At 67.3% G+C, this 56,295-nt stretch carries 58 protein-coding genes (2 of these 58 only partly in view); 29 read left to right on the forward strand and 29 right to left on the reverse strand.

The annotated features are described in order from the left end of the window. The 11 genes from BOSE125_RS09540 to BOSE125_RS09590 all read right to left on the reverse strand — a co-directional run. On the reverse strand, positions 1-588 hold the 5' portion of the coding sequence (locus BOSE125_RS09540; RefSeq protein ID WP_159552042.1) for a FliI/YscN family ATPase. Its footprint begins 786 nt before the window's first position; the window shows 588 of its 1,374 coding nt (coding positions 1-588); its start codon is at positions 586-588; its stop codon lies off the left edge, out of view. Beyond that, positions 585-1,256 (reverse strand): FliH/SctL family protein, encoded by a 672-nt coding sequence (locus BOSE125_RS09545; RefSeq protein WP_159552044.1) that lies wholly within the window; start codon positions 1,254-1,256, stop codon positions 585-587. The genes BOSE125_RS09540 and BOSE125_RS09545 overlap by 4 nt, the downstream gene beginning before the upstream one ends. Then, complete coding sequence (gene fliG / locus BOSE125_RS09550; protein WP_159552046.1) at positions 1,249-2,256, reverse strand: flagellar motor switch protein FliG; 1,008 nt, start codon at positions 2,254-2,256, stop codon at positions 1,249-1,251. Before fliG ends, BOSE125_RS09545 begins: the two co-directional genes overlap by 8 nt. Further along, the gene (gene fliF / locus BOSE125_RS09555) at positions 2,253-3,914 is read right to left on the reverse strand and encodes a flagellar basal-body MS-ring/collar protein FliF (protein ID WP_236557908.1); all 1,662 of its coding nucleotides are present in this window, start codon (positions 3,912-3,914) and stop codon (positions 2,253-2,255) included. The genes fliG and fliF overlap by 4 nt, the downstream gene beginning before the upstream one ends. 4 nt (positions 3,915-3,918) lie before the next feature. After that, on the reverse strand, positions 3,919-4,272 hold the full coding sequence (locus BOSE125_RS09560; protein ID WP_236557909.1) for a flagellar hook-basal body complex protein FliE: 354 nt from the start codon (positions 4,270-4,272) through the stop codon (positions 3,919-3,921). A 50-nt stretch (positions 4,273-4,322) separates the two neighbouring features. Beyond that, positions 4,323-4,718 carry a flagellar basal body rod protein FlgC gene (locus BOSE125_RS09565; RefSeq protein ID WP_159552050.1) on the reverse strand — a complete coding sequence of 132 codons (396 nt, stop codon included), beginning with the start codon at positions 4,716-4,718 and terminating at the stop codon, positions 4,323-4,325. Then, positions 4,718-5,053, reverse strand: a complete 336-nt coding sequence (locus BOSE125_RS09570; protein WP_159552052.1) for a flagellar basal body protein — start codon at positions 5,051-5,053, stop codon at positions 4,718-4,720. Before BOSE125_RS09570 ends, BOSE125_RS09565 begins: the two co-directional genes overlap by 1 nt. Before the next feature lie 238 nt (positions 5,054-5,291). After that, on the reverse strand, positions 5,292-5,651 hold the full coding sequence (locus tag BOSE125_RS09575; protein WP_159552054.1) for a hypothetical protein: 360 nt from the start codon (positions 5,649-5,651) through the stop codon (positions 5,292-5,294). After that, the gene (fliS, locus tag BOSE125_RS09580) at positions 5,648-6,028 is read right to left on the reverse strand and encodes a flagellar export chaperone FliS (protein WP_159552056.1); all 381 of its coding nucleotides are present in this window, start codon (positions 6,026-6,028) and stop codon (positions 5,648-5,650) included. Before fliS ends, BOSE125_RS09575 begins: the two co-directional genes overlap by 4 nt. Before the next feature lie 61 nt (positions 6,029-6,089). Next, positions 6,090-7,442 carry a flagellar filament capping protein FliD gene (fliD, locus tag BOSE125_RS09585; RefSeq protein ID WP_159552058.1) on the reverse strand — a complete coding sequence of 451 codons (1,353 nt, stop codon included), beginning with the start codon at positions 7,440-7,442 and terminating at the stop codon, positions 6,090-6,092. Positions 7,443-7,624: 182 nt separating this feature from the next. After that, positions 7,625-8,488, reverse strand: coding sequence for a flagellin (locus BOSE125_RS09590; protein ID WP_159552060.1), 864 nt, complete (start codon positions 8,486-8,488; stop codon positions 7,625-7,627). A 233-nt stretch (positions 8,489-8,721) separates the two neighbouring features. Here BOSE125_RS09590 and BOSE125_RS09595 point away from each other — a divergent pair, with 233 nt between their 5' ends. Beyond that, positions 8,722-10,170, forward strand: coding sequence for an SLC13 family permease (locus BOSE125_RS09595; RefSeq protein WP_159552062.1), 1,449 nt, complete (start codon positions 8,722-8,724; stop codon positions 10,168-10,170). A gap of 31 nt (positions 10,171-10,201) precedes the next feature. Then, the gene (locus BOSE125_RS09600) at positions 10,202-11,440 is read left to right on the forward strand and encodes a glycerate kinase (RefSeq protein ID WP_159552064.1); all 1,239 of its coding nucleotides are present in this window, start codon (positions 10,202-10,204) and stop codon (positions 11,438-11,440) included. 112 nt (positions 11,441-11,552) lie between these two features. Here the strand turns inward: BOSE125_RS09600 and BOSE125_RS09605 are convergent, their stop codons facing one another. Then, positions 11,553-12,377 (reverse strand): sigma-70 family RNA polymerase sigma factor, encoded by an 825-nt coding sequence (locus BOSE125_RS09605; protein ID WP_159552066.1) that lies wholly within the window; start codon positions 12,375-12,377, stop codon positions 11,553-11,555. 188 nt (positions 12,378-12,565) lie between these two features. Here BOSE125_RS09605 and flgN point away from each other — a divergent pair, with 188 nt between their 5' ends. The 3 genes from flgN to flgL all read left to right on the forward strand — a co-directional run bounded on the left by flgN (position 12,566) and on the right by flgL (position 15,469). Further along, positions 12,566-13,054 (forward strand): flagellar export chaperone FlgN, encoded by a 489-nt coding sequence (gene flgN, locus BOSE125_RS09610; protein ID WP_159552068.1) that lies wholly within the window; start codon positions 12,566-12,568, stop codon positions 13,052-13,054. Between the two features lie 20 nt (positions 13,055-13,074). Beyond that, entirely contained in the window at positions 13,075-14,475 is a 1,401-nt protein-coding gene (gene flgK, locus BOSE125_RS09615; RefSeq protein WP_159552070.1) for a flagellar hook-associated protein FlgK, read from the forward strand. An 88-nt stretch (positions 14,476-14,563) separates the two neighbouring features. Further along, positions 14,564-15,469, forward strand: a complete 906-nt coding sequence (gene flgL, locus BOSE125_RS09620; protein WP_159552072.1) for a flagellar hook-associated protein FlgL — start codon at positions 14,564-14,566, stop codon at positions 15,467-15,469. Between the two features lie 72 nt (positions 15,470-15,541). On the opposite strand, the gene BOSE125_RS09625 is transcribed toward flgL, so the two are convergent. From BOSE125_RS09625 to BOSE125_RS09635, 3 genes are all read right to left on the reverse strand, one after another. Continuing rightward, entirely contained in the window at positions 15,542-16,849 is a 1,308-nt protein-coding gene (locus tag BOSE125_RS09625) for a hypothetical protein (protein WP_159552074.1), read from the reverse strand. 82 nt (positions 16,850-16,931) lie between these two features. Continuing rightward, entirely contained in the window at positions 16,932-17,867 is a 936-nt protein-coding gene (locus BOSE125_RS09630) for a hypothetical protein (protein WP_159552076.1), read from the reverse strand. 50 nt (positions 17,868-17,917) lie between these two features. Beyond that, positions 17,918-18,982: a hypothetical protein gene (locus BOSE125_RS09635; protein ID WP_159552078.1), complete on the reverse strand. Its 1,065-nt coding sequence runs from the start codon at positions 18,980-18,982 to the stop codon at positions 17,918-17,920. Between the two features lie 221 nt (positions 18,983-19,203). On the opposite strand from BOSE125_RS09635, the gene BOSE125_RS09640 reads away from it, so the two are divergent. Further along, entirely contained in the window at positions 19,204-19,851 is a 648-nt protein-coding gene (locus BOSE125_RS09640) for a hypothetical protein (RefSeq protein WP_159552080.1), read from the forward strand. Between the two features lie 101 nt (positions 19,852-19,952). On the opposite strand, the gene BOSE125_RS09645 is transcribed toward BOSE125_RS09640, so the two are convergent. Further along, on the reverse strand, positions 19,953-21,536 hold the full coding sequence (locus tag BOSE125_RS09645) for a PAS domain-containing sensor histidine kinase (RefSeq protein WP_159552082.1): 1,584 nt from the start codon (positions 21,534-21,536) through the stop codon (positions 19,953-19,955). Positions 21,537-21,729: 193 nt separating this feature from the next. On the opposite strand from BOSE125_RS09645, the gene BOSE125_RS09650 reads away from it, so the two are divergent. Next, on the forward strand, positions 21,730-22,551 hold the full coding sequence (locus tag BOSE125_RS09650; RefSeq protein WP_201301172.1) for a response regulator transcription factor: 822 nt from the start codon (positions 21,730-21,732) through the stop codon (positions 22,549-22,551). On the opposite strand, the gene BOSE125_RS09655 is transcribed toward BOSE125_RS09650, so the two are convergent. Further along, positions 22,544-22,936: an Hpt domain-containing protein gene (locus BOSE125_RS09655; RefSeq protein ID WP_159552086.1), complete on the reverse strand. Its 393-nt coding sequence runs from the start codon at positions 22,934-22,936 to the stop codon at positions 22,544-22,546. The genes BOSE125_RS09650 and BOSE125_RS09655 overlap by 8 nt on opposite strands. A 320-nt stretch (positions 22,937-23,256) precedes the next feature. Between BOSE125_RS09655 and BOSE125_RS09660 the strand changes: the two genes are divergently transcribed. The 4 genes from BOSE125_RS09660 to BOSE125_RS09675 all read left to right on the forward strand — a co-directional run bounded on the left by BOSE125_RS09660 (position 23,257) and on the right by BOSE125_RS09675 (position 26,008). Further along, entirely contained in the window at positions 23,257-23,796 is a 540-nt protein-coding gene (locus BOSE125_RS09660; RefSeq protein ID WP_159552088.1) for an alternate-type signal peptide domain-containing protein, read from the forward strand. A gap of 100 nt (positions 23,797-23,896) precedes the next feature. Continuing rightward, entirely contained in the window at positions 23,897-24,451 is a 555-nt protein-coding gene (locus BOSE125_RS09665) for a SipW-dependent-type signal peptide-containing protein (protein WP_159552089.1), read from the forward strand. A 10-nt stretch (positions 24,452-24,461) separates the two neighbouring features. Beyond that, a complete protein-coding gene (locus BOSE125_RS09670; RefSeq protein WP_159552091.1) occupies positions 24,462-25,151 on the forward strand; it encodes a signal peptidase I in 690 nt (229 codons plus the stop codon). Next, complete coding sequence (locus tag BOSE125_RS09675; RefSeq protein ID WP_159552093.1) at positions 25,148-26,008, forward strand: hypothetical protein; 861 nt, start codon at positions 25,148-25,150, stop codon at positions 26,006-26,008. Before BOSE125_RS09670 ends, BOSE125_RS09675 begins: the two co-directional genes overlap by 4 nt. 521 nt (positions 26,009-26,529) lie before the next feature. Here BOSE125_RS09675 and BOSE125_RS09680 read toward each other — a convergent pair. After that, a complete protein-coding gene (locus BOSE125_RS09680) occupies positions 26,530-27,099 on the reverse strand; it encodes a GNAT family N-acetyltransferase (protein WP_236558168.1) in 570 nt (189 codons plus the stop codon). 256 nt (positions 27,100-27,355) lie between these two features. Between BOSE125_RS09680 and BOSE125_RS09685 the strand changes: the two genes are divergently transcribed. The 7 genes from BOSE125_RS09685 (at position 27,356) to BOSE125_RS09715 (ending at position 33,426) form a co-directional block, all read left to right on the forward strand. After that, entirely contained in the window at positions 27,356-28,435 is a 1,080-nt protein-coding gene (locus BOSE125_RS09685; protein ID WP_236557910.1) for an aromatic acid exporter family protein, read from the forward strand. A gap of 113 nt (positions 28,436-28,548) precedes the next feature. Then, on the forward strand, positions 28,549-29,217 hold the full coding sequence (locus tag BOSE125_RS09690; protein ID WP_159552099.1) for a PIG-L deacetylase family protein: 669 nt from the start codon (positions 28,549-28,551) through the stop codon (positions 29,215-29,217). Beyond that, complete coding sequence (locus BOSE125_RS09695; RefSeq protein WP_236557911.1) at positions 29,201-29,845, forward strand: bifunctional 2-polyprenyl-6-hydroxyphenol methylase/3-demethylubiquinol 3-O-methyltransferase UbiG; 645 nt, start codon at positions 29,201-29,203, stop codon at positions 29,843-29,845. Before BOSE125_RS09690 ends, BOSE125_RS09695 begins: the two co-directional genes overlap by 17 nt. A 272-nt stretch (positions 29,846-30,117) precedes the next feature. Further along, positions 30,118-30,987, forward strand: coding sequence for a hypothetical protein (locus BOSE125_RS09700; RefSeq protein WP_159552103.1), 870 nt, complete (start codon positions 30,118-30,120; stop codon positions 30,985-30,987). Next, complete coding sequence (locus BOSE125_RS09705; RefSeq protein ID WP_159552105.1) at positions 30,984-31,793, forward strand: glycosyltransferase family 2 protein; 810 nt, start codon at positions 30,984-30,986, stop codon at positions 31,791-31,793. The genes BOSE125_RS09700 and BOSE125_RS09705 overlap by 4 nt, the downstream gene beginning before the upstream one ends. Positions 31,794-32,009: 216 nt before the next feature. Then, positions 32,010-32,558, forward strand: coding sequence for an RNA 2',3'-cyclic phosphodiesterase (thpR, locus tag BOSE125_RS09710; RefSeq protein ID WP_159552107.1), 549 nt, complete (start codon positions 32,010-32,012; stop codon positions 32,556-32,558). A gap of 100 nt (positions 32,559-32,658) precedes the next feature. Then, a complete protein-coding gene (locus tag BOSE125_RS09715; RefSeq protein WP_159552109.1) occupies positions 32,659-33,426 on the forward strand; it encodes a superoxide dismutase family protein in 768 nt (255 codons plus the stop codon). Positions 33,427-33,471: 45 nt separating this feature from the next. On the opposite strand, the gene BOSE125_RS09720 is transcribed toward BOSE125_RS09715, so the two are convergent. The 3 genes from BOSE125_RS09720 to BOSE125_RS09730 form a co-directional block, all read right to left on the reverse strand. Continuing rightward, positions 33,472-34,410, reverse strand: a complete 939-nt coding sequence (locus BOSE125_RS09720; protein ID WP_159552111.1) for a hypothetical protein — start codon at positions 34,408-34,410, stop codon at positions 33,472-33,474. A 116-nt stretch (positions 34,411-34,526) separates the two neighbouring features. Then, complete coding sequence (locus BOSE125_RS09725; protein WP_305764256.1) at positions 34,527-35,411, reverse strand: uracil-DNA glycosylase; 885 nt, start codon at positions 35,409-35,411, stop codon at positions 34,527-34,529. Between the two features lie 38 nt (positions 35,412-35,449). Continuing rightward, positions 35,450-35,650 (reverse strand): DUF3072 domain-containing protein, encoded by a 201-nt coding sequence (locus BOSE125_RS09730; RefSeq protein ID WP_371300772.1) that lies wholly within the window; start codon positions 35,648-35,650, stop codon positions 35,450-35,452. 332 nt (positions 35,651-35,982) lie between these two features. On the opposite strand from BOSE125_RS09730, the gene BOSE125_RS09735 reads away from it, so the two are divergent. Next, the gene (locus BOSE125_RS09735; protein WP_159552115.1) at positions 35,983-37,329 is read left to right on the forward strand and encodes an AI-2E family transporter; all 1,347 of its coding nucleotides are present in this window, start codon (positions 35,983-35,985) and stop codon (positions 37,327-37,329) included. Between the two features lie 10 nt (positions 37,330-37,339). On the opposite strand, the gene tsaB is transcribed toward BOSE125_RS09735, so the two are convergent. Then, on the reverse strand, positions 37,340-38,035 hold the full coding sequence (gene tsaB / locus BOSE125_RS09740) for a tRNA (adenosine(37)-N6)-threonylcarbamoyltransferase complex dimerization subunit type 1 TsaB (RefSeq protein ID WP_159552117.1): 696 nt from the start codon (positions 38,033-38,035) through the stop codon (positions 37,340-37,342). A gap of 78 nt (positions 38,036-38,113) precedes the next feature. Between tsaB and BOSE125_RS09745 the strand changes: the two genes are divergently transcribed. Together BOSE125_RS09745 and BOSE125_RS09750 are read left to right on the forward strand one after the other, a co-directional pair. Continuing rightward, on the forward strand, positions 38,114-38,428 hold the full coding sequence (locus tag BOSE125_RS09745) for a YrhK family protein (RefSeq protein WP_159552119.1): 315 nt from the start codon (positions 38,114-38,116) through the stop codon (positions 38,426-38,428). Positions 38,429-38,782: 354 nt separating this feature from the next. Then, positions 38,783-39,475, forward strand: a complete 693-nt coding sequence (locus BOSE125_RS09750) for a dienelactone hydrolase family protein (protein WP_159552121.1) — start codon at positions 38,783-38,785, stop codon at positions 39,473-39,475. A 34-nt stretch (positions 39,476-39,509) separates the two neighbouring features. Here BOSE125_RS09750 and galE read toward each other — a convergent pair whose 3' ends face one another. After that, positions 39,510-40,487 (reverse strand): UDP-glucose 4-epimerase GalE, encoded by a 978-nt coding sequence (gene galE / locus BOSE125_RS09755; RefSeq protein ID WP_159552123.1) that lies wholly within the window; start codon positions 40,485-40,487, stop codon positions 39,510-39,512. A 78-nt stretch (positions 40,488-40,565) separates the two neighbouring features. Between galE and BOSE125_RS09760 the strand changes: the two genes are divergently transcribed. Beyond that, a complete protein-coding gene (locus tag BOSE125_RS09760) occupies positions 40,566-42,077 on the forward strand; it encodes a hypothetical protein (RefSeq protein WP_236557912.1) in 1,512 nt (503 codons plus the stop codon). A gap of 79 nt (positions 42,078-42,156) precedes the next feature. Here the strand turns inward: BOSE125_RS09760 and rpiA are convergent, their stop codons facing one another. The 6 genes from rpiA to BOSE125_RS09790 are packed head-to-tail and all read right to left on the reverse strand — an operon-like array spanning position 42,157 to position 48,740. Then, on the reverse strand, positions 42,157-42,912 hold the full coding sequence (gene rpiA / locus BOSE125_RS09765; protein ID WP_159552126.1) for a ribose 5-phosphate isomerase A: 756 nt from the start codon (positions 42,910-42,912) through the stop codon (positions 42,157-42,159). A 40-nt stretch (positions 42,913-42,952) separates the two neighbouring features. Continuing rightward, positions 42,953-43,615, reverse strand: a complete 663-nt coding sequence (locus BOSE125_RS09770) for an HAD family hydrolase (protein WP_159552128.1) — start codon at positions 43,613-43,615, stop codon at positions 42,953-42,955. Next, positions 43,612-45,138, reverse strand: a complete 1,527-nt coding sequence (xylB, locus tag BOSE125_RS09775; protein ID WP_159552130.1) for a xylulokinase — start codon at positions 45,136-45,138, stop codon at positions 43,612-43,614. Before xylB ends, BOSE125_RS09770 begins: the two co-directional genes overlap by 4 nt. Position 45,139: 1 nt before the next feature. Beyond that, positions 45,140-46,567 carry an aldehyde dehydrogenase gene (locus tag BOSE125_RS09780; protein ID WP_201301173.1) on the reverse strand — a complete coding sequence of 476 codons (1,428 nt, stop codon included), beginning with the start codon at positions 46,565-46,567 and terminating at the stop codon, positions 45,140-45,142. 23 nt (positions 46,568-46,590) lie between these two features. Beyond that, positions 46,591-47,556, reverse strand: a complete 966-nt coding sequence (locus tag BOSE125_RS09785; RefSeq protein WP_159552132.1) for a C-terminal binding protein — start codon at positions 47,554-47,556, stop codon at positions 46,591-46,593. 5 nt (positions 47,557-47,561) lie between these two features. Beyond that, entirely contained in the window at positions 47,562-48,740 is a 1,179-nt protein-coding gene (locus BOSE125_RS09790) for a fumarylacetoacetate hydrolase family protein (protein WP_159552134.1), read from the reverse strand. A 293-nt stretch (positions 48,741-49,033) separates the two neighbouring features. Here BOSE125_RS09790 and BOSE125_RS09795 point away from each other — a divergent pair, with 293 nt between their 5' ends. The 7 genes from BOSE125_RS09795 to BOSE125_RS09825 all read left to right on the forward strand — a co-directional run. After that, a complete protein-coding gene (locus tag BOSE125_RS09795) occupies positions 49,034-49,762 on the forward strand; it encodes a FadR/GntR family transcriptional regulator (protein WP_159552136.1) in 729 nt (242 codons plus the stop codon). Positions 49,763-49,860: 98 nt separating this feature from the next. Further along, on the forward strand, positions 49,861-50,982 hold the full coding sequence (locus tag BOSE125_RS09800; protein WP_201301174.1) for a sugar ABC transporter substrate-binding protein: 1,122 nt from the start codon (positions 49,861-49,863) through the stop codon (positions 50,980-50,982). Then, positions 50,979-52,487, forward strand: coding sequence for a sugar ABC transporter ATP-binding protein (locus BOSE125_RS09805; protein WP_159552138.1), 1,509 nt, complete (start codon positions 50,979-50,981; stop codon positions 52,485-52,487). Before BOSE125_RS09800 ends, BOSE125_RS09805 begins: the two co-directional genes overlap by 4 nt. Before the next feature lie 26 nt (positions 52,488-52,513). Next, positions 52,514-53,569, forward strand: a complete 1,056-nt coding sequence (locus tag BOSE125_RS09810) for an ABC transporter permease (RefSeq protein WP_159552140.1) — start codon at positions 52,514-52,516, stop codon at positions 53,567-53,569. Positions 53,570-53,595: 26 nt separating this feature from the next. After that, a complete protein-coding gene (locus tag BOSE125_RS09815) occupies positions 53,596-54,321 on the forward strand; it encodes an SDR family oxidoreductase (RefSeq protein ID WP_159552142.1) in 726 nt (241 codons plus the stop codon). A 7-nt stretch (positions 54,322-54,328) separates the two neighbouring features. Further along, complete coding sequence (locus tag BOSE125_RS09820; protein ID WP_159552144.1) at positions 54,329-55,372, forward strand: NAD(P)-dependent alcohol dehydrogenase; 1,044 nt, start codon at positions 54,329-54,331, stop codon at positions 55,370-55,372. Between the two features lie 66 nt (positions 55,373-55,438). Next, positions 55,439-56,295 carry the 5' portion of an aldehyde dehydrogenase (NADP(+)) gene (locus tag BOSE125_RS09825; protein WP_371300585.1) on the forward strand. 730 nt of this gene lie beyond the right edge of the window, so only the first 857 of its 1,587 coding nucleotides appear in the window; its start codon is at positions 55,439-55,441; the stop codon falls past the right edge of the window.

Consider the following 56,295-nt stretch of genomic DNA (forward strand, 5'->3'; position numbering starts at 1 on the left):
CTCGGCGTCCGTGCCGCGGGCGATCATGGACAGCAGGGATGACTTGCCCACGCCGGAGCCGGCGAACAGACCGATCCGCTGGCCGCGTCCCAGGGCAGTGAAGGTGTCCACGGCGCGCACACCGGTGCCGATCTGTGCGTTCACGGGGGCGCGGTCCAGGGCCTTCGGGGCCGGGTTCTGCACGGGGACGGACCGGACCCCGGCGAGGGGTCCCTTGCCGTCGATCGGCCGGCCGAGGCCGTCGATGACACGGCCGATGAGTCCGTCGCCCACGGGGACCTGTCCCCCGCGGTGCGAGCGTGCCACGGGGGTACCGGCGAAGGGGGCCCAGCCGTCGGCGAGCGGCATCACGGTGGCTTCGGTGCGGTTCACGGCCACCACCTCGGCCTCGACGCCGCCGAGACCGTCCGGGCCCGCACCCACGGACACCACGTCTCCGACGGCGACCGCGAGCCCTCCGATGGTGGCGCGCAGTCCCTGCGAGGAGACAACGGTCCCGTAGGCCACCGGGGCGGCCAGGCGGCGGATCGAGGCGACGTGACGGGCCAGGTGCGCGGTCAGATCCGCGGTGGAGAGGGTGACGGTCATCGGTCTACCTCACCGTCATGACGCACCTCGGACGCGTAGCTGCGGACGCGCGTCAGGGCGTCCTCCACCCCCGCCTCGAGCCAGCCGTCCCGGTACACGGCCACGGCCGCGCCGGGCTGCAGGGCCGGATCGGCCACCAACTCGACGCCGGCCGGCACCGGGGCGGCGGTGGTCGCCGCGCGCACGGTGTCGGGGTGCAGGCGGATGGTGTGCACCGGGGAGGGCGTCCTGGCGGTCAGGGCGCGGTGAATGGTGGAGCGGGCGGCCACGGAGGCCTCGGAGAGTTCAGCGTCGAGGATGATCTCGGCGACCTGGCAGGCGATGTCGAAGACGGTGTCCTCGGCCGCGTCCAGGGCATGCACCATGGACGCGGTGAGCTGGGCGGCGGCGTGGCCCAGAGAGGCCAGGGCCTGCTCGGTCCGCTCGACGGTGGTCCGCATCAGCCGTTCGTGCTCGGCCTGGCGCGTGGCCTCGAGGGCGTCAGCGTGACCCTGGGCGGCTTGGAGGCCATCCACATAGCCACGGGAACGGCCCTCGATCACGGCCGCGTCCACCACGGGGGAAGAGACCACGGACACGGGGGCCGCGTGGTACTCGGAGATCCGCAGGGACCGGAGTCCGGTGTGGTGCTCGAGATCCGGGCGAGTGGCAGCGAATGACTCAGACATACTCGTCCTCCTCCTGCTTCGAGAGGTCCAGCTCGCCGGCGGCCTCCAAAGCCCGGACCTCGCGGACCACCTCGCCACGGGCCTCCTCGACTTCAGAGGTGCGCAGCTTGGAGACGGCGGAGGACTCCTCGTTGAGGGCCACCACGTTGCGTGAGGACATGTTCCGCCGGATCTTCTGTTCCAGGGCGGGGTTCGCGCCACGCAGGGCCCGGGCCAGCACGTCCATGCGGATGGAACGCAACACCATCTGCAGGGCGTGGTCGTCCAGCCGCAGAAGGTCGGCGAAGGTGAACATGAGGTTCCGCACCTCGGCGCCGAGCTCTGGATCGGTGGCGGCCATGTACTCCAGGACCCCCCGTTCGGTGGCGCTGTCCGCCCGGTTGACGATCTCCACGAGGGACTGCACTCCGCCGATGGCGGCCTGTTCACGGGCGGTGGCCACCGAGGAGACGCGGGACTTGAGGATCTCAGCCGTGACGCGCACGGCCTCTGTGCTGGGAGTGCCCATGGTGGCGATGCGGAAGGCCACCCCGTTGCGGACCGGATCGTCCAGTCCGGAGAGCACGGCCGATGCCGTGCGCGGGTCCAGGTTGGAGAGCACCACGGCCTGGATCTGCGGGGTCTCCTCGTGGATGAGCGCGAGGATCTGGGTGGCGTCCATGGTGTCCAGGAACTCGAAGGCCTTGCCGGCCAGCACTCCGGCGGCGCGTTCCATGACGTCCCCGGCCTTGTCCTCTCCGAAGGCACCGGAGATGAGCCGGCGGGCGAGGTGGGCCCCACCCCGGGCCGGCGTCCGGCCGGAGTCGACCATGGCGGCCAGCTCTGCCATGACGAAGTCCACAGTGTCCGGATCGGCGCTCTTCATGCGCATGATCTCCGCAGAGACCTCCTGGGCCTCGTCCTCGTTGAAGTGGGACATCACCTCGGAGGCAACCACTGGGTCCAGGTCCATCAGGAGCACGGCGACCTTCTGCACGCCGGTCAGCTTGACGTCCTTCATGCCAGCTCCTTCGCTTCCATCATGGCCCGCATCATCTCAGCAGTCTTCGCCGGGTCCGTCTGGGCTGCGTGGTGCACCTTCTGTGCGGCGCTGGGACCCTCTGGCAGTGGGGCGGGCATCACCGGGAGCGGCGCCACCGCGGACAGGGCCTGGGTGGGTGGCTCCGGCATGATCACGGGCATCTGACCGGTGTCCGGACTGGTGGAACGGTCCAGCATGGCCGGTGCCGGCGCGGTCTCGCCGAGGTCCTCGAGGGTCTCCACGGTCCGGCGGCGGCGCAGGATCATCCACACCACGAAGCCGACCAGCAGCACCGCGGCGACGATGCCATAGATGATCACGTCCCGAATCAGCGCGTCCTGGGCGGCGGCCGCCTCGGCCGCCTCGGCTGCTTCGATCGCCTGTTGGGCCTCCACGGCCCCGGCGGTGGAGAACGGGATGATCTCCACGGTGACCGTGTCCCCGCGGACCTCGTCGAGGCCGGCCGCGGTGGACACCAGTCCGGTGATCTGCTCGGCGGTCAGACCGCCGGCGGCGGCCGCGTCCACCGCCACGGCGACCGTCTGACGCTCGACGTCACCGGCCGGCGTCGTGGTGGAGGTGGTGGTCTTGTCTACCGCGTTGGTGCGGGATTCGGAGCCCGAGGTGAAGTTGCCGTTGCCGGTCGCTCCGGTGCCCGTGTTGGCCACGTTGTCCGGTCCGAGCACGCCGGTCCCGGCCGGGGCGCCGCCGCCGGTGTAGTCCTCGGTGGCGGTCTGCTCGGTGAGCGCCTGCACGCCACCCTCCGGAGTGGTGAATTCCTCGGACACGGTCTCGGAGGTGGACCGGGTGGTCGCCACGGTGGCAGCCACGGTCGAGTTGCCCGCCCCCACCAGGTTGTCCAGCACCTTCTGCACATTGGCGGTGACGGCAGCGGAGCGCTCTCCGTCCCCACCGGACAGGTCCACGAGTCCCTCGCCGACGGCGGAGAGGACCTTGCCGGTGGAGTCGACGACGGCCACGTCGGTGGGCTCCATGCCCTCGACGGAGGCCGAGGCCAGGTGGACGATCGCCTGCACCTGCTGGTTGTTCAGGTCGCCACGGGGGCTGGAGACGAACACGGAGGCCGTGGGCGTGCCCTGTTCCGAGGCGAAGACGGTCTCCTCCGGCATCGCGAGCTTGACCGAGGCCTGCTCCACCCCGTCCATCTGGCCGATGGTCGCGGCGAGCTCACCCTCCAGGGCGCGCTTGTAGGTGGTGTCCTGCTGGAACTCGGAGGAGGTGATGCCGACCTCGTCGAGCAGGTTGTAGCCGGTGCCACCGCCGGACGGCAGCCCGGCCGCGGCCGCGGACAGACGCTGGTCGTAGACGGCCTCGTCCGGCACCAGGATGGTGGTCCCGCCGTCCTGGAGCTCGTACTCCACGCCGGCGGAGTTCAACTGCTCCACCACGGCGGCCGCGTCTGTGGAGGACAGTCCGGTGAACAACGGGGCCAGGGTGGGCTTGGCGAGCTGGAGGGCGGCGAAGATGCCGCCGGCTACGAGGGCGACGGCCAACAGGGAGGCGATGATGCGCTGGCCCAGGGGCATCTCGGAGAGTTTGTCCCCGATCCCTTGGAACCAACCTGCCGGGCCGGACTTGCGTGCCGTCGGCAGGGCGGAGGTGGAGTTGAAGCTCACGGGGTCACGCCTGGATTCTCATGAGCTCGTTGAAGGCCTGCAGCCCGCTGTTGCGCATCGCCACCATCAGGTCCATGGTGGCCGAGGCCTCCGCAGCGGCGATCGTGGCCTCATGGATGTCTTCCAGGTCGCCGGTGACGGCCTGGAGGGTCAGGGTGTCCCGCTCCCCCTGCATGGCTTGCAGGGAGTCGACCTGACCGGCGAGCTGGGATCCGAAGGATCCGGCCTGTGCCCCGACCGGGGCCGAGACCGCGGAGGTGCTGAGCTGCCCGGTCGCGCCGGTGACGGACTCGAGGCCCGCGGGCAGCGCACCGGGGAGGGCGGCCGACGTCGGGCTGGTGGCATTGACTGCGGGCATGGCTGGCATATTCGCGACAGCTCCGATGGAGCCGATTGAATCCAAGGGCATCAGTTGCGTCCGATCTCAATGCCGGCCTGGTAGACCGTCTTGGCTTTGTCCACGACCTGGGAGGCGAGGGAATAGGAGCGCTGGGCCATGATGAGGTTGCCCATCTCGACACCCATGTCGATGTCCGGGCGGCGGATGTAGCCGTCCTCGTTGGCCTCGGGGTGGTCGGGCTCGTAGGAGAGGATGCCCTCGGCGTCCCCGTACTGCACGGTGGTCACCTGGACGCCCTGACCGGCGGCGGCCGGGGCGACCTCGAGGTAGCGGGCCTGGAAGGCGTCCCCGTCCGCGCTGGTGACGGTGTTCATGTTGGCCATGTTGTCCGCCGTGGCATCGATCCAGCGGCGGTTGGCGGACATGGAGGTGCCGGCGATGCCGATCGCGTCAAAACTGGGCATCAGGAGGTCCTCGCAGCCGTGGAGACCCCGGAGAGCTTGGACTTGATGGCCTGGGAGGCGAACTGGTAGCTCAGCACCGTGGCCTCATTGGAGAGCACCTCGGTGTCCGCGTTCACGTTGTTGCCGTTCAGGCGGGTGGGCTCAAGGGAGGGTTGCTCCGCGGCAGTGACGCGGCCGTCACCGGCGGCGATCGAGCGGGCAAGCTGCTGTTCGAACTGGACCCTGGTCGCCTGGAACTGCGGCGTGTTGACGTTGGCCAGGTTGTTGGCGATGGCACGCTGGCGCGCCGCCAGCCCATCGAGCGCCGACTCCAGCGCGTTGACCGTGACAGACATCCGATTCCCCTTCCCCTGGGCCCGTGTGGGGGTGCGGGCCCGTGAGTGCACTCGTTGTTCCTGCATGCACTAGTGGACATGCGCAGAACGGCGGACGCGGGCGGCCGGTTTCGTGTCCGGTCGCTCGGAAGTCCCTATGCGGGCAGATGCGGGGTGGGTGTGCGTTTTGCGTTGAGGACGCCTCGTCCAGGATCAGGACAGGTGCCGGAGCACGACGCCGGCCGGTTCCGACGCGCGGTCAGGCGCCGGTATCCAGGTAGGCCGCGGTGGCGCCGCGGTTCGGCTGGGTGGCGCGCTTGGCCTGGGCGGTCGCCTTCAGGGACTGGGCGACGCCGTCCTGCTCGGTGCGCATCTTCTGCAGGGCCACGGAGAGCCGGGTGGTCAGGTTGGCCATGCGGCGCTGCAGGTGCTCGGGCGGAGTCCCGGCGGGGCGGGCCTCGAGTTCCTCTGGCAGCGGGGCGGGGTGTCCGGCCTCAAGCCAGGCTTCGAGATCGTTGGCCAGGGTCTCCCAGGCGAGGTCCGCGAGGACGGACTCACGGGTGTTGTTCGCGGAGGTCACGGCAATGGAGTTGCGTCGAAAGGGGGCCGTGAGGCTCATGCTGTCTTGGCTGCCTGTTCGAAGGCCTCGGACACCGGGGTCAGCAGTTCGATGGCGCTCAGCACTGCGTTGGCGTCCGAGTTCTGGTTGGCAGCGGAGATCGTCTGGAGGCAGAACGCGTAGACCGACTTGAGGTCCGCGGCTCCGGCCCAGGCGTTGACATCCAGCGTGCCGTCCAGTTCAGACAGGATCGACTGGGCGTGGATCAAGTGGCCGCTGGCCGTGGTGGTCTGGCCCTGCTGCAGGTCCGTGGCGGCGCGGTGCAGGTCCAGGATGAGGCGCTGGAACAGCTTCACGGTGAGCTGGGCCGGGGTGGCGGTCATCAGCTCGCGGCGCCGCATCTCCTCGATGGGGTTGCGCTGAGTGGTGCCCAACATGGTGTGCTCCTGGGGGTCAGAGTGGTTCAGGGGTGAGACGGCGGATGCTTCGGTGCCGGGACTACTGCTGGTTGGCCGCGGCGTTGTTGGTGTTGATCTGGCCGGAAAGGTAACTCTGCAGAGAGTTGGCCTTGGCCAGGGCGACTTCCATGGCGGTGAACTGGGCGCGCAGGGTGGTCTCGCGCATCTCCAGGCGGCGCAGTGCGGAGTCGATCCCCTCCTGGGTGCGCTGGTTCTCCGTCACCCGGGACTCGATGGACTGGGTGAGGATGCCGTCGTACTTGTCGGAGATGGAGCTGGCGGCTTCCTGCACGCGCCCGGCCAGGTCGGCCAGCGCGGTCCCGACGGCGGCGGGGTCCTCGGTGAGCGCCTGCTTCAGTTTCTCGGTGTCGATCTCCAGCCGACCGTAGCGGTCGGGCTGGACGCCGAACCAAGCCTGGGAGGTGCCGTCCGCAGTACGCACCGCAGCGCCGAAGATCTTGTCATTGATGGACCGGACCGTGGAGTCGCCCACGAACATGCCGGCGCTCGTGGTGGACCCGGAGCTGCCGGAGCCCGGGGTCACCGTGGTGACGGAGCCGATGGCGTTCAGCAGTCCATTGATCTGCTTGAGGAGCTTCTCGGCCCGCTCGGTGGCGGCCTGGGGATCGTTGGCCGCCGAGGCGGTGACGGTCTCTCCCACGGCCTTCGCGGACACGGTGACGGAGACCCCGGTCGCCAGATCGGCGAACTCATTGGTGGCCGAGGTGACGGTCTGCTCGGCTCCGGTGCCGGGGAACAGGGTGATGGTCGCGTCTGCGGCGGCAGAGGTGATGGCTCCCCCGGCGCCGAACAGGTCGGTGCCGTTGGCGGTGGCAGTGAAGGCTGCCTCAGCCCCGGTGTCCCGGCTGGTCAGCTGCAGGCGGTAGAGGGTCGTACCTTCGGCGTCGGTGCCAGCCTTGATGAGGGTGGCGTCCACGCCGAGCTCGGCGTCACCGTTGATGGCATCGACCAGGGAGGTGAGGCTGTCCCCCGTGAAGTCCGCGGTGGTGCCGTCGGCACGGGTAATAGTGAGGGTCTCACCGTTCCAGTCAGAGAGCGGTGCCGAGACGCCCGATTGCTTGGAGGCTGCGGCGTCTACCCGGAAGTCCAGGGTGGCCGGGGTGGCACCGTCGTCCACGGTGACAGTGACGTTCTCACTCGTGGAGGAGCCGGTCGCCGGGCGGAAGGCGGCGGCGGTGGAGTACTCCTTGGCCAGCTCAGCCAGGGAGGCGATCTGGGAGTTGAGGGCGCGCAGGCCGGAGATGCGGGCCTCGTTCTCGGCGAGCTTGTTCTCCATCAGTGTCACGGGGACCCGTTCCACGGAGATGAGGGCACCGATGAGCTCGGTGGTGTTGAGCCCGGAGGCCAGTCCGTCGAAGCTGATGCCTGCCATGGTGCCGGTCCACTCCTCGTCGATGTCTCTGTCGGTGTCTCTGTGGCGGTCCGGTGACTGTTGGACCACCCGGTGTGATGCCTATGCACCGTCCCGAAGGGCGGCCGCCCCCGGATTCTCCCCGGTGGTGGCGACCGCCCCTCGGTCTCAGGTGCAGCGTCAGTATGACGCGGCTACCAGGATCAGCGGAGCAGCTGCAGGACGTTCTGCGAAGCCTGGTTGGCCTGGGCCAGCATGGCCTGGGAGGCCTGCTCCTTGATGTTGGCAGCGGACTGCTTGACGATCTCCTTGGCCATGTCCACGTCGCGGATGTTGGACTCGGCGTTGGTCAGGTTCTCGGCGGTCACGTTGACGTGCTTCAGGGTGTGCTCGAGGCGGTTCTGCACGGCACCGATGTTGGAGCGGTCCGAGGAGATGGCGGTGATGGCCGCGTCCAGCGTCACCAGGGATGCAGCGGCGCCGTCGGCGGAAGAGAAGTCCAGGTCCGCGAAATCCGTGGTGACCATCTCGGAGAGGTCGGTGGCGATGGTCAGGCTGATGGTGTCGGAGCTGGAGGCAGCGTCAGTGCCACCGTTGGCGCCGACCTGGAAGCTGAAGCTGCCCGAACCGTCGCCTGCAGCGCCGCTGGTGGCGCCAAGCAGGTTGGAACCGTTGAAGTTGATCGACTCCGACATACGGGTCAGTTCTCCGGTCAGCTGGGTGACCTCGGTCTGGATCGCGGTGCGGGCCTCAGCGTTCAGGGTGTCGTTACCGGCCTGGACGGCCAAGTCACGCATGCGCTGCAGGATGTCGCCGGCGGCGGACAGGCCGCCTTCAGCGGTCTGGGCCAGGGAGATGGCATCGCCGATGTTGCGGGCGGCGACCTCGAGGCCGTTGGACTGGGAGCGCAGGCCCTCAGCGATGGAGAGGCCGGCGGCGTCGTCGGCGGCGCGGTTGATGCGCAGGCCGGAGGACAGCTTCTCCATGGAGGAGGCCTTCTCCTCGGAGGCGATGCTCATCATGCGGTAGGTGTTGTTGGCGGCGACGTTGGTGTTGATGACAGACATGTCATTTCTCCTTGGTACAAAGTGTGGGGTTCTGGTCCGCGGACCCATTCCTGCGGACCCGACACCAGACTTATCGGCACGCTCCGGAAGTTTTTTCACCTCGGTCGGAACTTTTTCGTCGAGTGCCACAAGTTGGCGTCAGGGATGCCCCTCACCCGGTCGTCAGGCGCTTGATGAGAACACCCTCATGAAGGACTCATCGTCATTTCATCGGTGACAAATACCGTACGGGAATGACCTCGATCACAGCCCCAGCCCCGGCCACCGGCGTTGTCGCCGCGGGAACCATCCGAGCCCTCGTGCTCGTGAGTGCGATGCTGGCGGCATGGTTCGCCACCGCGGGATGGATGCTCGACCAGCGTCTGGTCGTTGTCGCGCTAGCGGTCGCGACGGCTGCGTGGATGGCGACCCGTGTCGATGACACCGTGGTCGCCCTCGTCGCCGTCGTAGCCTTGGCGCTGACGGGTGCGATCCCCACCGAGTCGGTCTTCGGCGCCCTCGGGCACCCGACGATCTGGTTGCTCATCGGCTCGTGCATGATCGCCGCCGGCCTCACCTCATCCGGCGTCGCCGAGCGTGCTGCCGAGAAGGTCGTGGGGCGGGCGCGCTCCCTCCGGGGTCTGTGGTACCGCACAACGCTCGCTCTCATCCTCACGAGCTTCGCCGTTCCGGCCACGAGCGGTCGAGCCGCGCTCACGATGCCGATCTTCCGCACTGTGGCGGGTTCGTTGCCGAAACAGCACCAGGTGGCGCTGTCCCTCCTGTTCCCCGCCGTGATCCTGTTGTCCGCGTTCGCCTCGATCCTCGGTGCCGGCGCCCACCTCATCGCCGCGGGTCTGATCGAATCCGCCACCGGCACGCGCATCTCCTTCGCCTGGTGGGTGGTGCTGGGTGCTCCGGTAGCCGTCGCATCGTCGTTCGCAGCGTCCGAGCTGATCCTCCTGCGTTTCCTCTCGCGCGATGACCGCCGCATCGACGTCGCTCCCGTCGCCGCCGCACTCACGGCACGCTCGAGGCACGGAAAGCTCGCCCCCGCCGAGTTCCGCGCTCTCGCGATCCTCGGTGTCGTCATCACTCTCTGGCTGACCGAGCCGCTGCATGGACTGGATCCGGCCCTGGTCGCGGTCACCGGCGGTGCCGCAGCGGTCCTGCCCGGCATCGGCGCCGTCACCTCGAAGCAGGCGTTCGTGGAGGTGCCTTGGCCGCTGCTGATCTTCCTTGCCACGACCATCGCCCTCGGCACGGCACTGGTGGAGACCGGCGCCGCAGATCGCGTCGCCGACGCATCGCTCGGATTGCTCTCAGATTCCCGGCCAGCGTTGGTGCTGCTCGCGATTGTGGCCGTCTCGGCCCTTGCGCACCTGGCGGTGCAGTCACGGTCGGCGCGCTCCACCGTACTGCTGCCGATCGTCCTGGTGATCGCGGCGGGAGCGGGCATCAACCCCGTGGCCGCCGCACTTGCATCCACCGCCGCCGCCGGCTTCTGCCTCACGCTGACTTCATCCGCCAAGCCCGTCACGATGTTCAGCGACGTGCCTGGCATCGCCACCTTCACCCGGAATCATCTGCTCATCCTCGCCGCGATGATCGGCCCGATCGTGGTCGGCTTCATCCTCCTCGCCGCGGTGTGGCTATGGCCCCTGCTCGGTGTCCCTCTCATGAACCCGGTCGGCACCAGCTGACCCTCGACCTTATCCACCGAAGGAGCACGTCATGCACCATCTCTCCACCCCCACCGTCCTCGTGGCACCGAGCGGATTCAAGGAGTCCCTGGATGCCGGCACCGTCGCCAGCGCCATCGCTGAGGGCGTGCTCCGCGTCCTGCCAGAGGCGAACGTCCGCCGCTTGCCGCTCGTAGACGGCGGCGAAGGAACCGCCGCGGCTCTCGTGGCCGCAACCGGCGGCACGCTCATCGAGACGACCGTCACGGGCCCGGTCGGCGAGCCGATCGAGAGCCACTTCGGAATGCTCGGAAACAGCTCGACGGCGGTCGTCGAGATGGCCGCGGCCGCGGGCCTCAGCCTCGTCCCGCGAGATCGGCGCAACCCGCTCCGCACTACGACCTACGGAGTCGGTGAGCTCATCCGCGCTGCCCTCGACGCCGGCGCGACCCGCATCCTCGTTGGATGTGGCGACTCAGGCACCTCGGATGGCGGGGCCGGTGCACTCCAGGCGCTCGGGGCTCGATTGCTCGACGAGAGCGGTCGCGACCTCGAGCTCGGCGCCAAGGACCTCGGCAGACTCGAACGCATCGATACGCGGGGGCTCGATGCACGCCTGGCCGACGTTGGCATCGACGTCGCGTGCAACCCGACCAACGTCCTCACGGGACCGCGCGGCGTCGCACGCGTCTTCGGGCCCCAGAAGGGCGCGACGCCGAAGCAGGTCGACCGGCTCGCCAAACGCCTCAAGCACTGGGTGCGAACCTTGGAGCGCGATGTCTTGGTTTCGGGGGATGTCGACTTGCGACGCGGCGTCGGCACCGGTGCCTCCGGTGGCCTCGGTGCCGGCCTTGCCGCCATCGGGGCCACCCTCCATCCACGCTTCGAAATCCTGTTGGACGAGTTCGATCTCGACGGCGCCATCGCTGAGGCCGATCTCGTGATCACGGCTGAGGGCTCGATCGACATTCAGACACCTCACGGTAAGGTCCCCGCCGAGGTCGCGCGAAGGGCGGGGATTGCCGGCGTCCCCGTGCTCGCCATCGCAGGCACCATCGGCGCGGAATCGAAATGTGTCCACGACCACGGCATCGGTGCTGTGCAGGGCATTCTCCCGGGTCCCATGACGCTCGAGGAATCCTTCGAGCGGGGAATCGAACTGGTGACCGACGCTGCAGAGCGTGCCATGCGCATGATGTTGTTGGGAACCGAAGTGGCCGGATTCCTCGGTCGGCCCTCCCCCGGAGCCGAGTTCGTCCCACAGGCCGGGCACGATGCCGTCCCCGCCTGACCAGTCCGTGGTCCGCTGTCTCCATGTCCACCTGGCGAATGCGCTGGCCCTGGCCCTGCGGGCTGGTGTCCCGCAGCGCTCACCGTGATGTGGCCGGCGAATCTGAGCGAATCTAGGCGAAACGGCGGAACTGCGGCGATGGAGGCGTTGGTTGTGTCCGAGAGGCCTGCGGCACGATCCCGCCCCGCATCGCCCCGCCGGCGGCAGCCAGGAATTGCTCCCGCCCGGCGGCCGGGACACTCACAGCCACCGGAGCGGCCGGGGTGACGGACAGCGCCGAGCCGAGTACATCCTGCAGCAGAGCCAGCCCACGTTTCTTCTCCTTGGACACGGTGGCGTCCGAGACGCCCAGGGCCGCGGCCACCTCACCCTGAGCCAGTCCCTGGAAGTAGTGCATCTGGACCACTTGGCGCGTCCGCTCCGGCAGGGCCTCAACGGCGCGATGCAGCAGCAGGTTCTTCTCCGCGTTGAGCACCTGCTTCTCGGGGCTGTCCTCCGGGGAAGCCAGGACCTCACTCAAGGAGTCGTCCAGGGAGGTCTGGGTCTTGGACCCCTCGGCCACCATGGTCCGCAGTACCTCCACCGGGACCCCCAGGGCCACCGCCAGCTCGGAATCCTCGGGCATCCGCCCCAGGGAATGGGTCAGCTGCGCACGGGCTTTCTCCAGCCGCTTGGCCTTGTCCCGCCCGCGGCGTCCCATCCAGTCGAGTTGCTGCAGGAACTCCTGGATGGCCCACCGGATTTTGAGGTGGGCCCACGTGGAGAACTGGGTGCCGGCGTCGGGATCCCAGGTGCCCGCGGCGAGGACGAGGCCCTCGAGGCCCACCGAGACCATCTCATCCCGCTCCACCATGGGGTATTTGTGGTGCATCTCGGACACCGCGTAGCCGACCAGAGGGATGTTCTGTTCCACCAGGTCGTTCCGTGCTGTTCTCATGCCCGGCTACCCTCCGTCGCTACTGACATGCTGTCCTTGAGCAGGTGCCCGAAAGCACCCTCGGAAGAAGACATGCGCAGAAATCTCCGGCCGGGGGTGAAAAGTTGGTCCATGTGTACCGATGACAAGGAACAACCGGGACACCAGAGGTCCCACCGGCGCCCGCCGGCGGTGTGAAAGGTATGAGGATGCAAGCAGATGAGCTGTCCAACGAGCTGTGGCGCGAGCGCGGCATCCTGGAGAACCTGCTGTACAAATTCACCACGCAGCGTCTGCTCGTCACCAACGGCGAATCTCGATGGCTGGGCCGTTGCACGTCCGAGATCGAGTCGTTGAAGAACCAGCTCTCCACCACGCAGTTGACCGTGGACGTGCTCTCCTCCTCGCTCGCGCAGCTGTGGGGCATGACCAGCGAGGGCTCCCCCACCCTGCGCGAGCTTGTGGCCGGCGCCCCCGCCGACGGGCCGTGGGCCGGGATCCTCCAGGACCACCATGCGGCCATCGTGAACTTGGCCGAGGAGATCCGCACCGTCTCCGAGGAGAATGCCCGCTTCCTCAAGGCCGCCAACATCTCCCTGCAGGAGGCTGGACAGCAGACCGGTCCCGCCGTCACCTACACGGCCGCCGGCTCCGCCACCCCGACCTCGGGCGCCGCCATCATCGACCGCCAGGGCTGAACGGCAGGCATAGGACAAACATGGGACTGAGCACCTTCCACTCGCTGAACACCGCCGCACGGGGCCTCGAGGCCGCCCGCGCGCAGATCGCCATCACCGCGCAGAACACGGCCAATGCCGGCACGGTGGGCTATACCCGCCAGTCGGCGCAGTTGCAGGCCCTGCCGGGCGTGCACTCCAACGGTCTGTTCCCGAACGCCACCGGCGCTGGCCAGGGGGTGGAGGTGGCCGGGATCGGCCGCTCCGCCTCCGAGCTGGTCAATCGCCAGGTCCGTGGTGCCGTGGCCCAATCCGGCTACCTGCAGGTCAACGCCCAGGCCTACTCCGGGATCGAGGACATCCTGCGCGAGCCCGGCGACAACTCGGTCTCCTCCGCCGTCAACGCCTACCACTCCGCCTGGCAGGATTTCGGCAACAATCCCGGTGACACCGGTGCCGGCACGGCCCTGCTCGAGGCCGCGAAGTCCTTGGCCAGCCGGCTCAACAATGACACTCAGAGCCTGAAGGACCAGCGGGCCACCCAGAGCGGCGAGCTACAGGCCGAGGTGGGCCAGGTGAACTCACTCGCCGAACAGCTCGCCGTCATCAACGGTGCGATCCTGAACACCGGCGCCACTGGCGGCTCCACCAACGAACTGCTGGACCACCGGGATCAGATGGCCGAACAGCTCTCCTCTCTCACCGGCGGGCAGCTCCGCCCCAACGCCAATGGCACCGCCGACTACCTCGTTGGCGGAAATGCACTGGTCAGCGGGGAGATCATCAAGCCGCTGGAGGTCGATTCCGAGACCTCCACGGTCGTTTGGGAGCACCGCCCGGTGAATGCGGAGGGGAACCCTGCCTCCGCCGGGATCGACGGCGGCTCGATCGCCGGCCGCTTGTCCGTCCTGTCCGAAGACGGCCCGCTGGCGAAGGCCCTCGAGGGCTACAGCAAGCTGACGACGGACCTGGCCGAGGGGACCAACGGGGCCCTGCAGAAAGCCGTGCTCTACGGACCCGACGGCCAGGAACTTCCGGACGCTCCCCCGCCCTTCTTCACCGTCGGCGAGGACGGGACCCTGAGCGTCGCCATCACCGACCCCTCGCAGATCGGTCATGCCCAGTCGGGGGGCGGAGCCCTGGACGGCTCCATCGCGGACGAAATCAGTGGCCTCGGCGCGTCCGTCTCGAACTCCTGGACCGGCTTCGTCTCTGGGGTGGGATCGGCGTCCCGCAGCGCCCTGAACGGGTTGAGCCTGTCCGTGGGGACCGAATCCTCGGCCCGTGCCTCGCAGCAGTCCATGGCCTCCGTGGACCGGGACGAGGAGGCCGTGAACCTGGTGACCTTCCAGCACGCCTACCAGGCCTCGGCGCGCGTGCTGACCGCCGTGGACGAGATGCTGGACACTCTGATCAACCGCGTGGGGCTGGTCGGCCGCTGAGTCGGCTGAGGTCGGTTTGGCCCCCAGGGTGAAAAACTGAGACCACCGTACCGATGACAGATGCAGACCGCCCCGGAAGGAAGGTGAGATGACCATGATGAACCGCGTGACTTCGTCCATGACGGCCGCCGCTATGCGCGCCAACCTGCAGGACTCCGCCAAGACCCTGGCCGAGCTGCAGACCAAGGCCGCCTCCCGTCAGGCCATCTCGCGTCCCTCCGACGATCCGGCCGGTGCCCGCACCGCCATGACGGCCCGCGCCGAGATCGCCCGCTCCACCCAGTACGAGCGCAACCTCCAGAACGCGGACACGTGGATGCAGAGCATCGACTCGGCCCTGCAGTCCGGGCTGGACATCATGACCCGCATCCAGGATCTGACCTTGGCCGCGGCCAACGGGACGGTGAACCAGGCCGGCCGCGACGCCAGCGCCGCAGAGGTGGACCAGCTGCGCACCGAGCTGCTCTCCCTGGCCAACACCCAGATCCTGGGTCGCAATGTCTTCGCCGGGACCTCCGCCGAGAACCTGGCGTACACCCAAGGAGCACCAGGCTCCGTTCCCCAGTGGACCGGTTCGGAGACCGGCACCGTGGAGCGGCGCATCTCGGACTCATCCACCATCCGCGTGGATGTGCCCGGTCCGGAGGCGTTCGGTGCGGGCGGCAGCTCGGTCTTCGCCGTCCTGGACCAGCTGTCCGAGAACCTGCGCACCCCCGGTGCCTCGCTCTCTGCGGATATCTCCGCGCTGAAGTCCTCACGGCAGGGCATGTCCGACGCCCTGACGGCGTCCGGCGCCCGCCACGCCACGGTGGGGCGCACCCTGGAGGCCGTGCGCACTCAGCTCACCGAGCTCGAGGCGACCCGCACCTCCACGGAGGAGGCGGACCTGGCCGAGTCGGCCGTGGAGCTGCAGATGCAGCAGCTCAACTACCAGGCAGCACTGGCCGTCTCGGCCCAGGCCCTGCAGACCTCGCTGCTGGACTACCTGCGCTGATACAGGCCCTGAACGCCCCGGAACTCATGACCGAAAGGGGAGACCGGAGCCGCCAGGACCCACACCAGAGACTCACACCGCGCGGAGGTGACGCTCCCCTCTCAGGGAACCGGCCGGCGTCGCGCCCGGGGTTCCGGAGCTGACTGCGGCTGCCGAGCCACCGATCTCAACGCCCGCGCCGAGAATGCCGCGGATGAGGCCGTCCAGGCGGTCCCGCACCTCTTGGTGGGTGGCGCCGAGCGGTGCCTCCGGGAAGCGGACCATCGCCTGATAGGCGTCCCACGCGCCGGCCAGTGTCTGTTCACGCTCGGCCAGTTTGTCCTCGTGAGTGGCGGCCCCGGCGGTGTCGAAGGCGGAGAAGGCCTCGAACTCCTCGGCCAGGAACGCGTCCACCACGGCGTTGACGACGGTGCGCCAGCCGGCGGGCTTGCGGCCGTTCTTGAGCACCGGCGAGAATTCCTTGACGGCTGCGCGGAAGGCCCGCACCGAGGGGCGGTCCGGACGGGCGCGGTCCGCCAATGCCTCCACGGCCAGAGTGTGCGCGATCGCCCGGTCACGGGAGACCAGCTCGAACAGCTGGGCCTTGGAGTAGTCGTCCCACAGGGCCATCAGATCCTGATCAGCGTGGTCGAACATGCCCTGCCAGCCGTGGATGCGGTTCAGGCACGCGAGCATGGCCTGCGCGGAGCGGTGCGCGGCCTTGGGGTCGGATTCGAGCAGAGGCAGGGCGCGACGCCGGATGCGCACCTCGGGGCGGATCGGTTCCGGCAGATTGAAGGCGAACCTCAGGGCGGCCGAGCCGGCCGCGGTGCGGGCGATGCCGCGGTGGTGCGAGGCCTTGGAACGCAGCCACTCAGTGGCCTCCTCGAGCATCATGCGCTGGGCGAGACCGGCGTCTTCCGTGCCGAGCCCGTCCACGCCGGCTCCAGGGGCCGTGGCCTGGGTGAAGGCGTGTGCGGCAGCGGTGTGCCGACCGTCCTCCGCACCGGTGGGAGCCACGAGTTCCTGGCGGGCCGCCGTACGGTTGTGGATGTTGCGCAGCACCGACTTGCGGGTGGCGCGCAGGGTCTGGCGTGCCCATCCCGTCACCGAGGCGCCGCGGGCACGCTCAAGGTCGAAGAACGCCTCCGGCCCCTCCTCCGTGATGCGGCGGAACAGGAATTCATCGAACTCCGCAGCAACATCCTGACTCAGCTGGGGCCCGGAGGCCAGCCCGTAATGCCAGGTCTGGTACTCCCGGGCGACCTCATGGGAGATGCCGGATCCGGTGAGGACCCCGGCGATCTCCTGACGGGCCTGGCGTTCGCTCAGGCGGCCGGCGGCCCATCGGTCGATGAGGTCACGGCACGCGGAATCGGTCTGAAGGTTCTCTGCTCGCACGAACAAGGTGTGTGCGGCACTTTTGTCTATTGCGTCCTCATATTATGTGACCTTTGTCACATTCTCGAAGCGCAAAGGAAGGTCAGGCGTGGTGAATGCCGAGCTGCTCCGCCAGCACGCGCTGGGCCAACGTGCGGACCTTGCGGATCTGCGCGGCAGCCGAGGCCTGCGGCAGGCCCAACTGTTCGGCCACCTCGTGCGCGGTCAGCACCCGCTGGTCCCCCTCGGAGTCATAGACGCCGGACAGCCAGCAGGCGGCGACGTCGGCCGTCACCCCGCCTATCACCCTCGCCTTGGCAACCACGGCCGCCACGAGCCGCGGGCCCTCCGTCGCGTGCAGCAGCCCGCCCTCGGGCGTCATGGCGGCCAACTCGAGATCGTGGATGTCCGCGGCGGGCCGGGCGAGGTTCAGCTCGCCCGCATGGACGAGCATGCCCTGCTTGGCGGCGTCCTTGCGAGTGGCGGTCATGCGGCGATTGTGCTCGGACGCCACCTCACGATCGCTTGGTTCGAGGCCTGAGGCGGCGCGCATCTCGTCCCGCAGCTGGTTCAGCTGGCGCACTCGGCGGCTCAGCGAGATCATCCCGGATGCGGGTGAGAGGTTGCGGTCCGCCCAGGCGCGCACCGTGGCGCGTGCCCGCACATGGAGTAGGCCCTCCCAATTGGTGATCTCCTCGATCCGCGCCGGGGTGGCGACCAGTTCCTCCACGAAGGTCACGGCCTCCATGGCCACGAGCTGCTCCACATCCTCGCGGTGCGTGGCGTAGGGCATCCCGAGGGTGCGGCACAGGCGGTGGGCCACCAGGCGGTAAAGCTTGCGGCGGGAGGCGATGAAGTCATCCCGGAGGGCGGTACGCTCCCGTGCGGACACCGCACCGGCGATGACCCGGATCTGGTCCAAGGCGGAAACCTCAAGGACGGCCTCGAGGCCCGCCGCAGTCGCGCCAGCCTCCACGGACGCGGCCAAGACCGTCAGCGGAGCGGTGCTCGCCAGCGTCGTGATCAGGTCGGGCTTCAACTGAGTGGCACCGCCAGGGGAAACGGTGCGTTGAGAGGTGCAGACAGTGGTCAACGGGCGCCCCTGTTCGTCTCCGGGTCGATCAACACGGACCGGGCCATCGGGTCGGACCCGACATTCAGGGCCGCCTGGGCCCGAGCCGTGGACAGCTTGTCCTGCGGGTGTTCGAGGCGGTACGCCGCCACGATCTCGTCCACCGTGGCTCCCGTCATATGGGCGGCCACGCGGCGGACCTTGGGGCCGATCCGGGGGTCGCCGATGGCACGGCGGATGTGGTCCTCGGCGTCACGGCGCAGATTGCGGCTCAGGTACATGAGCGGGTCCACCTTCGCGAAGCGATCAGGACGCAGACACTGCTCCAACAGACGCGACACACTGGCACCATCAGTTGAATCCATCGACGTATCCCCTAGCATCATGGCGTTCACCACCTGTTCGATCCCGGTCTCGTGCAGCACAGACTGGACCCGGCCGGTGAGCTCGCCGATCTCATGGCTCACTGCTGAGTGAGCCTTGTGAACGGTGGCAGTGACGAACGGTTCGAGACTGAACAGCAATTGCCACTGGGATTGACGGCCTGCGCGCACGATGTCCTGGAGACCGTCGACGGTGTAGCGGTGGATCCCGGGGGCGGAATAGTTACCGTCAGAAACTATAGCGTTCAAGCTCGTGACACGCGAGGAATTTTTCGCCCGCTGAGAAATGTTCGGCGGACGTTCATGCAGGTGGGCCACCTCACCCGAGTCGGTCCAACCCATCGAGTGGGCCGTCCACTGGTACGGACGTTCTGGTCCATCTGCCCCCTCTAACCGGACCAGGGCGTCGTTTCCGCCCCAGTCCAGCCGAACGGGCATGAGCAGAGCCTGACCGGACTCGTGGTCCCGTCCCTTCCGACCGATGTCCATGGCGGGCATGCGCCAGTCCCAGGCCGGCAGCAGGGTCACGGCGCGCGGACCGGTCGGGGTGGTGGATCCGGACACCAGCAGCTCTTCTGCCGCCCTCCCCCAGAGGATCGATTCGAGGCGGGAACACAGGGAGTCGAGCGTCGGATGACGGCGCGGGGCACTCTCACCCGCCTCTGGAGCTCCTGCTCGCTCTGCCTGTGTCTCAGCCATGCCAGCCCTATGCACAAGACGACGCCCCGGCGGTCGTTTGACGCATAGGCCCTTCATGCCCCGACGCACCCCACCACCTGCTTGGACCAGACGGTCGGGGCGGCGGTACCCGACCGTTACGGGAGTGCCCGCCATGTCCCTCGCTGCGGCGTACTACAGAGTAAACTTGACACATACAGCAATCCCCTGCTGCGGAAGGCACCTGCAACAGAAGAGAGTGGGTGGAAGTATTGCCGATTCGTGACGCCGTCTCCCGGTGGACCATCACCCGATGCGATCCACTCGTGGTGCATGCCTACCGTGAGGCAGCCGATGAGGAGCTGCGCTCTACGTCCGCTGATTTTCCCGAGTGGTTCGCCCTCTGGGCCTCGGGCGTCCTGGCCGACCTGGTCGAGACCCTCGATCCGGAGGACCCGTGGCGCAACACCACCGTCAACGGCGCCGGCGCGGTCGTCCTGCCCGATGGTTCGGCCTTCGGGACCTGGCACAACGCGACCGACCTCCTGCCGTTACCCGCGGAAGGCGACCCGGCGCTGGATGTGGGGCTGGCCGCCGTCGCGCAGCCCCTCTCCTCGGAGTCCGCGCTCCTGTGGCATGCGGCCCAGATCGGCCGCGAGAAAGCCCTTGAACAGCTGCTGACGATCGAGATGGGCGGTGCCTACCCCGTGGCCGCGCCGGCGATTGAGCGGGCGATGTTCCGCCGCCGCGTGTTCATGGGCCAGGAAGACGCTTACATCCCGCAGGTCTGCACCGACTGGTCCCTGCGGGCGGACCGGATCTCCGCCGGCGAGCCCTGGGACGAGGCCGGTGCCGCGCGCCTGCGCGCCGGGTCCCGCGTGGAGCCCGGAAGCTGGCGCCTCCTCGCCTGACTCACCACCCGAGGCCATCTGAGTCGCACAAATTGCCCCTCATCAGCCGTATTGGGGGTCAATTCGTGCGACTCAGATGGAGGGGTCAGGAAAAGGCGGGATCAGGAAGCTGGCCCGGCTATCGGGATGCGGACCGTGAAGGTCGATCCGGCGCCCTGCTCTGAGGCCACCAGGATCTCGCCTCCGTGGGCCCGCACAAAGCTCTGGGTGATGGCCAGGCCCAGGCCGGTGCCCGGGATGGCGGCCTTGCGCACGTGCTCGGTCCGGTAGAAGTTCGTGAAGAGCTTGGCGCGCTCCTGGTCGGTCATCCCGAATCCGGTGTCCTCGACTGCCAGTTCGGCCCAGTCCCCCTTCTCGTCCATGCCGGGCAGACAGCGCAGCGAGAGGGTGATCGAGCCGCCGTCGGGGGTGTACTTGATGGCATTGGACAGCAGATTGTCCACCACCTGGCCCATCTTGACCGGGTCCGCCTGCGCCAGGAGGTGGTCAGGGAGATCAGAGGTCAGCGTCAGCCCGCTGTTCCGGGCCCGGACCTCAGCAGACTCGACGCTGTACCGGGTCAGCCGAGACAGGTCCACCTCCTGAAGTGAGACTGTGGAGCTGTCCGCCGCCGCGTCCAGCAGGCTCGTCACGAGGGTCAGCAACCGTTCGGCATTGCGCTGTGAGGTCGTCAGGAATTGCCGGAGCGTCGGATCCAGATCCTCTTCCATGGCGAGGTCGAGGTAGCCGATGATCGAGGTCAGAGGAGTGCGGAATTCATGTGAGACCTCAGCCACGAACCGTTCACGGGTCTGGATGGCGTCCATCAAATCCGTGACGTTCTGGAACACCACCACGGTGCCATCGAATCGGTCGTCCTCGTCGAACATCGGCGATGCCGAGACGGAAAGGTGCTGTTGGCTGCCGTCCGTGCCGATCGCGACGATCCGGCCGCGGTATTCCCTGCCCTGCAGCGCCTGGGTCACCGGCCTTTCGTCGGCGGGGATCGGCGTGAGTCCGTCCGCCTCGAACAACAACAGTTCATGCTCGGCGCCATCATCCCGGCCAGGTGGCAGGCCGATGAAGTGCGTGCGCCGCTGAGCCTGGTTCATCAGAAGGTCGTGGCCTTGCCCGTCCACCACCAGGATCCCGACGTCGGAGGTCTCCACCACCGTCTGCAACATCCGATTCTGCGATTTGGAGGTCTCCAAGGAGGCCCGCAGTTCCACGCGTTGCTTGTCCATACTGCGCGTCAGGATGCTGGCCGCGGCTCCCAAGGACAGCATCATGAACGGCACCATGACCGGCCGGGTCAGGCTCGATTCCATCAGGGCATCCGAGAACGGAGTCGTTCCGGTCACATACGGCCACCAACTGACCGCGGCGGTTCCGAGAAAGCCGAGGCTCAGGGCAAGCATGGGGTAGAGACCTGACCACGCCAGCCAGAAGACGGGGAACGCCGTCAGGAGGACCATACCGTCGAGCACATAACGCGCGGCGGTCCAGAACGGAGCGATCGCGACGAAATCGAGCAGCGGGATGCTCCAGTAGAGCACGGCAGGCAACCGGTGCCACGGAACGGTCCCCGCCAACAACGTCAGGAACAAGATGCCGCCGAAGCCGATGGCCAGATATGGGGATTCCATGGCCACGCCCGGATCGATCACCAAGACCGCGATGACCACGAGGACGGTGGAGATCGTCAACGGCAATTGTGAGAACAGGACGCGGCGCCTCAGTGAGAACTGGCCGAAGTGGCGGCGCCCCCGAGCCTCCCTGGGGGGAAGCATCGTCGTCGGGGTGGAGAGTGACACGGCGTGGCTCCGTTTCTTTGCGGGGCATGAGACGCGCCCACTCCACGATAGCCTTGGACCTCAGACTATCTTGGGGGTGTTTCGCGTGGAGGATCGCCGTGTCGCGGTCGTCGTCGAGGATGACGATGACATCCGGGGACTCATGGTTGCCCTTCTGAGCCAGTCCGGTTTCGAGGTACACGAGGCGGCCAATGGGGCCGACGGCGTCAGTCTCGTCCGCAGACAAGACCCCGTACTGATCACCGTGGACCTGGGTCTGCCGGACATCGACGGCTACGAGGTCACCCGTCAGGTGCGCCAGTTCACCGACGCCTACGTGGTCATGCTGACTGCCCGTGGCGAGGAGATCGACACCCTCCTGGGCCTGGACGCCGGTGCTGACGATTACCTCACCAAGCCGTTCCGCCCCCGCGTGCTGCGAGCCCGGATCGAGGCCATGCTGCGCCGTCCCCGCGGCGGCAGCGCCGCGGCTCCGGCCGCCCCGGCATCGCCGGCAGATGCGTCCGTCCCGGAGACCTCCGGCGGCGCGGTGCCGGCCGCATCCAGCGCGATACCGGTCAAGATCGATCGGCACCTGTCCCTGGACGGACTGGAGCTGTACCCGACCGTGCACCAGGTGGTGGCAGAGGGCCGCGAGGTCCCCGTGACCCCGACGGAGTTCCTGTTGTTGGAAACGCTGATGCGCAGCGGCCGCGTGGTGCGGTCGAAGTCGGAGCTGTCCCGCATCATCCGCGGGGATGAACCAGACAACGGGACCTTCGTCTCCCTGTCGGACGAGCGCACCGTGGAGGTACATCTGGGGAACCTGCGGCGCAAGCTGAAGGACGATCCGAAGACGCCGCGGTGGGTGCAGACCGTGCGTGGGGTGGGCTACCGCATGGCGGGCAGCCCACAGGATGTCAGATAACGCCCGCGACCTGCTGTACGAACACCTGCAGCTGCCGGGCCGTCTCGGCGGCCAGACGGCGTAGCTTTTCCATGATCTCGGCCAGCCGCTCCATGGGGGGCCAATGGACCGGGGCCGGCGGACGTTTGGCGAAGTCCTCCTGGAGGCGGGCCGCCAACGTGGACAGGGCCTGGGCGCCGGCCATGGCCGATGAGGTCTTCAGGCTCAGGACAGCGTCCATCCAGTCCTCGTGGTCCTGAGCGGAGAGGGCGCGCTGGAGCCGTTCGACGCGCTGGTCCAGCATGGCCTCATAGTGGCGGATGAATCCGCACAGCATGTCTGTATCGCCTAGTTGTTCCCCCAACCGGCCCAGCGCATCAGTATCAAGTACTGGTGCAATGGTCATGGACCCATGATGCTCCGCTTTACGCAGGAACACGCCGGGCTTTTCCCAAAGCATTGCTCAAGAACCACGCCGGCTCCGCTTCCCAAAGGAAGCCTCAAGGTCGGCGCCGCGAATCTATGGGAAACCTTGTGGGGATCCGTCGACAACCGGGAGGCCGGGCTTGAGGACCGAGGTTTCAAATGGTTCTCAGCAGGAAGCCGGGAACTGAACCGACATCCCCGTCGATGAAGTACCGGGAGCTTCCTCACCGTCTCAGTATCTTCGCTGGAGCTGGCATCCCCGCCGGCCCCGGCGAAGATCGTCTCACAAGGGGTTTCAACATGAAGAAGATGACCAAGGGTGCACTCGTCACCGGCCTGGGCGTGGCCCTCCTCCTCGGCGGCGGCGGCACCCTCGCCGTCTGGAACGTCGAGCAGACCGCCAATGCCGGGACCATGGCCGCCGGCAGCATGGAGCTCACCTCGAGCACGGGCGTCTGGACCTCCAACCTCTCCACCGAGCCGATCTCCGACATCACCGAATACCGCATCGTCCCGGGCGAGGAACTCACCTACACGCAGCAACTTGAGGTCGGGCTGGAGGGTGACCAACTGGAGGCCACCCTGTCCGTCGACACCACCGGCGTCACCAACGGCTTCTCCAACAACCTGGCTCTGGAGGACTTCACCGTCACCAAGGCCGGGGCCGCCGACGCTGCCATCACGGGCTACAACGGCTCGGCCGATGTGGAGACCGGCGCGTACACGGCCTCCGCCACCCTGGCCTTCAACGCCGACAATCAGGAGGACATGAACCAGGAGCTGGACCTGACCCACGTCGCCTACGTCCTGGACCAGAAGGCCCCGACGCCCGCCACCTGATCCGCTCCGGTCCGTACCGTCCCGACCCCACGCAGCGGGTGACCGCCCCCGGTCCACCCGTGGTCCGCTACCGCCGCTCTCTAACACCTGAGGAGATGACATGCGCATCAAGACCATGGTGCAGACTGCTGCAGTCATCTCTCTGGCGGCGGTGGCGGGCCTGCTGGGGGTCGGAGGCACCTGGGCCCTGTGGAACGCCTCCGCTCCGGCGCAGATGGGCACCGTCCAGGCCGCGGACTTCCGGGTCACGGTCAACGGATCGCCGTTGGCATCCCAGGGTGTGACGGCCACCGCGAAGCCCGAGACCTCGGGCGCGGCCCTGACGCCGAAGACTCCGGTCTACTCGATCATCGCGATCACCAACGCCACCAATGCCAGCGGACCCTTCTCCCTGCGAACGGTCCTGGGGCAACCGACGACGTCCAACACTCCAGCTGCCCTGGCCTCGAATCTGACCATTCAGACGGCATCCATGCCGGCCTCCAACAAGTGCGCCGACGCCAGCTACACCGCGACTCCAACGGCCACCACCATCACCAAGGGCGCCACCGCGAGCCTGTGCCTCCGGATGAGCCTTCCGCAGAACGCACCCGACACCCTGACGCAGACCGCCGCCACCGTGGCCGTACCGGTGACCGCCACCCAAATCCAGTAAGGAACAGGACATGAGCATGCACCGCCAGCAGCGCCGACGTATCCCCTCCTGGATGGGTTGGACTGGACAGGCCATCTCCTTCATCGCACTGTGTGTCTCCGCACTGGCGGCAATCGTCCTGATCATCGTCCCGCTCGTCACCGGTTCCCAGACATACTCCGTGCTGACCAGTTCGATGGCACCCGGCTATCCTCCGGGCACCTTCCTGGTCGTCAAGCCGACCGATTTCGACTCCCTGCAGACCGGCGATGTCATCACCTACCAGATGGAGTCCGGCCGTCCGGAGGTCATCACTCACCGCATCACCTCCCTCACGGCCAGCCAGGACGGTGAGCGCATGCTGATCACCCAGGGGGACCACAATGACGTGGCCGATGAGAACCCGGTCCTGGAAGTCCAGGTTCGCGGCAAGCTGTCCTACGCCGTGCCCTACGTCGGCTTCCTCGCCAACGCCCTCGGCAATTCGGATCGAGGCTCCGTCATCACGGTATTGGCCATCGGACTCTTAGCCTGGGGCGCGGTCACGATGATCCGCGGGGCCATCAAGGACGGCCGGGAAAAACGTGACCAGGAACTGATTGACACAGCGACCCAACTGGACACGGTCGCGGTCAGGAAAGCCGATCGGGCGGCGCCGGTGACGCTCGACCGGGACCACCGGAACGAAGGCAATGAGTTCTCAACCCAGGAGAACCGATGACCCGCAGGATGTGGTGCATCTCCGTCGCGGTGTTCCTGACGGTGTTCCTCGGTGGACTCGGCGTCGCCGGGGCGGCAGCCCTGTGGTCGCAGTCGGGAACCGTGTCGTCTCAGGTCACCACGGGCACGTGGGGCGCAGTCGAGGACGGTGGCGGCGACGCCACCGACGGCACCAGGCCCATGGGACTGGACCCCAGGCTGGCCTATTCCGAGCCGTCTGGCTCATTCCGTTACGACGGCCCAACGGGCCTCGGGTTCTGCCACGACTTCCGGATCACCAACACTTCCGATGAACCCGTCACCTGGTCGGTCACCTTTGACACCAAGAAGGGTCCCTACTGGGGACTGAATCCGACCACGGTGAAGTCGAACGGAACGGGAACGCTACGGGGCTTCTGGGGAGGAGTGACCAGCGGCTTCGACTCCGCCACCGGACTCTGGACCATCGGCGGAGCCAACTACCAGCGGACACTCGCCGCCGGTGTTTCCGCAGATGTCGGCTACTGCGCCAACCCGGCCATGCCCGCGGTCGACCCGACCGCCTATGCCGCCCCGAAGATCCGGGTGGATCCCAGCAGTAATTCCTACGGCGTCGCCTTGCGGGTACAGGTCACGTCCGGCTCGAGGTTCCAACTGCCGTGGGAGATTGACGTGGATCTGGCCGATCACGTCTGTGCATCGTCCCTTCCCACCAAGATCACCGCAGAGAACGCTGAGCTCGTCCGCATCAGCGGGACCCGGTACCGTCTCAGCGGCACCGGCGCATTTCGGCTCGTCGGCAATGGTCATTCTCAGGACTTCGTCTTCGCCCGATACAACCCCGGCGGGAAGCCGTTCCAAGGGGGCAGTTGCCCGTAATCGCCACTGAGTTGCAGGGATGATGTCAGACAGGGAGCACGCCGATTCGCGTGTGGTGCTCACGTCTCGGGGCACCCTGCCGGCATGGCCGCATCGTCAAGCAGGCAGACTGGCCCAACCGAGCCTCGCCCCAGGTGCAGCTGGACACCGGCATCGCCCGCGGCGTCCAGCACTCCCAGGCGCAGTGCAGACACGTCGTACTGCCCCTCGGGCAGGCCGGCCCATTCCGGTGGGCCTTCCGTGGACCCGGTGACGGGCCGATTCTGGTTGTTGACCGTCGGGGAGATGAGGCCGTCGACGTAGAGCCCGGGACAGTGCGGCCTCGCAACCGTCCAAAGTGGTCCGGCCGGCCAGTGCCCCGGCCTCCAGATTCACATCGGCCACATTGTCACCCATCCCCTCGAAAACGAGGCAATTCTCTAGCCGAAGTTTGACAGTGACAGTCTCCATTCATATCCAGTTGACACCCATTGATCCTCGGGCTGTCGACTCGGCACAGGAACGCGCCCTGACAACGTGTCCTAGACGTCCAACGAGTTCCGCAGGGCCACCAAGTGCCGGCGCATGATCAGCGCGTCCACCCGGCCCGTGCCCCGCTGGGCATCTCCCGGGTAGTACCCCGCCCTCGTGTGGATGTGCTCGAAGCCGTGGCGCGCATACAGCCGCTGGGCCCGCGGGTTGTCAGCGCGCACCTCGAGCAGCAGGTCCGTCGCCCGGCGGCGCCTGGCCTCGGTCACCATCCACAGCAACATGGCCGTACCCAGTCCGCGCCCCTCGGCCTCGGGAGCCACGGCGATGGTCTGCACATCAGCCAGCGGCGGCACACACATCACCCCGCAATACCCGAGCACGACGTCGGCGGCCTCGCCCGCGCGCTCCCTCACCCCCTGTTCCTCGCCCGGAACCGGTCCCGACACGGCGTTCGGCACCCGGCCGGCGATCACGCGGTAGTCCCGCGTGCCGCCGTCGTGCTGGGGACCAGCCTGAGCAAGCTCCTCCTCGAAGAAGGACAGCGGCCAGGCGTCGAGCGGGAACAGCCGCTGCTCCAGTGCGTGCACGGCGGGCAAGTCGGCCCACTCCATGGGCCGCATCGAATATCCGGCGGGCAGCACGGGGTCAGCGGCGGTCGAGGAGGTGGCGTCGAAGTCGTCCACGGACTCGGTAGGAGGAGACATGCGGGTCATTCTACGAATCAGGCACCACGGGCGGCCCGCCGCACTCTCTGCTGACCTCGATCCGGCGCTAGGGTGACGGGGTGAGCAGCAACGGGGCACGATCAGCATGACAGCAGTAAGAGCCACTCGCGGGGGGCAGCGTACGCACGGCCTGGCTGATCGTTTGCGCGAGGTGACCCGTCGGCCGGCCTTCCTCTCCGCCATCACCCAGACCCTCAAGTGCGTGATCGCCGCCACCGCGGCCTGGTGGTTCTCCATCACCATTCTGGAGACCCAGATGCCGTTCCTCGCGCCCTGGACGGCCCTGCTGACGGTCCACGCCACGGTGTATCGGTCCCTGTCCCACGGGGTGCAGACGTCCATCGCCTCCGCCCTCGGCGTCGGGCTGTCCTTCGTCATCGGCAACCTCCTCGGGGTCAGCGTCTGGACCTATGCACTGGCGCTGCTGGTGGGAATGGTGGCAGCCCGCATCCACTGGATCCGCGACGAGGGAATCGCCATCGCCACCACCGCGATCTTCCTCCTCAGCAGTGGCTTCGAGGATCAGGAACCCCTCTTGCTGGACCGCATGATCGAGGTCGGCGTGGGCGTTGCCGTGGGCATCACCGTGAACCTCCTGATCATCCCGCCGCTTCGGGACCGGCAGGCAGCGCGCTACGTCGATTCCATCAACCAGGGCATGGGCAGCGTCCTGGAGGAGATGGCGGACGAATTCTCCCAGTCCTGGGACACGGACAGGGCTGAGGCCTGGATGACGCAGACGAAGTCCATGGAAGAGGACACGCGAACCGCCTGGGAGTTCGTGCGCTTCGCGCGAGAGAGCCGACGGGCCAATCCACGCATGTATCTCAGCCGGCACGGCGTCAGGCTCCGCACGCCGCTGACCGGGAACGGGAAGGAATATGACTACGTCGAGATTCTCTCGCGCTTGGACGAGGGCGTCTCCCATATCCGGCACCTGGCGCGGACTCTGCGTGAGGCCACCTACGCCGAGGGGGCGTGGGACAACCGCTTCCGTGATCAGTGGTCAGCCCTCCTGCGTGACTGCGGACGCTCGATTGCCGATCCTGACGCCGCAGTGGAACCGGTCAACGACCGGCTGACGGACCTCTCAGAATCGATGTCGCAGGACCACGACCTCCCGCGGTCGGCCTGGCCGGTCTACGGTTCACTGATCACCAGCCTGAGGCACCTCGCCGTCATCGTCGATGACGTGGCCTCCACCCGGGATGCCCGGGAAGGCAACTCTTGATCGGATCCCGGGAGGCGTGCATCCCCAGTCCGAACGACTCCCGTCCACCCTCGACGGAACCGCCGGCGGACAGGGCTCCTTCGCCCGTTCCGCCGGACACGTGGCGCCGTGCCATGGCCGAGGCTCCGAACGCGGCATGGCAGCGGGATACCTCCGTGCTGGTGATCGCCGCCCATCCCGACGACGAAGTTATCGGCGCCGGTCGCCTCCTGGCCGACCATGCGGGCCCCGTGCGGTGCGTCACTCTCACGGCCGGAGAACGGTGTCACGGGGACCACGACGATCTCGGTCGCGTCGCCCGGCACCGATTACGGGAGTGGACAGAGGCCCTGGGTGTCCTGGGCGTGACCCCCGTGGAGACCCGGCGCTGGCCCGACGGCGGATTGGCGGGTCATGAGGGCGCGGCCACCGAGGTGGTGGCAAGGCTCGCGGCCGAGGCCGACGTCGTTCTCGCCCCGTGGCGGCACGATCCGCACCCCGACCACGAGGCAGCCGGACGCGTCGGTGCCGCGGCAGCGCGGCGGGCGGGGGTGCCATTGTGGGGTTACCTCGTCTGGACCCCGTACTGGTTCCCTGCGGCAGAGATCACCCGCCGTGATGCGACGCTGCAGGTGCACCCTACATCGGAGCGGGCCGGTCGTCTCCGCACCGAGGCCATCGCCCGCCACCGTTCCCAGCTCGTGCCCCAGCATCCGGCCGTCCAGCCTGTGGTGCCGCCCGAGCTGGTCGACCGCCATGAACGCCAAATGCTCGTGCAGGAGCCTGATGACCAGAACGCCTGATTTCGATGCGCTTTACCGTTCCGATCCGGACCCCTTCTCGGTCGGTTCCAGCTGGTACGAACGGCGCAAGATCGCGGTGGTCCTGGCGTGCCTGGCACGTCGGGAGTATGCCCTGGCGTGGGATGCCGCGGCCGGCACCGGCCACCTCGCCCTGGAACTGTCGGACCGATGTCGCCGCGTCGTGGCCACGGACGCCTCTTCGGTGGCCGTCGCAGCCCTGAGCGAGGTTGCGCTGGAGGCCGGCTCAGAAGAGACGGTTGACGATTCACCGGAAGGGGCGTGGGCGCCCGGGTTCAGACGGCTCACCGTTCGGCAGTCGGCCCTGCCCGCCCTGCCAGCAGAGGCCCGGGCGGCGGACCTCATCATCGCCTCCGAGGTCCTCTACTACCTGCCCCATCCGGCCCGCGCCGCCGCGGTAGAGATGCTCGCCGGCCTCGACGCTGAGATCGTCACCGTGCACTGGCGCCATCACCCCGAGGATGCCTACCTGTCGGGTGAAGACTGCACGCGGGAAGTGGACATGGCCCTGACTGGTGCGGGGTTCCTCCGGGCGGTGCTGCACGAAGACGAAGACTTCGTCCTCAGCACCCACGTACCCGCGGGCATCCCACGATCGGGGCAGTGTTGACTCGGGCGCCCCAGCAGCGAACAGATCCCCTCGGGGGTGGGCCCGGTGCTGCCGACGCGGGCAGTGCACATCACGGCATAGGTGCCGGCGTGCATTCCCACGACGCAGGTGGTGGACAAGATGCCGTGCACGGCTTAGACGCACCCGCTCCGCTCCATCTTCCGGCGGAGCTCCGCGGCACCGGGCCGGAGTGTCAGCGCGCCGCCATGCACCACCTGGCCGGCCAAGCCGAGTGGACCTCACTCAACTGGCCAGGCTTGGTGGAGGCACTGATGGCTTTGGGCCGGACGGACATCCCCCTGGCCCGCCTCACGGAGGGACACGTGGATGCCCTGCGCATCCTCACCGAGGCGGGTGCCGCCCCGGATACAGACGCGCTCTACGGTGTCTGGGCGTCCCGCTCCGGCGGAACCGGCCTGGCCGGCAGGCCCGCCCGCGACGGGTGGTCCCTGAAAGGACGGCTGCTCTTCGCCTCGGGGGCCGGCGTGCTGGACCGCGCCCTGGTGACCGTCTGGCCGGAGGAGGACCGTCATCTGCTGCTGGACGCCGCCGTCTCAGACTGGTCCTTCGACACCAGTGCATGGCGTACCCGCGCCATGGAGCACTCCCGCAGCCATCGAATCGAGTTGGACGCCGTGGTCTCGGCTCGGCAGATCGGCGCGGACAACTACTACCTCACTCGAGCATCCTTCTTTCCGGGCGGTGTCGGTGTAGCCGCTGTCTGGACCGGTGGGGCGGCTCGCGTGCTCGATCTGCTTGCCGACAGCTGGGAGGCTCCCGTGGCTGTCTCTGACCCGAAGAAAGTGCGCCTGGGCCGGGCACGCACCGATCTGGCCTCGGCAGTGGCCTTGGTTCGCCAGACCGCGGTCACCCTGCGGGCATCGGAGGTCGGCGGCGCGCCCGGTCCGGCAGGCGAAGGCCTGCCGGCGGGACATCTGGACTCCTTGCGTACTCTCGCGACACTGTGCCGGGCCGGCGTCGGCGCAGCGGTCCGCCGAATCCTGGAGGATGTGCGCGCTCTGGCCGGCCCAGCTGGCCTGGCCTTCCATGAGAACCTGAGCCGGGCCGTGGACGATGTGGCCCTCTACGTCGGTCAACAGAGCCAGGACGGCGACGCCGTGTACTTGGGAGGGCGTGGATGACCGAACCCGCGGCGGCAGGGCCGGCGCTGACCGGCCCTCCGGTGGAGGCAACGCCCTCGACGCCCGGCCTGCCGGTGAACATCATCGTCGCCATTCCGGCCCACGACGAGGAACTCCTGTTGCCCGGCTGCCTGGACCACGTGGCGGCCGCAGTCACGCGGGCCCGTGCCATCGGTGCGGTGGACCGGGTCATCGTCGCCGTGGCCGCCCATCGTTGCCGCGATCGAACGGCACAAGTGGCCCGGGCGCGCCTGACCGACGCTGAGCCGACCGTGGAATGGATCGTCGTGGAAGACCGGACCTCCACCACGGTCGCCGAGGTCCGCCGGACTGCCGTGGATGCGGCGGTGCCGCTATTGGGCCAGTCCAGCAGCGTATGGCTGTTCAGCACGGACGCCGACTCGCTGGTTCCCGTCGACTGGATCTCCTCCAGCCTGGCGGTGGCCACTCTGGACGGGGCAGATGCCGTCGCTGGCCTCGTCGAGCTTCTGGACTGGAACCCGCCAGCGAGGGCCCGACTCGCGTATGAGCTGCTCGTGACACGCGGCATCCACAGCGCCGGCCATGACCACGCCTATGGGGCCAACCTGGCGGTCCGTCTCGATGCGTACCGGACTGTCGGCGGATTCACCCCACGGCTCCACGGCGAGGACCACGATCTCCTCCGGCGGCTCAGGGCGGCACGCTTCCGTGTGGCCACGCCACTGTTTCCTCGTGTCAGCACCTCAGGCCGGGAAGATTCCCGTTGTGCCGATGGACTGGGCTCCCTCCTGCGCCGATTGGCCGGGACATCCGACGCCGAATAGCCGCCCGAGACCCAGACGTTACGAGAGCGCTCGCTGTCGAGCATCGTCGGGCCGATTCATAGGGTGAGTGCACATGCCCTGATTTCTGAGATTGGCCCCGATCGCACCGACGTCGATCGTCTTCGTGACGTCTCTGGTGCGTGACCGGCCCGGACCAGCCGGCTCCGGCGAGGTCAGTGTCTTGTCTTCCGACCCCGGATGGCCTAGGAATCGTCCATGGGAACCCGCATGTTCGTGGCCGTCTACCCGCCCGAGGACGTCCGCGAGGAACTGGCCGAGTTCCTCTCCGTCCGCCCGGGCCTGGCCTGGACCGGCCCGGAGCAGATGCACCTGACCCTCGCGTTCTTCGGCTCCGTCCCGGACCGTTCCCTCGAGCCGCTCGAGGAGGCACTGGAGAGCTCCGTCCGGAGCGTCGAGTCCTTCCCCTGCGGTCTGCACGGGGCCGGTGCGTTCCCCCATCCGGACAGCGCCGCAGTGGTGTGGCTGGGCGTCGAGGACGGCGCCGAGGACCTGACCCGGCTGGCACGGAAGGCGCGCGGGGCGGGCAACCGGGCCGGCGTCGTGCCCGATGGCAAGGCCTTCCATCCGCACCTGACGCTGGCGCGCCCTGGCCGCACGAATGCCACCCGGTGGATCCGCGTGCTGGAGACGTTCACGTCGCGGATCTGGGCGGTGGATGAGGTGCATCTGGTCGAGTCGACGCTCCAGGGGTATGGCCACCGGCCACGGCATCGGACCGTGAAAACGGTACCTTTGACCCCCTGACGGGAGGGGCGGGCCTCGGTACCGTGGAATATGCCACGCCGTGCGCGGTCGGCGTCTCTCACGGTCTTCCGGCGGCCACGGCACGAGGAGAGGACACATCATGACCGCGCGTACTTCCCCGAGGAACACCCCACTCCGCATAACGACGGCCCTGCTGGGCGTGGGCGGCATCCTCGTCCTGGGTGCCTGCGCACCCGAGTCCGCATCCGAGACGACCCCGGAGGGCGGCGCGTCTGCCCCCGACGGCGGCGTCCAGTCCCTGAGCCCCGGCGCCACCGAGGGCGCGGAGACCACGGACACCGTGGCTTCCGACGCGACGGACACAGCGGATTCGGACGCGGCGGGTTCAGGCACAGGAGAATCCGGTGCCCCCGCTGACTACACCGCGAGCATGCAGGACATCGAGAGTGAGGTCGGCAGCGCACAGATCCGGGAGATGGACGGGGCGATGGAGTTCACCGTGGAGGTCTCCGGCATGGAGCCCGGCTTCTACGGCCTGCACGTCCACGAGATCGGCGAATGCAACCCGGACAGCGCCGCACCGGACGACCCCTCCGAACTGGGAGCCTTCCTCTCAGCCGGCAGCCACATCGGCGCTGACGAGTCCGACCATCCAGACCATGCCGGGGACCTGCCTCCCATCCTGGTGCAGGAGTCCGGGGAGGGGCACCTGACCTTCCAGACCGACCGGCTGACCGCCGAGCACCTGCAGGATGAGGACGGCGCCGCGATGATGCTGCATTCCGAACCGGACAACTTCGCCAACATCCCCGAGCGCTATGCCCCCGACGGCCCGGACGAGGACACCACCGGTACCGGCGACGCGGGCTTCCGGTGGGCCTGCGGCGTAGTCGAGGCGGCCGGCTGAGGACCCCTTGAGTTATGAGCACGCCCGACGACGAGAATCGCCGATTCAGACGACGGTGACCGTGCTCGTAACTCGTGACTGGCGATGGATGGCCCGGCGTAGGCGTTCCACGAACTGCCTCGCGCCGTCGCTGCGGTAGACGTCATCAGCCGCTTTGACAGATTCCCAGCCATGGTCTGTAAAGTCGCTGTCCCGCTTGATGTCGCTGTTCAATTGCGTGGCCTCCCCGTGACCTCGTCCGTCGTACTGGATCGCGATCCGCCACTGGGGATAGTGCAGATCCGGCCGTCTCTTCAGGGTCGGTGAAAGCCAGACCTCCTGGTTCACCACGGGTTCGGGCAGTCCGGCATCAACGATGATCAGCCGAAGCAGGGTCTCGGCAGGCGAGTCCACGCCTTCACGGATCAGTTCCCTTGCTTGCCGGGCGGCATTGATGCCCTTGGTGCGACGACGGCGCCCCAGCACAGCATCGACCTCGGCCAAGGTGCACAGCGGGTTCTCCCCCAAGACCCCGTCCGGCCGGACGGGGCCTTTACTTCTCTGTAGCAGCGCGTCTCCGGCAGCGACCAGCCACACCGGATCTTTGATCTGCGTGGAGAGGTCCAACCAGGTCCGTGCCGGTGTTGTCAGCCGCAGTCCGTCAAGCTCCACCACGTCCTCGTCGTCCAATCCGGCCTTATGCCCCTGGATTCCAGGTCGACGCCTGGCCCCGGATTCACCTTTGCTGCCCGTGACGTGAATCGGCCAATCCTCCTCCAGATGGTGCGGCAGCCACAGGCCCCACAGTCGCGCAGCTGTCGAGTGGCTCAGATACTGTTCCCCGGGCAATGACGACACCGCTTCGACCACTTCGCGCCACGGAAGGTCTCCGAGGTCCCAGAGCCTGATACCCGGCGTAGGCACCACCAACCACCGGTGCCGCAGTTGGTACTCGGTCATCCCAGATGCACGAGCCTCCTCAGCGGTGAACACCGTCTTGGCCACGGCGCCTCGAGCCGAGTTATGAGCACGACGGACGTCGAGAATCGCCGATAAACCCTTCGTCGATCGTGCTCATAACCCCAGGGGGCAGTGGGCATCGGGACCGTTACCCGTAGGGGTCAAAGTTGCGCGATGACCTCATCCAGCATCTGCTCCGTCAACCGCCCGGTGAAGGTGTTCTGCTGGGAGACGTGGTAGCAGCCGACCACGCGCACCTCTCTCGGACGGCCGGCACCGGGGCCGCCGCTGACGCCGCTCCCCGGCACCGTGAACACCGTCTGCGCTCCGTGGCCGAACTTGGCCCGGGGCCGCGGCACGCTCCAGCCCACGCGCAGCGCCGCGGCGTGCAGCGACTGCCAGCCGATCCCGCCCAGTACCAGGATCGACTCGACCGAGTCCGCGAGCTGCAGTTCGCGATCCAGCCACGGCCCGCAGGCGGCTCGCTCGGCCGGCGTCGGCTTGTTGTCCGGCGGGGCGCAGTGCACCGGGGCCACCATGCGGACGCCGCTGAGCCGTTGCCCGTCCCCGGCTGACACGGACGTCTGCCGGGCGGCATAGCCGGCCCGGTACAGGGCGGCGTGGATCCAGTCCCCTGAGCGGTCGCCGGTGAACATCCGGCCGGTGCGGTTCCCGCCGTGGGCGGCCGGGGCGAGCCCCACCACGAGGACGCGCGGTTGCTCATCCCCCAGGGACGGAACGGGCCGGCCCCAATAGGGCTCACCGAGGAACGCCTTCCGCTTGCCCACCGCCACCGACTCCCGCCAGTCCACCAGCCGCGGGCAGGCGCGGCACACGGAGACCCGGGCGTCGACGTCGGCCAGGGACTGAGCCGTGCTCGCCAACCTCCGGACCTGTGCGGCCGAGGTGGCGGCCGGCGTCGTGGGTCCGGCGGGGTCCTCCGGCCAGCCGGTGCCGGGCGGGACGGGCGAGGAGAACGGCTGTCCGGTCAGAGGGTGCGGCAGCGGGTGGGGCAGCGGTGGGGGCCGGGCGTCGCCCAGGGGCAATTTTCCATCGGGAGGGGTGCCTCCGCCCGGGACCCCGGTCAGGACTGCTGGTCCCGGAGACGGTCGATGTGCTCGGAGGCCTCAGCCTTGGTCAGGTTCGCGGGCAGTTCCTCACCGGCCTGCTTGGCGAGGGTGTCCAGGTAGGAGCGCTGCGCCTCCGTCATCGGATCGTCACCGCTGACCCAGTCGGCCGGGTCCTTCTCCAGGGCAGGGTCCTCGGCATCACCGGTCGCGCCGATGGTCCCGACTTCGGCCGGGCCGGCGGCCGACTCTGCGGAGGTCCCCTGTCCGAGGACCTCTGCCTCTTCCTCCGGGTCCGGGAACTGTGCGGGTGTGGTCGTCATCAGTGACTCCTTCGTGCGGTGGACTGCGGCTGTGATGCACATGCTAACGCCCCCCACGGACACCATGGCCAGCACCAAGACCCCCTCCAGGCATACCCTTCGGTAGGTCGGCACGGCCATAGGTGCCGGGCGGATCTACAGTGGGCAGTGCGCGGTAGGTGGAATCCGCTGCGCCGCGCACCAGCACGACAGGTCGGTCACAGGCCCCGAGAACCAGGAGTACCTGCATGAGTACAGAGATCCAGCCCGACACCGGCCCCCCGGGGACTGACGGCGCAGAGGCGAAGGGTCCCTGGTCTGACGGCCTGGGCCGCGTGGGCGCCCGTGCCGGGCAGACGCTGCTGATCGCCGCCGTCGCGGTCGGGGTCATCGTGATGCTGCTGCGCGTGAGTTTGGTGGTGCTCGCCGTGCTGGTGGCCCTGATCCTGGCCTCGGCGGTCTCGCCCCTGGTGCGCTGGCTGGTCCGCAAGGGCTGGTCACACCTGCTGGCCACCCTGATGTCCTTCCTCCTCATCCTGCTGTTGCTCGGTGGAGTGGTCACCGGCGTGGTGTTCGCCATCCGCAACGAGTGGGACTCGCTGGTCTCCTCGGCCATGGCGGGCTGGCAGCAACTCCAGGACTTCGTGACCTCTGGCCCCCTGCCCATCGACCCCTCGCTGATTGACGACGCCATGCAGCAGGTCAGCGACTTTCTCGCCAGCGGTGACTACGCCAGCGGGCTGGCCAGCGGCACCCTCACGGGTATCTCCGCCGCCACCAGTTTCCTCACCGGCCTGGTGCTGATGATCGTGGTGCTGTTCTTCTTCCTCAAGGACGGCTCGAAGATCATCAACTTCACGCTGCGCTGGTTCCGGGGCGAAGCCCGTGCCAAGTTGGCCGAATCCGTGGACCGGGCCTCCGGAGTGCTCGGTGGGTACGTGCGCGGCACCGCCACCGTGGCCGCCGTGGACGCGATCCTGATCGGCGTCGGCCTCGCGGTCATCGGCGTCCCGCTGGCACTGCCCCTGGCCGTGATCGTCTTTGTGGGCGCGTTCATCCCGATCGTGGGCGCCACCGTGGCCGGCATCCTCGCCGCACTCGTGGCCCTGGTGACCACCGGTCCGGTCGAGGCACTGATCGTGGTCGCCATCGTGGTGGTGGTCAACCAGCTCGAGGGCAACCTGCTCCAGCCCGTGGTGATGGGCCGGACCCTGAGCCTGCACGCCCTGATCGTGCTGCTCGCCCTGACCATCGGCACCCTGGTGGGCGGCATCTTCGGTGCCATCCTGGCCGTGCCCTACACCGCCGTCGCCTGGGCCGTCATCCAGGTGTGGACCACCCGTTACCAGGCCGGCGACGACCCCGTCCTGGGCAAGGATCCCCTGTCCCCCAAGGATCGTCCCGCCCTCAAGGCCTCCGCCGATCAGCGTTCCAAGTACCGGCGTCTGCGCCGCGAGAAGGTCAGCGGCAATGCCCTCGGCGTGGCCGCGGAGAAGTCGGCACCGGAGTCGGCTCCGGCGCAGGACACTTCCGGTCCCTCGGGCGCCTCAGGGTCTACGGAAACCACCGGCTCGTCCGGTTCCAAGGAGTCCTGACCCGTTCGGCCTACCGTTCGCCGGTGCCGGCCTTCTTCCGGGGGCCCGGCACCTTCGCGTCGGATTCGCGCAGGTACAGCGGCTGCACCGGCAGGATCCCCCGGCCACGGCGCAGGGCGAGCTCGCCGACCAGGCCGAGCGAGCCGGCGTCGGGCACGGCGGTGGAGAACTCCGCGACCGCCGCCAGGGCATCCGGGTACAGCCCGGCCCCGGCGCCGTAGGCCGGCAGCGGGGTGACCTCGTCAGGGGCCGTGACGAAGGGCCCGTGCAGGCGCTGGAACTGCCCGCCCACGGACGCATAGTGAGCCCAGTAGACCTCACGGCGGCGGGCGTCAGTGGCCACCACGAACTCCTCGACCCCCGCCCGGAAGGCTTCCTCAGCCGCAGGCAGCGCGATCGCGTCCAGGCTCATCACTCCGTGCACCGGCAGCCCCCACGCGAACGCGAGCGAACGCGCCGTCACCAGACCGGCGCGCAGCCCGGTGAACGGCCCGGGCCCGACGCCGGCCACCACCGCACGCAGATCGCCCGGCTCCATCCTCGCCTCCTCGAGAACCCGGCGGACCGCCGGCGTGAGCACCTCGGCATGCGTGTTGGTCTCGATGGAGGCATAGCGGGCCAGGACCTCGCCGCCCTGCACCACGGCCACACTGGCGGTGGCGGAGGCATCGAGGGCGAGGAGGGGCCGGGAGGAGTGGTCGGGCATGGGTCCAGTCTACGAAGGGGACAGGGCCAGTAACCTACGGGGACCGCCCGCGATGGCCGAATACCACGAAAGGACTCCATGCGATTATTCGATCCCCGAAACCGCGAGACCACTGCCCGGATGGCCCGTGTGTATGCCATCTTCGAACTTCTGCACACCGCTGCCGACTTCCTGGCCGCCGGCCTGTTCATCATCGGCAGCATTTTCTTCTTCGACGAGTCGACGAGGATCGCAGGCACGTGGTGCTTCCTGGCCGGATCCATCTGCTTCGCCCTGAAGCCGACCATCCGTCTCACCCGCGAGTTGCGAATGGCCTCCTTGCGCCGAGTCGACCGGCTGGCCGAGAAAGCGCCCGAGGCTCCGAGGGACCTGTTCTCCGAGCCCCGGCACTAACGGCGTTCCACCTCCGCGCAGCTACCATCACCCAGGCCATCACCCCGTTAATCGCCCCCTCCAGGCCGCTGCCGCCGGGCCCGGATCACCTGGGTGAGAACCTGTCCACATTCCGGAACGGTCAGCGCCCGCGGCGGAGTGGGCGTGGTGCCGTAACCGGGCAGGTCCATCGAATCCCAGGTCTGCGTGCTAGCAACCGGAGCCATTGCACCGGTTCCGCAGTCCCCCGGCCGTCCCGTCTTCACGGCTGCTCCCGGCCGCACCTACGCTGGCCGGGACAGCGATTGACCACAACGGACGCCCGAGCCTGTCACGGCCTCCACGGACAGGTGGCGTTCGGGAGAGGTGCACATCATGGTCCAGTCCACCCCCGACGCCCCGGGGCAACCCGAACAGCCTCCGCTCTCAACGGAGGCGCACATCCCGGCAGCGCATGTGACGCTCGAGGGCCATTTCGTCCTGCCGCAGGTCAACGCCCCCGTGGTGGTCTTCGCCCATGGCAGCGGCAGTGGGCGGAACAGCGAGCGCAACCAGTACGTGGCATCCGTCCTGCAAGATGCCGGCCTCGGCACCCTACTGCTGGACCTGCTCACCCCGGAGGAGGAAACCGACCGGGAGAACGTCTTCGACATCCCCAAACTCGCCCAACGGATCACCGCAGCCGAGGCATGGGTGCACCGGCAACCGCAGAGCATGTCCTCACCGGTCGGGTTCTTCGGCGCCAGCACCGGGGCCGGTGCCGCGCTATGGGCCGCTGCTGAGCCCGGTGCCCGTGTCGGAGCCGTGGTCTCTCGAGGCGGCCGGCCGGATCTGGCCGAAGGACGAAGGGGCAAGGTCGAGGCTCCCACCCTGCTGATCGTCGGCCGCGAGGACCAGCAGGTGCTCGAGTTCAACCGCCAGGCCCAATCCGAGCTGCGGTGCGAGAACGCGCTGGAGATCGTCGACGGCGCCACGCACCTCTTCGAGGAGCCCGGCGCCCTGGAGCAGGTCGCCCGTCTGGCGTCAGAGTGGTTCGCCCGGCACCTTCCCTCGGCAGAAGGACGCTAGAACGCCAGCGGCTGCCTCATCCGTTCGACCGCGCCTACCGCGTGTGCTGCGCTTCCCACGCCTGCCGCGCACTCCAGGCCGAGGCCACCATGTCCTGGACGGAATACCGCATGGTCCAGCCCAGGTCCCTCGCGGCCAGAGTCCCGTCGGCCACAATCCGCGCCGGGTCACCCGGCCGGCGGTCCTGCACTTCCGGTTCGAAGTCGATCCCGGTCACCGAGGCCATCGCGTCCATGATCTCCCGGACGGAGGTCCCCGCACCGGAGCCCAGGTTGTAGACGGGCTCCACTGACTCCCCCGCCTCCAGGCGCCGCGCCGCCGCCACATGTGCTTCGGCCAGGTCGGCCACATGGATGTAGTCGCGCACGCAGGTGCCGTCCGGCGTCGGGTAATCCGCGCCGTTGATGCGCGGCGTCCTCCCGGCCACCAACGCATCGAACACGAGCGGGAACAGGTTGTGCGGGCTGGTGTCGCTGATGCGGTCCGTGCCGGAGCCGACCACGTTGAAGTAGCGCAGCGAGGTGTGCCGCAGTCCGGCCGCACGCGCCTGGTCGGCCAGCAACCACTCGCCGATCAGCTTGGTCTCGCCGTAGGGCGATTCCGGCACGGTCGCACTGGCCTCGGTCACCAGCTCACTGTGCGGTGTGCCGAACGTCGCGGCAGAGGAGGAGAACACCATGTTCGCCACGCCGTCGCCCTCCATCGCCTCCAGCAGGGCCACCATCCCGGTGACGTTGTCGCGGTAGGTGCGCAGCGGCTTCCGCACGGACTCCCCGGCGTACTTGTACCCGGCAATATGCACGACGCCGGCCACCCCGTGTTCGGCGAACGCGCCTTCCAGCGCGGCCCGGTCATTCAGGTCCGCCTGGATGAAGGGCACGTCCTCCGGCACGAAACCGCGGTGTCCACTGGAGAGGTTGTCCACCACCACCGTGTCGATCCCGACGGCCCGAAAGGCCTCCACCACGTGCGCGCCGATATAGCCGGCCCCGCCGGTCACCATCCAAGTCATACCGTCAGCTTACGGAATCCGTCTCTCCACTCTCGCCATTGTTGCAACTCGTTCGCAATTGCATTTAGAGTTCTCGTCATGAACACATCACTCCCGCCCTACCGCACCTCTGCCCACTCCACGGCGGCTCACACTGCCACCGTCGCCTCTGGCACTCCACGCACTCCACATACCCGCCGCGCTCTCTCGGTTGCCGCTTTCGCGGCGGTCGCCCTGACGCTCTCGGCCTGCGCACCGGGCGCCGGAGCCGGCGGCGGGGACTCCTCCGCCGAGACCGCCGGCGGCTCGGCCACCACTGACTCCACGGACGGCGCAGATGCCGCTGAACCGGTCAACGCCGCGCAGCGGGACTCCCGCGCCGAGGTTCCCACGCTGAGCCCCCGCGTGGTCCTCAGCCATGACGGCGGGCTGATCACCCTGGACGGTGAGACCGGCGAGGTGGTCCACGAGGAAGAGCTGGCCGGATTCCTGCGCCTCAACAACGCCGGGGATGGCCAGCACGTCATGGTGTCCAATGGAGACCAGTTCGAGGTCTACAACTCGGGCATCGATGCCCAGGGCCACGGAGACCACTTCCACTACTACGAGTCGGATCCGGGGCTCAGCGGCATCGAGTTCGACGCCCCCTACGCCGGCCACGTAGTGGTCCACCACGGCCTGACCACACTGTTCGGGGACGGTGACGGATCCATCCAGACCTTCACATCCGAACACCTCAAGGACGGGCAGCCGCGCACGGAGACGACCGCCACGGACGATCCCCACCACGGTGTGGCCCTGCAGCTCATCGACGGCACCCTGCTGACCACCCAGGGCACCGAGGAGGGGCGGAACACCGTGCAGGTGAAGAGCACCGGGGACAACGGTGAGAACGGTGAAGTTCTGGCGGAGACCACGGACTGCACCGGTGTGCACGGTGAGGCGGCGGCCGCCCCGAACGAGAACGGCGACGTGGTGGTGCTGGGGTGCGAGGACGGCCCGGTCATCTACCGCGACGGCGAGTTCCACAAGGTCGCGGCCGAGAACGAGTACCAGCGCACCGGCAACCTGGCCGGGTCCGAGGACTCCTCGGTGATGCTCGGTGACCTGAAGACCGATGCCGAGGCCGAGTTCGAACGGCCCACGCAGGTCGCCCTCATCGACACCCTGACCGATTCACTGCAGACCGTGGACCTGGGCTCCTCCTACTGGTTCCGCTCCCTGGCCCGCGGCCCGGAGGGTGAGGCCCTCGTGCTGACCTACGACGGCGAGCTCAACGTCATCGACGAGGAGACCGGTGAGATCACCGCCGAGATCCCGGCCATCGAACCGTGGGAGGAGAAGGAGGAGTGGCAGCAGCCCGGCCCCATCCTCAAGGTCGCGGACTCCATGGCCTACGTGACGGACGCCGAGAATCAGCAGCTCGTGGTGATCGACTTGGAGGCCGGCGAAGTCGTCAACGAGTTCGACCTGGAGGTCACCCCGGTCGAGATGGCCGTGGTCACCGGTCACCCGGAGGCCCCGGAACATGAAGCGAGCGCCAGCGGCGCCGGCCACTCCGGCGACGAAGAAGCCACCGAAGAAGAAGGTCACGAAGGGCACGATCACTAACGGTGAAGGGCCGATAGGCAAGCCCTGAGGCCTTTCCGAGACCGAATGGTGTCGGAAAGACCCTCAGGGCTTGCCTCTATTACTTTTGCTCCAGCAAGTAGGGGAAGGTGTGAACCTCAGCCGTACCGTCGGGACGCCCGAAGACGACTTCGTGTGCGATGTCCACGAAGAAGCCGTTCTCGACGACGCCGGGAATCTGGTTCAGGGCCACCGTGAGCTCACGGATGGACCAGGCTTCGTCCAGCTTGACGTCGAGAATGTAGTTACCGTTGTCCGTGATGATGGGCTGTCCGTCGCGCTCACGACGGTAAATCAAGGTGTCCTCCGCGTATCCGTACTCCACGAGCAGCCGGCGGATGGCCTGTGCGGTGGTGTTCCAGGAGAACTGAATGACCTCGATCGGAAGGGGGAAGGCACCCAGAGTGTCGACGGCTTTGAGCTCATCGGCGACGATGACCACTTTGTCCGAGTTCCGGGCCACCAGCTTCTCCCAGAGCAGGCACGCGCCGCCGCCCTTGATCATGGAGCCCTCCGCATCGATCTCGTCGGGACCGTCGACGCAAACGTCGAGGCGACCGATCTCGTCCAGCTCGGCCAGCGGAATGCCCAACTCCAAGGCGAGATCATGGGTGGAACGGGAGGTTACGGCACAGATGATGTCCAGGTTCTCTGTCCGGAGCCGCTCAGCCAGAGCCCGGACAAAGTAGTGGGACGTGGTCCCTGATCCCAGCCCGATCTTTCCGCCGTCGAAGACGTAGGTCTCGGCGGCATAGTGTCCTGCCGCCAGTTTGGCCCGGTCCTGTTCGGAACGGGTGACAATCGTGGGAAGGTCCATTTCTCTCCTCTTGGTGGTCGTCATGGTGACGTCAGGGCTGTTAGATTCTGGATGGTTCAAGGACGAGTCCGGGCAGGTCGAAGTAACTGTCCAGCCGTAAGCCCTTGACCTCCACGGGTGCCCAGCCGACGGCGAGGAAGTCGACGTCAGCCCCGGTGGCCGCTGCTTCATCGATCACGGAGTCACCCACGTAGAGCCCGGTTGCCGGGGACTCGCCGAGGGCCTCGAAGCAGGCGATTACATGGGCCGGGTCCGGCTTCGAGCTCGGCACGGCGTCATTGCCGACGATCCCCCGGAAGTACCGGGTGATCCCCAACTCCTCCAGCACGATCTCGGCCATGACCTGCGATTTGTTGGTGCAAACGCCCATGGCGATGCCGGCCTGGTCCAGGGCGGCCAGTGCCTCCCGAACTCCGGGGTACACCGTGGACAGCTCAGCCGGCCGGGCCCGATACTCTGCGGCGTACCGGGCATGGACCTGCTTCAGCTCGCCGACTGCACCAGGCATCCCGGCCGTCGACTGGGCCAAGGCCCCCTCGACCAGGCGAAGGGATCCCTCTCCCAGCAGACCGACCACTTCCGCAGCCCTGAGCTCGCGCCCGCCCACCGGCCTGATGGCCTCGTTCAGGGCCGCCGTGATGTCCTCGCTGGAATCGACCAGCGTCCCGTCCAAGTCAAAGACCACCGATGTGTAGTTGGTCATGGCGTCATCTCCTTCTGTCCGCACGCCGCCCGGTAGGCGGCCAAGCCGGCCATCATGGCCTTGAATTCCCTGAAGACGTTGTCGTAGAGCCCTGCGATCCCTGGGTTCGGGTCCGTGTACTCTTCGGTGCCCACGGCCTGGAGGGCATCGTCCAAGTCCCGCCACCGTCCGACGCCGATGCCGGCTAGCAGTGCCGCCCCGTAGGCCGCCCCGCCCTGTCCGCCTCGGACAAACTCGATCCGGGTGTTGAGGACGTTAGACAATGTCTCTTTCCACAGGGGGAACCTCGCGGCCCCACCCGATGTGAGCACGCGGTCGGCCTGAAGGCCGAGAGACGCGAAGAGGTCGCGAATCTCGCGCACGTTCAGCAGGGCGCCCTCGATGCCAGCACGGGCCATGTCCGCGGCGGTATGCCGCAGGTCCAGCCCGAACCACGCGGCACGGAGGCCGGGATCCGGGTAGGGGCACCGCTCTCCCACGAGATAGGGGGCGAACCGAAGCCCCTGGGAGCCAGGCTCCGCGGACTCGGCCAAGCGGACGACGTCGGCGACCTTTAGGTCCTCCTTGACGGTGGACAAGGCCCGAGTGAGCCACAGGAGGGTCTCACCACAGGTCAGGGCCACCCCCATGACGTGCCACCGCCCGGGTTCGTTGCCGCAGGAGACCTGGACCCGGGCGCCGACATTGTCAGGGCAGTGCTCGGCGGCCTGCGCCACGATCCCCGCCGTGCCGATGGTGATGCCCATGGCCCCCTCCTGAGTGATGCCCATGGAGGTCGTCTGCAGGACGGAGTCACCTCCCCCGGCGACCACCGGAATCCCGGCGGGCAGCCCCAACTCCTCGGCAGTTGCGCTCGAGAGGTACCCCGTCACCTCCGAGGATTCGAAGACGGTGGGCATCAGCCCACGGGGCAAACCTAGGAGCGTGAACATCTCGTCGCTCCATCGGCGGTTCCGCACATCGAACAGACCCGTTCCGGAGGCGTCGGAGACGTCTGTCGCGTTGATCCCGGTCATCCGATAGCGGAGGTAGTCCTTGGGCAGGAGGACGGAGGCTACCTGCGCGAAGGACTCCGGCTCGCACTGCTGCAGCCACAGGATCTTGCCCGCCGTGAATCCCGCCAACGCGGGATTGTTCGTCAAGGCCAGGAGCCGGTCCTGCCCTCCGACTCGCTCGACGATCTCCTGGACCTGGGCATCGGTGCGGTTGTCGTTCCAGAGGATGGCCGGTCGCACCACCTCTCCGGCATCGTCCAGGGCCACCAGGCCGTGCATCTGACCGGTGAGCCCGATCCCGGCGATACGCAGTTCTGGATGCTCATCCACTACCTCGCGTACGGCCTCGGCCGTGGCGCGCCACCAGTCGAGGGGGTCCTGTTCCACCCACCCGGATTCCGGAGAGTGCAATGGGTACGTGCGTGTCGCCGAGACGACGATGGCGGCCTCCTCGTCAACGGCCACCACCTTGACCGAGGATGTGCCCAGGTCCACGCCGAGGTAGCAGGATGTCGTGGTCGGTTCCATGTCAGTACCGGATCCTCAGGTGTTTGATGTTCAGGTAAGCGTGGAGGCCCTCCGGCCCATGCTCGTAACCGTGACCCGATCCCTTGCGTCCGCCGTAGGGCGCGTTCATGATGCCCGCATCCGGGTTGTTGACGGCAACGTTCCCGAAATCAAGCCGGTGGCCCATCTCGAAGATCTCGGAGACGTCGGTGGCATAGAGATAGGCGGCCAGCCCGGCCGTTGTCCCATTGGCCAGCTCGACGGCCTCGTCATTGTCATCGAAGGCTGTCACGCCGACGACGGGGCCGAAGGTCTCCTCGGTGGCGATCAGGCACTGGTCATTGACGTTGTCCACGACCGCCGGCTGGACCCAGGTGCCGGGGCGGTCGATCGCTGTTCCGCCGACCACCACCGTGCCGCCATTGTCCCGGGCATCGGCAATGTGGTCCAGGAAGCGGTCCTGGATCTCCGCGTTCGTGACCGGGCCGACGTCGGGGTCCTCGGTACCGGGGCCGACGGACAGGCCTACCACGGCTGCGGCGAGCTTCTCCACGAACTCGGCGTGGACCGCCCGCGCCACGTAGACCCGGTTGATGGCGATGCAAATCTGCCCCGCATTGCGGAATCCGCGGCGCAGACAACCTGCCACGGCGTCGTCGATGTTCGCTGTGGCGGTGACGATCTGCGGACAGGAGCCTCCCAACTCCATGGAGACCGGCAGCGCATGAGCCAGGCCACGCGTGATCGCCGCGCCCGTGCGTCCCGAGCCGGTGAAGGCCACCTTGTCGATGCCCGGGTGGGATGTCAGCTGGCCTCCCGTGGTCCCGGCGCCGAGGATCAGGTTGGCCACACCCGAGGGCAGACCCACCTCGGCGAGCAGCCCGAACAGGCGCACCGCCGAGGTGGGCGTGTACTCGGAAGGCTTGAGCACCATGGTGCAGCCGGCCGCCAGGGAAGCCGCTAGCTTCCACCCGATAAGTTCCAGTGGATAGTTCCAGGGCGAGATCGCCGCGACCACACCGATGGGCTCGTAGCGGACGATGCTGGTGACGTTCCTAGCCTCATTGGGGATGGTTCGGCCGTAGACGCGCACTGCCTCTTCCGCGTAGTACTCGAACGCTTCGGCCAGCTTACTGACCTCGCCCCGGGATTCGCCGATCGGCTTGCCCATCTCCCGGGTGATGTCCTGGGCGAGGGGCTCCAGGTCACGGCGCACCAACCCGGCCAGCTGGCGCAAGAGTGCCCGTCGATCGAACTCGGTGGTCTGCCTCCAAGCTCCAAAGGCCTTCCGGGCCGAGGCGACAGCCTGATCGACGAGCTCCTGACCGGCCTCCCGGATACGCGCACAGGTCTCGCCGGTGGAGGGGTCCACGACGTCGGTGGCCGTTCCGGTGCCGTCGACCCAGGATGCTCCGATCAGGTTTTTCAAGGGGGTCTGGTTCATGGTCATGAGGGGTCCTTTCACAGGGACGGTCAGCGGGTTCCGGGAATGGCCACGGGGCAGCGCAGGGCCTGTCCCAGTACGCCGCGGACCGCTTCCTCGCCGGCCAGCCGCTGGAGGTTATCGATGGATTCACTGGAATAGAACGCCGCATGCGGAGTCAGGATGACCTCGGTCAGGTTCCTCAGCGGCGAGTTGTCGGCCAGGGGCTCCGGGTCGAAGACATCGAGTCCGGCTCCGGCGATCCGCCCGTCACGGATGGCCTCCGCCAACGCCTCCTCGTCCACGATCGGACCGCGGCTGGTATTGACGATCACTGCTCCCCGGGGCATCTTGGCCAGCGTGTCCTTGTTGATCAGACGCACTGTTTCTGGAGTGGCCGGCAAATGCAGGCTGAACCCCTGAGCGGAGGCCAGTACCTCGTCCAGGGACAGCAGTTCCACATGATGTTCGGCCGCCGCCTCTGGATTCGTGTACGGGTCATAGCCCACGATCCGGAACCCGAAGGGATGCAGGCGGTCCGCCAGGGCACAGGAGATTCGTCCGACCCCGAGAAGGCCGATCGTGATGCGCCCGAATGACGTCAGGGGCCCAACCTGGACCGGAGCCACCCAGCCCTTGTCACGGATCTGGGTCGTGTAGTGCGGCAGCCGCCGCAGCAGCGCAAGCATCATGGCTGCGGCGTGATCCGCCACGGTGTCGATGCCATAGTCCGGGACATTGGCCACATTGACGCCCAGGTCCCGCGCGGCCTCCAGGTCCACACTGTCCACCCCGACCCCGTATCGGATGACGGTCCCGCCGCGGTTCATGGCGGCCATCTGCTCCCGTCCCATGGGGGCGAAGTTCGTGATGACGGCGTCCGCCCCGGACACGGCACGGATTGTCTCCTCCGGAGTCGTGCACTGAAAAACGGAGAAGTCAGCTCCGATAGCCTCGGCGAGTTCTCGTTCCTGCCTGACGTCTCCAAAGGCGTGGTCGGTGACAACGATCTTCATGGGGCTCACTTGAGCACCCCCCGGGCGGCGAGGTTCGCCATGAACTCGCGGATTCCGAAGGTCCAGGGTGCGGCGTCCTCGGACGTGGTGACCGTATTGGCCAGGGTCCCGAGAGCCTCACTGTGGATGAGCACCTGGTCTCCCCTGTGGTGGGTGAAGCCATCGCCGGGGACGTCACGGTCCTCGGTCGGGGCGAACATGGTGCCGGTGTAGAGGGCGAATCCGTCTGGGTACTGGTGGTGACTCCCCCACGCATGCGAGATCAGCTCCTCGAAGGTTCGGCTCATCTCCGAGACGCGGGACACGGCGGACAGCGTGAAGCCGTCCTCACCGTGGATCGACATCCTCACCGACGTGTCGCGAAGGTCGGACAGGGTGAAACCCTCATCAAACACTCGGATGAAGGGACCCATAGAGCTGGAGGCGTTGTTGTCCTTGGCCTCGGTCAGCAACAGCGCACTGCGCCCCTCGAAGTCACGGAGGTTGACGTCATTGCCCAGGGTCGCACCGACGGCCTGGCCCCTTGAGTTGACGGCGAGGACCACTTCGGGCTCTGGGTTGTTCCAGGTGGAGCGCTCCAGGACCCCGATGTGAGCGCCGAAACCCACGGAGGACAGCACCTGGGCCTTCGAGAAGATTTCCGGGTCCGGGCCGATCCCGACCTCGAGATATTGGGACCATAGCCCCTCGGCCACCATGCTCTCCTTAATGCGGGCGGCCTCCTCCGAACCGGGGACAACGCTCGTAGCGTTCTCGATGACCGGCCCGAGACGCTTTCGGATGCCCTCGGCTGCCGCCAGGTCTCCGCGTGCATGCTCCTCGATGACACGTTCCACCATGCTCTTGGCGAAGGTGACGCCAGCAGCCTTGACGGCAGAGAGGTCGAAGGGGGCCAATAGCGTCGCAGCAGCCGCCTCCCCGGCCATGCTGGCTCGCAGCACCTCAGCCACCGACCAACTCTGAGCGCCGGAACCGAGCGCCTCACGGACAGCGCCCGGGACGTCCTCTCGGTCCAGCAAATCGCTCATGGTCGGGCCGGCTGACGTGATGTCGACGAGACGATCGCCGTGTACGGCCACCAGCGCAGGCCCGACTTCCGGAACGGACAGACGGCCCACGAGGAGCGCGTTGGAATCTGCTGGAAGGACGTCCTGAGTGGAGACCAGTCGTGAAATTGCGGGCATGGGGGTTCCTTGGGAAAAGGGGACATCGGTCGGCGACGAGGTGCCATCCTGCGATCCAACAAAAGGCCTTGGGCCCTCATCCGGTGGGACTGAGGCAGATGTGGGCGGATATTTCAGACGAGATCCGCTGCGACATTCGTCGTACAGGAAGATCTAACATCAGATGATTCACAGGGTCAAGCGTGAAGCAAGTTCTCCAAGAACCCCGGACTACAGCGGCTCCTGAAAACAAATTGTGGTCCAATTCACCAAATGTGCTTGAAGCACCAGCTCATTCGTCGTACCTTTGTCGCATGCCAGCAGAAACCAACCAGCGCAAGAGACTCTCCGAGCAGGTGGCCGATGAGATCCAGTCGGACATCCTGCGCGAAGGCCTCACGGCGGGACGCAAGCTCCCAACCGAAGTCCAGTTAATGGAACGCTTCAACGTCAGCCGTACCGTGCTGCGCGAAGCTGTCCACACACTCGTCCAGCGCGGGCTGGTGACCGTCACCCCTGGCAGGGGCACGGAAGTGGCCGAGTTCGACGGCTCGATCGTCGCCGAACAGTTCGCCCTCCAGATGGAGGCGAGCCAAGGCAGCTTCCCCCAATTGCTCGAGCTGCGTTTCGCGATTGACGTACAGGTCTCCACTTCGGCCGCCTTGAACGTGACGGAGGCGCAGATCGCGGAACTGGGCGCCTGCATCGATGCCGGCAAACGGCTCATCACCCCGGACGGGGTCCGTGACCGGCTGGCGTTCCTGGACCAGGATGTCCGCTTCCACGAGATCCTGGCGAAGGCCAGCGGGAATCCCTATTTGGAACTGGTGAGCCAACCAATCAACCATTTTCTCCGCAAGTACTACTCGACGCGGGAGGGGTACCCCTCCAACCCAGGTCGGACCGTCGAGGAACACGAAACGATCCTCCGGGCCATCAGCCAGGCAGACACCCTGGCCGCGCGCCAGGCCATTGAACACCACTTGATGCGCCTGCTACGCCGCTGGTCACCCGTAACACCCGCAGACCAGACGGACGAGTAGACGAGCTGTTGACTGCCCACTCGGCCTGATCCGACGACGGACACGGCCGCTAATCGCTGTGCCCATCCCCAGTATCACCACCCAACTAGGAGACAACCATGACCACTGGACATCGCAATGTCAGTCGTCGCGCCTTCAGCTTTGGCCTGCTCGGCGTTTCCGCAATGCCGATCCTGGCCGCCTGCGGAAGCGGGGCACAAGCCGGCGCCAGCGGTGCCAGCAGCGCTTCCGGAGGCGGGGGCGGTGTCGCAGCCTTCGCAAACAAGGGCATGAACTATTTCTTCTTCGTCACCCAGAACGAGGCGATCAAGCGCAAGTCGGAAGAGCTCGGACTGAGTTTTCAGACGACCAACGCCAACCACGATTCCAACCAGCAGTTCAACGATTGGAATTCTCTCCTGGTGTCCTCCCCGGTCATGATGATCGCAGACCCCATTGATTCGGAAGGCCTCGCCTCGGTCGTCAAACAGTCCAAGGACCGCGGCATCCCGGTAGGGATCGTCGATACCCCGCTCACCCAGGGCGAGGCGGACTTCACCATCGCCTTCGACAACTACCGCGCCGGGGAGATGGCGGCCGAGCGGACCGTGGAGCTACTGACAGAGCGTTACGGCGAGCCGAAGGGCAAGGTCCTCAATGCCTATGGTGCCCTTACCTCCTCGGCCTGGCGGGCCCGCAAGGAGGGCTTCGAAGCGGTCCTCGGCAAGCATGACGGCATCACGCTGCTCTCTCGTCCGACCGAGGGAGACGAGGCGAACGCTCGCTCGGTGGCGGGGGCGACACTCTCGGAGCACGCGGACCTGGATGCCGCCCACGCTCCCAGCGACGCAATCACCCGCGGCATCGTGACCACCCTGCAAGCCGAGAAGCGCACCGGTGACCCGACCGCGGACACCCACGTGTTCCTCACGTCCATCGACGGGGAGCCGCAGTCCCTGGGCTGGATCCGCGACGGCATCCTGGACGCTGCTGTCTCCCAGGACCCGGTGGCTTACGGAAACATCTGCGTCGAGATGCTGTTCGAGCACTCGGCGAAGGGCAACGCCGTCCCCACCGGAACTTACGAGAACGCCGACTACTACTGGGAGTCCGCCCCGATCGAGCAGACGGAGCAGGGACCGTCCTGTGTCATCCCGCCCTATTACATCGACGCGGACAACGTGGAAGATCCGCGCCACTGGGCCAACTACGTGGAGACGAAATGGGGAATGAAGCAGTGACGCAGACTGACGCCCCATTCCTGGAAGTCCGGAACCTCAGCAAAAGATACGGCACGTTCACTGCCCTCGACTCGACCGACCTGATCGTCGAGTCCGGTTCCATCCATGGTTTTCTCGGCAAGAACGGCGCCGGGAAGTCGACCATAGTCAAGATCATCGCCGGCTCCGAACGCCCCACGTCCGGACAGGTGCTCTTCAAGGGGGTCGACATCACGGACTGGCCATTGGCCCGCCGCCGTAAGGCCGGCATCAACCTGCTCCCCCAGCATGCGGAAATCGTCCCGGAGCTGAGCGTCGCGGAGAATCTGGTCCTTCCCGACTATCCGACCTCCGGAATGCTCCTGAACAAGAAGCGGCTGCGGACTATGGCCACGGAGCTCCTGGCCAAGTACGACCTGCACTTCGACGTCGAGGCCCGCGCAGGTGACCTGAGTACCCCCGATCAACGTCGATTGACCATCGTCCGGACCTTGGTGGACGACGGCTCGTTCGCCATGCTCGACGAGCCGACGACGGCGCTCAGCCAGATCGAGCGCGAATCGCTGTTCACGTGGATGCGGTCCCTGAACGCCAAGGGCCAGACCTTTGCATTCATCTCCCACTATTCCAGCGAGATCCGCGCGATCTGCAACACGGTGACGGTCCTCCGCGACGGGCACGTGGTCGCGGACAAGACCGATCCTTCGGCGATGACTGCCCATCAGATCTCCGAGCTGGTCGTCGGCGGTGCCGTTGACGAGTACGTCCGGGATCGGAGGGATTCCGTGGAGACCAAGGTGCGGGTCCAAGGGCTGCGCATCGGCGACACGGGACCAGTGGACTTTACGGTGGGCAAGGGGGAGGTGCTCGGACTGGTGGGCCTGCCTGGCTCCGGAGCCCAGGAGACCGCCCGGGCGTTGGGCGGGCTCACCGTGCCGGAGGTCACCCGGATCGAGATCAACGGTAAGGAGGTCAGCAGCGGCTCGGTCAAGGCGGCCACGGATGCCGGCATCGAGTACTTGACGAACGACCGTCACGGCGAGGGTATCGTCGGCCCCTTCTCTGTCAGCGAGTCGATCGTGACGGGCCGATGGCCCAGCAAGGGCGGCCTGATCGACCGAAAGTCAATCCGGGACACCTACGAGGCCTTCCACCGACGGATGAGGTTTCGGGTCTCTGGACCCGGTCAGGCCATCGAACAGCTGTCCGGCGGAAATCAGCAGAAGATCCTGCTGAGTCGCATCATGGCGGTCAACCCGGAGCTCCTCATCTTGGACGAGCCCACTCTTGGTGTCGATGTTGCAGCCAAGGAGGAGATCCACCGGATCATCAACGACCTCACTGAGGCCGGCACCTCCGTGATCGTCCTCGCGTATGACATCGACGAGATGGTCCGCGTCGTCGACCGTGTGCTCACCTTCCAGGACGGGCGAATCGTCGCAAGCCTGACAGGTGAGGACATTTCCCCGGACAACATCCTCCTGCACCTGAATCACCAGTCTTCAGACACCTCCACAGCTGCCTGATGCAGCTGCTTCCGAAAGGACACAACGTGGCCAATACCTTCGAACTGCAACAACCTCCAGTGCAGTCGGAACCCACCGACGCGAAGGGGTCCTCCCCGGTTAATCACACGTCCAAGGACACCCCCAAGGTCAAGAAACGTTGGATCGACTTCGCCCTGGACAACATCGTCTGGATCCTGCTCGTGGTCTTCGTACTGATCGGCGCGCTGATGAATCCGTTCTTCCTGTCCGTGCCGAACTTTCAGAACATCCTGGTCCAGGCCACTACCCTGGGATTCCTGGGCGTCGCCATCGCCATGTGCATGCTCCTGGGTGAGATCGACCTGTCCGTCGTCGGAATCCTGGGCTTCAGCGGAGCCGTGGGGGCCGTGGCCATGCAAAACGGTGTTCCCGGATTCCTCGGCATTCTGATCGTCTTGGGTATCGGCGCCCTGATCGGGTTCATCAACGGGATCTGTGTGGCCAAACTGCGCATGACCTCACTGATCGAGACCTTGGCCATGGGGCTCGTCCTCGGCGGAGGCGTCCTCGCGATAACCCGTGGCCAGACCGTCTCCATCACGGAGCAGGCCTTCACCTGGCTCGGTCAGGGCCGCATCGCCACGTGGCCGGTCATGCCGATTGCCCTGGTGCTGCTTTTCGTTGCCGTCACCGTCTTCCTCTATCGGACCCCCATGGGGCGCAAGATCTATGCCGCGGGCGGAAATCGCCGTGCCGCCTATGCAGCCGGCATCAACACCAAGAACCTCGTGATCGCCACGTTCACGTTCTCCGGGCTGCTGGCCGCGGTGGCCGGCTGGCTGACCACCGCGTACCTCGGCGGCGTCAACCCCACTCTGGGTTCGTCGGACATGTTGCTGTACGCGATCGCCGCGCCAGTCATCGGGGGTGTGGCGCTGACCGGCGGTCGTGGTGCCACCATCGGAATCCTCGGAGGCGTACTACTGCTCACGGTCGTCCAGGTCGGCCTCCAGGTCATCAACATCGATGCCTACTATGTCGGTGTGGTCGGCGGCGCCATGATCTTCCTCGCGGTGATCGTGGACGCGATCCGCGTCCGCCGTCGCCAAGCGGCCGAATGACCCAGGGAACTAGGGAGCCGCACACCATGACACCCCACAACGAGACTCCGGTGCGCCGTGTGATGGCCATGACCGGTGCCAACGGCGGGATCGGCCATGCGGTCTGCGACCTCCTGGAGCAGCAGGGCCACCGCGTCTTCAGGTTGGACCTGAACTCCACGGGGCCAGACGCCCTGCACGTTGACGTCACCGATGGCGGTTCGGTGGAGCGAGCATTCGCAGAGATCCTCGAGACCGCCGGTCGGATCGACGGGGTCGTCGCGGGCGCCGGAATCGTCGAGGATGATGTGGCCGCAGAGGACATGTCCTCTACCGAGTTTAATCGGATCCTGAGCGTGAACCTCACCGGTGTCTTCCATACCCTGACATCGGCCGGTCGACACATGCTCACGCAAGGCAGCGGCTCACTAGTCGCTATCAGCTCCATGAGCGGGAACCACACGGTGAACCGGCCTCAGAACCAATGCGCCTACAACGCGTCGAAGGCGGGCGTCTCGGCACTTGTCCGTTCCCTGGCTGCCGAGTGGGGTGGACGCGGTGTTCGTGTCAATGCAGTCTCCCCCGGCTACGTGGCCACGCCTCTGCTGGAGAAGAAGCAGCACCAGGTCGCTTCCTGGACGGAGCACATCCCGGCCGGCCGGCTCGCGCACGCAGCAGAGGTGGCGGAGGCCGTGTCCTTCCTGCTCTCCAACCGGTCGTCCTACTTCCTCGGCTCCGAGCTGCTGATGGACGGCGGTTACACCCTTGTCTGAAGCCAGCGTGGCAGAATCCACCGTTCAGGCGGTGGTCATGACCGACGTGGGCCGTCTCGAGAACACTCGGCTCCCAGCTCCTGTGCCGGAACCACACCAGGTCGTAGTCGAGATCCATAGCGTGGGCATCTGTGGTTCTGACGCCGCATACCTCCACCACGGCCGCATCGGGGCCTGGACGGTGACCACGCCGTTTGTCCTCGGACACGAGACGGCCGGGGTTGTCGTCCAGGTGGGCAGCGCGGCAGATCCCGCGCTACTCCACCGCCGAGTCGCCGTAGAGCCCGGCACCCCGTGCTACCGCTGCAGCCAGTGCCGGCAGGGCAGCTATCATCTCTGCCCCGACCTCGCGTTCCTGGCCACGCCGCCACACGACGGTTGCCTGGCCGAGCGGATCGCGATCGACGAGAACTGCGTGTTCCCGGTCCCCGACTCGATGACCTTCGACCAGGCCGCACTGGTGGAACCGGCATCCGTGGGCCTCTGGGCCTGCCGACGGGTAAAGCTCCAGCCCGGGGACCGTGTCCACGTGACGGGAGCTGGCCCCGTCGGAATCCTGGCAGGCCTCATGGCCGAGACACTCGGAGCGGGCCGGGTCACGATCACGGACATCGACACGAACCGCCGTGAAGTCGCCCGCGACTGTGGGCTGGAGGTGTGCGACGAGGTGGCCGACGTTGACGTCCTCCTCGAATGCAGTGGCAACGAGTCAGCACTCCACGCGGCGTTGGACACCATGGCCCCCGGCGGCTGGGTGGCCATGGTCGGCATCTCCCATCAGGAGTACGTCAGGGTCCCGTTCCCCGCCCTCTTCTCCAAGGAACTGACCTTCGTCACCGTGAACCGTTATGCGCACACATGGCCGGCGGTCATCGACTACATCGCGTCTGGCCGTCTGGACGTGGACCGGCTCGTGACCCACCACTTCCCGCTGTCAGAGACCTCCGAGGCCTTTGACACCCAGGCCAGAGATCCCGGCGCGGTCAAGGTCATGATCCACCCGACTGCAGGCTATTGGCAGTCCCCTGGGCAGCTCCACACAGCCCCCTGACAATCATCAACCCCGCACAATACGCACTGGGCCACCACGCCCTTGAGACCAATTGGAGAAGACCCCTTGTTGAACCTTAACGGCAGCCTGCTCATCGATGGCCAGGAAATTACGAACCCGGGCGGCGCCCTTCAGGCCGTGAACCCGGCCACCGGTGAGTCGCTGGAGCCCAGCTATGCCTACGCCTCCCGAGACCAGGTCGAGACGGCAGCCGTGGCTGCGGCCAGGGCGTTCCGTCCCTACCGCTCGCTGGCGCCGGAGGCCCGGGCCCGTTTCTTGGAGTCCATCGCCGGAAACCTGGAGGCTGATGCCGAGGCGATCGTCGAGCGGGGGCAACTCGAGACCGGGCTTCCAGAGGCTCGCCTCCAGGGCGAGCTGGCCCGGACTACCGCTCAGCTGAGGATGTTCGCCTCCGTCCTGCACGATGGAGTCCACCATGCGGTGCGCATCGACCCGGCCCAACCGGACCGTACGCCGGCGCCGCGTGTGGACTTGCGCCAGCGGCGCGTGCCGCTCGGGCCGGTTGCCGTCTTCGGAGCCAGCAATTTCCCCTTGGCGTTCTCCGTGGCCGGCGGTGACACGGCGTCAGCTCTGGCCGCTGGTTGCCCCGTCATCGTCAAAGCGCACAACGCCCACCCGGGTCTCTCGGAGATCGTCGGCAAGGCCATCGTGCGGGCCGTTACCGAACACGACCTGGATCCAGGCGTGTTCGCCCTCCTCTACGGCAGGGGCTCGGAGATCGGTCAGGCCCTCGTGGCCCATCCGGCTATGAAGGCCGTGGGATTCACCGGCTCTCGCTCGGGTGGGACCGCCCTCATCAATGTGGCAAACAGTCGCCCGGAGCCCATTCCCGTCTACGCCGAGATGAGCGCCATCAACCCTGTGGTGGTCTTCGAGGGGAAGCTCGGAACCGATCTGGAGGC

It is taken from the genome of Citricoccus sp. K5, from assembly GCF_902506195.1.
Classification (GTDB): Bacteria; Actinomycetota; Actinomycetes; order Actinomycetales; family Micrococcaceae; genus Citricoccus.

Bases quoted from the DNA above. Each gene is read 5' to 3' on its own strand.
- BOSE125_RS09545 (WP_159552044.1), bottom strand. From the start codon at position 1,256: ATGTCTGAGTCATTCGCTGCCACTCGCCCGGATCTCGAGCACCACACC.
- fliG (WP_159552046.1), bottom strand. From the start codon at position 2,256: ATGAAGGACGTCAAGCTGACCGGCGTGCAGAAGGTCGCCGTGCTCCTG.
- BOSE125_RS09560 (WP_236557909.1), bottom strand. From the start codon at position 4,272: ATGCCCGCAGTCAATGCCACCAGCCCGACGTCGGCCGCCCTCCCCGGT.
- BOSE125_RS09565 (WP_159552050.1), bottom strand. From the start codon at position 4,718: ATGCCCAGTTTTGACGCGATCGGCATCGCCGGCACCTCCATGTCCGCC.
- BOSE125_RS09570 (WP_159552052.1), bottom strand. From the start codon at position 5,053: ATGTCTGTCACGGTCAACGCGCTGGAGTCGGCGCTCGATGGGCTGGCG.
- BOSE125_RS09575 (WP_159552054.1), bottom strand. From the start codon at position 5,651: ATGAGCCTCACGGCCCCCTTTCGACGCAACTCCATTGCCGTGACCTCC.
- fliS (WP_159552056.1), bottom strand. From the start codon at position 6,028: ATGTTGGGCACCACTCAGCGCAACCCCATCGAGGAGATGCGGCGCCGC.
- fliD (WP_159552058.1), bottom strand. From the start codon at position 7,442: ATGGCAGGCATCAGCTTCGACGGACTGGCCTCCGGGCTCAACACCACC.
- BOSE125_RS09590 (WP_159552060.1), bottom strand. From the start codon at position 8,488: ATGTCTGTCATCAACACCAACGTCGCCGCCAACAACACCTACCGCATG.
- BOSE125_RS09595 (WP_159552062.1), top strand. From the start codon at position 8,722: ATGACCTCGATCACAGCCCCAGCCCCGGCCACCGGCGTTGTCGCCGCG.
- BOSE125_RS09600 (WP_159552064.1), top strand. From the start codon at position 10,202: ATGCACCATCTCTCCACCCCCACCGTCCTCGTGGCACCGAGCGGATTC.
- BOSE125_RS09605 (WP_159552066.1), bottom strand. From the start codon at position 12,377: ATGAGAACAGCACGGAACGACCTGGTGGAACAGAACATCCCTCTGGTC.
- flgN (WP_159552068.1), top strand. From the start codon at position 12,566: ATGCAAGCAGATGAGCTGTCCAACGAGCTGTGGCGCGAGCGCGGCATC.
- flgK (WP_159552070.1), top strand. From the start codon at position 13,075: ATGGGACTGAGCACCTTCCACTCGCTGAACACCGCCGCACGGGGCCTC.
- flgL (WP_159552072.1), top strand. From the start codon at position 14,564: ATGACCATGATGAACCGCGTGACTTCGTCCATGACGGCCGCCGCTATG.
- BOSE125_RS09635 (WP_159552078.1), bottom strand. From the start codon at position 18,982: ATGGCTGAGACACAGGCAGAGCGAGCAGGAGCTCCAGAGGCGGGTGAG.
- BOSE125_RS09655 (WP_159552086.1), bottom strand. From the start codon at position 22,936: ATGACCATTGCACCAGTACTTGATACTGATGCGCTGGGCCGGTTGGGG.
- BOSE125_RS09660 (WP_159552088.1), top strand. From the start codon at position 23,257: ATGAAGAAGATGACCAAGGGTGCACTCGTCACCGGCCTGGGCGTGGCC.
- BOSE125_RS09665 (WP_159552089.1), top strand. From the start codon at position 23,897: ATGCGCATCAAGACCATGGTGCAGACTGCTGCAGTCATCTCTCTGGCG.
- BOSE125_RS09670 (WP_159552091.1), top strand. From the start codon at position 24,462: ATGAGCATGCACCGCCAGCAGCGCCGACGTATCCCCTCCTGGATGGGT.
- BOSE125_RS09675 (WP_159552093.1), top strand. From the start codon at position 25,148: ATGACCCGCAGGATGTGGTGCATCTCCGTCGCGGTGTTCCTGACGGTG.
- BOSE125_RS09680 (WP_236558168.1), bottom strand. From the start codon at position 27,099: ATGCGGCCCATGGAGTGGGCCGACTTGCCCGCCGTGCACGCACTGGAG.
- BOSE125_RS09690 (WP_159552099.1), top strand. From the start codon at position 28,549: ATGGCCGAGGCTCCGAACGCGGCATGGCAGCGGGATACCTCCGTGCTG.
- BOSE125_RS09695 (WP_236557911.1), top strand. From the start codon at position 29,201: ATGACCAGAACGCCTGATTTCGATGCGCTTTACCGTTCCGATCCGGAC.
- BOSE125_RS09700 (WP_159552103.1), top strand. From the start codon at position 30,118: ATGGCTTTGGGCCGGACGGACATCCCCCTGGCCCGCCTCACGGAGGGA.
- BOSE125_RS09705 (WP_159552105.1), top strand. From the start codon at position 30,984: ATGACCGAACCCGCGGCGGCAGGGCCGGCGCTGACCGGCCCTCCGGTG.
- thpR (WP_159552107.1), top strand. From the start codon at position 32,010: ATGGGAACCCGCATGTTCGTGGCCGTCTACCCGCCCGAGGACGTCCGC.
- BOSE125_RS09715 (WP_159552109.1), top strand. From the start codon at position 32,659: ATGACCGCGCGTACTTCCCCGAGGAACACCCCACTCCGCATAACGACG.
- BOSE125_RS09735 (WP_159552115.1), top strand. From the start codon at position 35,983: ATGAGTACAGAGATCCAGCCCGACACCGGCCCCCCGGGGACTGACGGC.
- tsaB (WP_159552117.1), bottom strand. From the start codon at position 38,035: ATGCCCGACCACTCCTCCCGGCCCCTCCTCGCCCTCGATGCCTCCGCC.
- BOSE125_RS09745 (WP_159552119.1), top strand. From the start codon at position 38,114: ATGCGATTATTCGATCCCCGAAACCGCGAGACCACTGCCCGGATGGCC.
- BOSE125_RS09750 (WP_159552121.1), top strand. From the start codon at position 38,783: ATGGTCCAGTCCACCCCCGACGCCCCGGGGCAACCCGAACAGCCTCCG.
- galE (WP_159552123.1), bottom strand. From the start codon at position 40,487: ATGACTTGGATGGTGACCGGCGGGGCCGGCTATATCGGCGCGCACGTG.
- BOSE125_RS09760 (WP_236557912.1), top strand. From the start codon at position 40,566: ATGAACACATCACTCCCGCCCTACCGCACCTCTGCCCACTCCACGGCG.
- rpiA (WP_159552126.1), bottom strand. From the start codon at position 42,912: ATGGACCTTCCCACGATTGTCACCCGTTCCGAACAGGACCGGGCCAAA.
- BOSE125_RS09770 (WP_159552128.1), bottom strand. From the start codon at position 43,615: ATGACCAACTACACATCGGTGGTCTTTGACTTGGACGGGACGCTGGTC.
- xylB (WP_159552130.1), bottom strand. From the start codon at position 45,138: ATGGAACCGACCACGACATCCTGCTACCTCGGCGTGGACCTGGGCACA.
- BOSE125_RS09780 (WP_201301173.1), bottom strand. From the start codon at position 46,567: ATGACCATGAACCAGACCCCCTTGAAAAACCTGATCGGAGCATCCTGG.
- BOSE125_RS09785 (WP_159552132.1), bottom strand. From the start codon at position 47,556: ATGAAGATCGTTGTCACCGACCACGCCTTTGGAGACGTCAGGCAGGAA.
- BOSE125_RS09790 (WP_159552134.1), bottom strand. From the start codon at position 48,740: ATGCCCGCAATTTCACGACTGGTCTCCACTCAGGACGTCCTTCCAGCA.
- BOSE125_RS09795 (WP_159552136.1), top strand. From the start codon at position 49,034: ATGCCAGCAGAAACCAACCAGCGCAAGAGACTCTCCGAGCAGGTGGCC.
- BOSE125_RS09800 (WP_201301174.1), top strand. From the start codon at position 49,861: ATGACCACTGGACATCGCAATGTCAGTCGTCGCGCCTTCAGCTTTGGC.
- BOSE125_RS09815 (WP_159552142.1), top strand. From the start codon at position 53,596: ATGACACCCCACAACGAGACTCCGGTGCGCCGTGTGATGGCCATGACC.